The 55601-nt window shown below is 63.0% G+C and carries 54 protein-coding genes, 1 pseudogene and 1 riboswitch (1 of these 56 cut by a window edge); of the genes and pseudogenes, 28 read left to right on the top strand and 27 right to left on the bottom strand.

Annotation, left to right across the window (positions count from 1 at the left end; translation table 11 throughout):
• Positions 1 to 21 precede the first annotated feature (21 nt).
• Complete coding sequence (locus ABVN20_RS12120) at positions 22 to 816, top strand: thiazole synthase (protein WP_192306841.1); 795 nt, start codon at positions 22 to 24, stop codon at positions 814 to 816.
• 9 nt (positions 817 to 825) lie between these two features.
• A complete protein-coding gene (trmB, locus tag ABVN20_RS12115) occupies positions 826 to 1551 on the top strand; it encodes a tRNA (guanosine(46)-N7)-methyltransferase TrmB (protein WP_368555865.1) in 726 nt (241 codons plus the stop codon).
• A gap of 146 nt (positions 1552 to 1697) precedes the next feature.
• On the opposite strand, the gene ABVN20_RS12110 is transcribed toward trmB, so the two are convergent.
• The 9 genes from ABVN20_RS12110 to ABVN20_RS12070 all read right to left on the bottom strand — a co-directional run bounded on the left by ABVN20_RS12110 (position 1698) and on the right by ABVN20_RS12070 (position 8415).
• Complete coding sequence (locus tag ABVN20_RS12110; RefSeq protein ID WP_368555863.1) at positions 1698 to 2021, bottom strand: DUF3392 domain-containing protein; 324 nt, start codon at positions 2019 to 2021, stop codon at positions 1698 to 1700.
• 9 nt (positions 2022 to 2030) lie between these two features.
• Positions 2031 to 3236 carry a radical SAM family heme chaperone HemW gene (gene hemW, locus ABVN20_RS12105; protein ID WP_368555862.1) on the bottom strand — a complete coding sequence of 402 codons (1206 nt, stop codon included), beginning with the start codon at positions 3234 to 3236 and terminating at the stop codon, positions 2031 to 2033.
• A complete protein-coding gene (gene rdgB, locus ABVN20_RS12100; protein ID WP_368555861.1) occupies positions 3233 to 3829 on the bottom strand; it encodes an RdgB/HAM1 family non-canonical purine NTP pyrophosphatase in 597 nt (198 codons plus the stop codon). The genes hemW and rdgB overlap by 4 nt, the downstream gene beginning before the upstream one ends.
• A complete protein-coding gene (locus ABVN20_RS12095; protein WP_368555859.1) occupies positions 3826 to 4260 on the bottom strand; it encodes a DUF4426 domain-containing protein in 435 nt (144 codons plus the stop codon). Before ABVN20_RS12095 ends, rdgB begins: the two co-directional genes overlap by 4 nt.
• A 26-nt stretch (positions 4261 to 4286) precedes the next feature.
• Positions 4287 to 4907, bottom strand: coding sequence for a methionine biosynthesis protein MetW (metW, locus tag ABVN20_RS12090; RefSeq protein ID WP_368555857.1), 621 nt, complete (start codon positions 4905 to 4907; stop codon positions 4287 to 4289).
• A gap of 7 nt (positions 4908 to 4914) precedes the next feature.
• On the bottom strand, positions 4915 to 6054 hold the full coding sequence (locus ABVN20_RS12085; RefSeq protein WP_368555856.1) for a homoserine O-acetyltransferase: 1140 nt from the start codon (positions 6052 to 6054) through the stop codon (positions 4915 to 4917).
• Positions 6055 to 6261: 207 nt separating this feature from the next.
• Positions 6262 to 6852, bottom strand: a complete 591-nt coding sequence (locus tag ABVN20_RS12080) for a YggT family protein (protein ID WP_368555855.1) — start codon at positions 6850 to 6852, stop codon at positions 6262 to 6264.
• A gap of 10 nt (positions 6853 to 6862) precedes the next feature.
• Positions 6863 to 7681, bottom strand: coding sequence for a pyrroline-5-carboxylate reductase (gene proC / locus ABVN20_RS12075; RefSeq protein WP_368555854.1), 819 nt, complete (start codon positions 7679 to 7681; stop codon positions 6863 to 6865).
• Between the two features lie 35 nt (positions 7682 to 7716).
• The gene (locus ABVN20_RS12070) at positions 7717 to 8415 is read right to left on the bottom strand and encodes a YggS family pyridoxal phosphate-dependent enzyme (RefSeq protein ID WP_368555853.1); all 699 of its coding nucleotides are present in this window, start codon (positions 8413 to 8415) and stop codon (positions 7717 to 7719) included.
• Positions 8416 to 8471: 56 nt separating this feature from the next.
• On the opposite strand from ABVN20_RS12070, the gene ABVN20_RS12065 reads away from it, so the two are divergent.
• Positions 8472 to 9506, top strand: coding sequence for a type IV pilus twitching motility protein PilT (locus ABVN20_RS12065; RefSeq protein WP_368555852.1), 1035 nt, complete (start codon positions 8472 to 8474; stop codon positions 9504 to 9506).
• Between the two features lie 138 nt (positions 9507 to 9644).
• Here ABVN20_RS12065 and ABVN20_RS12060 read toward each other — a convergent pair whose 3' ends face one another.
• Positions 9645 to 10265 carry a C40 family peptidase gene (locus tag ABVN20_RS12060; RefSeq protein ID WP_368555851.1) on the bottom strand — a complete coding sequence of 207 codons (621 nt, stop codon included), beginning with the start codon at positions 10263 to 10265 and terminating at the stop codon, positions 9645 to 9647.
• 249 nt (positions 10266 to 10514) lie between these two features.
• Between ABVN20_RS12060 and ABVN20_RS12055 the strand changes: the two genes are divergently transcribed.
• A complete protein-coding gene (locus ABVN20_RS12055; RefSeq protein WP_368555850.1) occupies positions 10515 to 10937 on the top strand; it encodes an NINE protein in 423 nt (140 codons plus the stop codon).
• 85 nt (positions 10938 to 11022) lie between these two features.
• Here ABVN20_RS12055 and ABVN20_RS12050 read toward each other — a convergent pair whose 3' ends face one another.
• The 7 genes from ABVN20_RS12050 to gshB form a co-directional block, all read right to left on the bottom strand.
• The gene (locus ABVN20_RS12050) at positions 11023 to 12294 is read right to left on the bottom strand and encodes a dihydroorotase (protein WP_368555849.1); all 1272 of its coding nucleotides are present in this window, start codon (positions 12292 to 12294) and stop codon (positions 11023 to 11025) included.
• Positions 12291 to 13310, bottom strand: a complete 1020-nt coding sequence (locus ABVN20_RS12045) for an aspartate carbamoyltransferase catalytic subunit (RefSeq protein WP_368555848.1) — start codon at positions 13308 to 13310, stop codon at positions 12291 to 12293. The genes ABVN20_RS12050 and ABVN20_RS12045 overlap by 4 nt, the downstream gene beginning before the upstream one ends.
• Positions 13311 to 13337: 27 nt before the next feature.
• Positions 13338 to 13841, bottom strand: coding sequence for a bifunctional pyr operon transcriptional regulator/uracil phosphoribosyltransferase PyrR (gene pyrR, locus ABVN20_RS12040; protein ID WP_368555847.1), 504 nt, complete (start codon positions 13839 to 13841; stop codon positions 13338 to 13340).
• Positions 13842 to 13933: 92 nt separating this feature from the next.
• Positions 13934 to 14371 carry a Holliday junction resolvase RuvX gene (ruvX, locus tag ABVN20_RS12035; RefSeq protein WP_368555846.1) on the bottom strand — a complete coding sequence of 146 codons (438 nt, stop codon included), beginning with the start codon at positions 14369 to 14371 and terminating at the stop codon, positions 13934 to 13936.
• Positions 14371 to 14943, bottom strand: coding sequence for a YqgE/AlgH family protein (locus tag ABVN20_RS12030; protein WP_368555845.1), 573 nt, complete (start codon positions 14941 to 14943; stop codon positions 14371 to 14373). Before ABVN20_RS12030 ends, ruvX begins: the two co-directional genes overlap by 1 nt.
• A 197-nt stretch (positions 14944 to 15140) precedes the next feature.
• Positions 15141 to 16040 carry an energy transducer TonB gene (locus ABVN20_RS12025; protein WP_368555844.1) on the bottom strand — a complete coding sequence of 300 codons (900 nt, stop codon included), beginning with the start codon at positions 16038 to 16040 and terminating at the stop codon, positions 15141 to 15143.
• A 77-nt stretch (positions 16041 to 16117) separates the two neighbouring features.
• Positions 16118 to 17071 (bottom strand): glutathione synthase, encoded by a 954-nt coding sequence (gshB, locus tag ABVN20_RS12020; RefSeq protein WP_368555843.1) that lies wholly within the window; start codon positions 17069 to 17071, stop codon positions 16118 to 16120.
• Positions 17072 to 17403: 332 nt separating this feature from the next.
• Here gshB and pilG point away from each other — a divergent pair, with 332 nt between their 5' ends.
• From pilG to madM, 15 genes are all read left to right on the top strand, one after another.
• Positions 17404 to 17820, top strand: coding sequence for a twitching motility response regulator PilG (gene pilG / locus ABVN20_RS12015; protein ID WP_368555842.1), 417 nt, complete (start codon positions 17404 to 17406; stop codon positions 17818 to 17820).
• 46 nt (positions 17821 to 17866) lie between these two features.
• Entirely contained in the window at positions 17867 to 18232 is a 366-nt protein-coding gene (gene pilH, locus ABVN20_RS12010) for a twitching motility response regulator PilH (protein ID WP_007897961.1), read from the top strand.
• Between the two features lie 10 nt (positions 18233 to 18242).
• Positions 18243 to 18785, top strand: a complete 543-nt coding sequence (locus ABVN20_RS12005; RefSeq protein WP_368555841.1) for a chemotaxis protein CheW — start codon at positions 18243 to 18245, stop codon at positions 18783 to 18785.
• A 135-nt stretch (positions 18786 to 18920) separates the two neighbouring features.
• Positions 18921 to 20978: a methyl-accepting chemotaxis protein gene (locus tag ABVN20_RS12000; protein ID WP_368555840.1), complete on the top strand. Its 2058-nt coding sequence runs from the start codon at positions 18921 to 18923 to the stop codon at positions 20976 to 20978.
• 15 nt (positions 20979 to 20993) lie between these two features.
• Positions 20994 to 26504: an Hpt domain-containing protein gene (locus ABVN20_RS11995; protein WP_368555839.1), complete on the top strand. Its 5511-nt coding sequence runs from the start codon at positions 20994 to 20996 to the stop codon at positions 26502 to 26504.
• Positions 26497 to 26955: a chemotaxis protein CheW gene (locus ABVN20_RS11990; protein ID WP_368555838.1), complete on the top strand. Its 459-nt coding sequence runs from the start codon at positions 26497 to 26499 to the stop codon at positions 26953 to 26955. The genes ABVN20_RS11995 and ABVN20_RS11990 overlap by 8 nt, the downstream gene beginning before the upstream one ends.
• A gap of 219 nt (positions 26956 to 27174) precedes the next feature.
• Complete coding sequence (gene mdcA / locus ABVN20_RS11985) at positions 27175 to 28845, top strand: malonate decarboxylase subunit alpha (protein ID WP_368555837.1); 1671 nt, start codon at positions 27175 to 27177, stop codon at positions 28843 to 28845.
• Positions 28845 to 29720 (top strand): triphosphoribosyl-dephospho-CoA synthase, encoded by an 876-nt coding sequence (locus ABVN20_RS11980; protein WP_368555836.1) that lies wholly within the window; start codon positions 28845 to 28847, stop codon positions 29718 to 29720. The genes mdcA and ABVN20_RS11980 overlap by 1 nt, the downstream gene beginning before the upstream one ends.
• Positions 29720 to 30019, top strand: a complete 300-nt coding sequence (locus tag ABVN20_RS11975) for a malonate decarboxylase subunit delta (RefSeq protein WP_368555835.1) — start codon at positions 29720 to 29722, stop codon at positions 30017 to 30019. Before ABVN20_RS11980 ends, ABVN20_RS11975 begins: the two co-directional genes overlap by 1 nt.
• Positions 30012 to 30863: a biotin-independent malonate decarboxylase subunit beta gene (locus ABVN20_RS11970; RefSeq protein WP_368555834.1), complete on the top strand. Its 852-nt coding sequence runs from the start codon at positions 30012 to 30014 to the stop codon at positions 30861 to 30863. Before ABVN20_RS11975 ends, ABVN20_RS11970 begins: the two co-directional genes overlap by 8 nt.
• Positions 30860 to 31663 (top strand): biotin-independent malonate decarboxylase subunit gamma, encoded by an 804-nt coding sequence (mdcE, locus tag ABVN20_RS11965; protein WP_368555833.1) that lies wholly within the window; start codon positions 30860 to 30862, stop codon positions 31661 to 31663. The genes ABVN20_RS11970 and mdcE overlap by 4 nt, the downstream gene beginning before the upstream one ends.
• The gene (locus ABVN20_RS11960) at positions 31657 to 32277 is read left to right on the top strand and encodes a malonate decarboxylase holo-ACP synthase (RefSeq protein WP_368555832.1); all 621 of its coding nucleotides are present in this window, start codon (positions 31657 to 31659) and stop codon (positions 32275 to 32277) included. Before mdcE ends, ABVN20_RS11960 begins: the two co-directional genes overlap by 7 nt.
• Positions 32274 to 33194: a malonate decarboxylase subunit epsilon gene (mdcH, locus tag ABVN20_RS11955; RefSeq protein ID WP_368555831.1), complete on the top strand. Its 921-nt coding sequence runs from the start codon at positions 32274 to 32276 to the stop codon at positions 33192 to 33194. The genes ABVN20_RS11960 and mdcH overlap by 4 nt, the downstream gene beginning before the upstream one ends.
• Positions 33195 to 33259: 65 nt before the next feature.
• The gene (madL, locus tag ABVN20_RS11950) at positions 33260 to 33676 is read left to right on the top strand and encodes a malonate transporter subunit MadL (protein ID WP_368555829.1); all 417 of its coding nucleotides are present in this window, start codon (positions 33260 to 33262) and stop codon (positions 33674 to 33676) included.
• Position 33677: 1 nt separating this feature from the next.
• A complete protein-coding gene (madM, locus tag ABVN20_RS11945; protein WP_368555828.1) occupies positions 33678 to 34442 on the top strand; it encodes a malonate transporter subunit MadM in 765 nt (254 codons plus the stop codon).
• Positions 34443 to 34546: 104 nt separating this feature from the next.
• Here madM and ABVN20_RS11940 read toward each other — a convergent pair whose 3' ends face one another.
• On the bottom strand, positions 34547 to 35461 hold the full coding sequence (locus ABVN20_RS11940; protein ID WP_368555827.1) for a LysR substrate-binding domain-containing protein: 915 nt from the start codon (positions 35459 to 35461) through the stop codon (positions 34547 to 34549).
• A 132-nt stretch (positions 35462 to 35593) separates the two neighbouring features.
• Here ABVN20_RS11940 and ABVN20_RS11935 point away from each other — a divergent pair.
• Positions 35594 to 36210: pseudogene (locus ABVN20_RS11935) on the top strand (hemolysin III family protein).
• 143 nt (positions 36211 to 36353) lie between these two features.
• On the opposite strand, the gene ABVN20_RS11930 reads toward ABVN20_RS11935, so the two are convergent.
• Positions 36354 to 37265, bottom strand: a complete 912-nt coding sequence (locus tag ABVN20_RS11930) for a LysR family transcriptional regulator (RefSeq protein ID WP_368555826.1) — start codon at positions 37263 to 37265, stop codon at positions 36354 to 36356.
• Positions 37266 to 37287: 22 nt separating this feature from the next.
• Here ABVN20_RS11930 and ABVN20_RS11925 point away from each other — a divergent pair, with 22 nt between their 5' ends.
• From ABVN20_RS11925 to ABVN20_RS11915, 3 genes are read left to right on the top strand one after another with little or no spacing between them, the layout of a single operon-like run.
• Positions 37288 to 38616 (top strand): D-amino acid dehydrogenase, encoded by a 1329-nt coding sequence (locus ABVN20_RS11925; RefSeq protein WP_368555825.1) that lies wholly within the window; start codon positions 37288 to 37290, stop codon positions 38614 to 38616.
• 25 nt (positions 38617 to 38641) lie between these two features.
• Positions 38642 to 38992 (top strand): RidA family protein, encoded by a 351-nt coding sequence (locus tag ABVN20_RS11920; protein ID WP_368555823.1) that lies wholly within the window; start codon positions 38642 to 38644, stop codon positions 38990 to 38992.
• Positions 38993 to 39023: 31 nt separating this feature from the next.
• On the top strand, positions 39024 to 39926 hold the full coding sequence (locus tag ABVN20_RS11915) for a transporter substrate-binding domain-containing protein (RefSeq protein ID WP_368555822.1): 903 nt from the start codon (positions 39024 to 39026) through the stop codon (positions 39924 to 39926).
• Positions 39927 to 40016: 90 nt separating this feature from the next.
• Here ABVN20_RS11915 and ABVN20_RS11910 read toward each other — a convergent pair whose 3' ends face one another.
• Positions 40017 to 40736, bottom strand: a complete 720-nt coding sequence (locus tag ABVN20_RS11910; protein WP_368555821.1) for a 16S rRNA (uracil(1498)-N(3))-methyltransferase — start codon at positions 40734 to 40736, stop codon at positions 40017 to 40019.
• 141 nt (positions 40737 to 40877) lie between these two features.
• On the bottom strand, positions 40878 to 42284 hold the full coding sequence (locus ABVN20_RS11905) for an adenosylmethionine--8-amino-7-oxononanoate transaminase (protein ID WP_368555819.1): 1407 nt from the start codon (positions 42282 to 42284) through the stop codon (positions 40878 to 40880).
• A gap of 222 nt (positions 42285 to 42506) precedes the next feature.
• Between ABVN20_RS11905 and ABVN20_RS11900 the strand changes: the two genes are divergently transcribed.
• The 3 genes from ABVN20_RS11900 to ABVN20_RS11890 all read left to right on the top strand — a co-directional run bounded on the left by ABVN20_RS11900 (position 42507) and on the right by ABVN20_RS11890 (position 45769).
• Positions 42507 to 44267, top strand: a complete 1761-nt coding sequence (locus tag ABVN20_RS11900; RefSeq protein WP_368555818.1) for a flavin monoamine oxidase family protein — start codon at positions 42507 to 42509, stop codon at positions 44265 to 44267.
• A 340-nt stretch (positions 44268 to 44607) separates the two neighbouring features.
• A complete protein-coding gene (locus tag ABVN20_RS11895) occupies positions 44608 to 45159 on the top strand; it encodes a cytochrome b (protein ID WP_368555816.1) in 552 nt (183 codons plus the stop codon).
• A gap of 31 nt (positions 45160 to 45190) precedes the next feature.
• Entirely contained in the window at positions 45191 to 45769 is a 579-nt protein-coding gene (locus ABVN20_RS11890) for a YceI family protein (RefSeq protein WP_368555815.1), read from the top strand.
• Positions 45770 to 45952: 183 nt separating this feature from the next.
• Here ABVN20_RS11890 and ABVN20_RS11885 read toward each other — a convergent pair whose 3' ends face one another.
• The 4 genes from ABVN20_RS11885 to ahcY all read right to left on the bottom strand — a co-directional run bounded on the left by ABVN20_RS11885 (position 45953) and on the right by ahcY (position 51450).
• Positions 45953 to 47830 carry a DEAD/DEAH box helicase gene (locus ABVN20_RS11885; protein ID WP_368555814.1) on the bottom strand — a complete coding sequence of 626 codons (1878 nt, stop codon included), beginning with the start codon at positions 47828 to 47830 and terminating at the stop codon, positions 45953 to 45955.
• A gap of 225 nt (positions 47831 to 48055) precedes the next feature.
• Entirely contained in the window at positions 48056 to 48859 is an 804-nt protein-coding gene (locus tag ABVN20_RS11880) for a substrate-binding periplasmic protein (protein WP_368555813.1), read from the bottom strand.
• Positions 48860 to 49048: 189 nt separating this feature from the next.
• The gene (gene metF / locus ABVN20_RS11875) at positions 49049 to 49894 is read right to left on the bottom strand and encodes a methylenetetrahydrofolate reductase [NAD(P)H] (RefSeq protein WP_368555811.1); all 846 of its coding nucleotides are present in this window, start codon (positions 49892 to 49894) and stop codon (positions 49049 to 49051) included.
• Positions 49895 to 50040: 146 nt separating this feature from the next.
• The gene (ahcY, locus tag ABVN20_RS11870) at positions 50041 to 51450 is read right to left on the bottom strand and encodes an adenosylhomocysteinase (RefSeq protein ID WP_368555810.1); all 1410 of its coding nucleotides are present in this window, start codon (positions 51448 to 51450) and stop codon (positions 50041 to 50043) included.
• Positions 51451 to 51472: 22 nt separating this feature from the next.
• Positions 51473 to 51571: riboswitch (S-adenosyl-L-homocysteine riboswitch) on the bottom strand.
• Positions 51572 to 51770: 199 nt separating this feature from the next.
• Here ahcY and ABVN20_RS11865 point away from each other — a divergent pair.
• Together ABVN20_RS11865 and ABVN20_RS11860 are read left to right on the top strand one after the other, a co-directional pair.
• Positions 51771 to 52163: an acyl-CoA thioesterase gene (locus ABVN20_RS11865; protein WP_008033312.1), complete on the top strand. Its 393-nt coding sequence runs from the start codon at positions 51771 to 51773 to the stop codon at positions 52161 to 52163.
• Between the two features lie 182 nt (positions 52164 to 52345).
• The gene (locus ABVN20_RS11860; RefSeq protein ID WP_368555809.1) at positions 52346 to 53233 is read left to right on the top strand and encodes a formate/nitrite transporter family protein; all 888 of its coding nucleotides are present in this window, start codon (positions 52346 to 52348) and stop codon (positions 53231 to 53233) included.
• Positions 53234 to 53280: 47 nt separating this feature from the next.
• On the opposite strand, the gene ABVN20_RS11855 is transcribed toward ABVN20_RS11860, so the two are convergent.
• A complete protein-coding gene (locus tag ABVN20_RS11855) occupies positions 53281 to 55284 on the bottom strand; it encodes a patatin-like phospholipase family protein (RefSeq protein WP_368555807.1) in 2004 nt (667 codons plus the stop codon).
• Between the two features lie 267 nt (positions 55285 to 55551).
• On the bottom strand, positions 55552 to 55601 hold the 3' end of the coding sequence (locus ABVN20_RS11850) for an MFS transporter (RefSeq protein ID WP_368555806.1). 1120 nt of this gene lie beyond the right edge of the window; only the last 50 of its 1170 coding nucleotides appear in the window; its start codon lies beyond the right edge, outside the window — the gene reads right to left on this strand; the stop codon is at positions 55552 to 55554.

Genomic DNA, 55601 nt, shown 5'->3' with positions numbered 1-55601 from the left:
CACCCCAACAGAGGATTTCCCATGAGCATCGTTCGCACCGACAAGCCTTTCGTCCTGGCCGGTCGTACTTACCAGTCGCGTCTGCTGGTCGGCACCGGCAAATACCGTGACATGGAAGAAACCCGCCTGGCCATCGAGGCCTCGGGCGCCGAGATCGTCACCGTGGCCGTGCGCCGGACCAACATCGGCCAGAACCCGGGCGAACCGAACCTGCTGGATATCCTGCCACCGGATCGCTACACCATCCTGCCGAACACCGCCGGCTGCTACGACGCCACCGAAGCTGTGCGCACCTGCCGCCTGGCCCGTGAGCTGCTCGACGGCCACAACCTGGTGAAGCTGGAAGTGCTGGCGGACCAGAAAACCCTGTTCCCCAACGTGATCGAAACCCTCAAGGCCGCCGAAGTGCTGGTCAAGGAAGGCTTCGACGTGATGGTTTACACCAGCGATGACCCGATCATCGCACGCCAACTGGCGGAAATCGGCTGCATCGCGGTGATGCCGCTGGCCGGCCTGATCGGCACGGGCCTGGGGATCTGCAACCCATACAACCTGCAGATCATCCTCGAAGAAGCCAAGATCCCGGTGCTGGTGGATGCCGGTGTCGGTACCGCGTCCGACGCCACCATCGCCATGGAACTGGGCTGCGAAGCGGTGCTGATGAACTCGGCCATCGCCAACGCGCAACAGCCGATCATGATGGCCGAAGCCATGAAGCACGCCATCGTCGCCGGTCGCCTGGCCTACCTCGCCGGCCGCATGCCGAAAAAACTCTACGCCAGCGCCTCTTCGCCGCTGGATGGTCTGATCAAGTAAGAGCCATTGATGACTGAATCAAACGACACGCCTATCCAGACGGAAGAAGGCGACGAGCGCCAACACCGCCGCATCAAGAGTTTCGTGATGCGCGCCGGGCGCATGACCGAAGGCCAGCAACGTGGCCTGGAGCAGGGCGCACCGCTGTTCGTGCTGCCATTGGCTGACGCGCCGGTGGACTACGACCAGGTGTTCGGCCGCTCGGCCCCGCGTTCGCTGGAAATCGGTTTCGGCATGGGCCATTCGCTGCTGGAAATGGCCGCGGCTGCGCCCGAGCAGGATTTCATCGGCGTGGAAGTGCACCGTCCGGGTGTCGGTGCGCTGCTCAATGGCGTGCTGACCCAGGGCCTGACCAACCTGCGGGTCTACGATTGCGACGCGATCGAAGTGCTCAACCGCTGCGTGGCCGACAACAGCCTCGATCGCCTGATGCTGTTCTTCCCGGACCCGTGGCACAAGAGCCGCCACCACAAGCGCCGCATCGTCCAGGCATCGTTCGCCGAATTGGTGCGCAGCAAGTTGAAAGTTGGCGGTGTGCTGCACATGGCCACCGACTGGGAGCCGTATGCCGAGTACATGCTGGAAGTGATGAACGTCGCGCCCGGTTATCGCAACCTGGCCGAAGACGGCAAGTGCGTCCCGCGCCCGGCCGAGCGCCCGATCACCAAGTTCGAACGCCGCGGCGAACGGCTTGGGCATGGGGTTTGGGACTTGAAGTTCGAGAAGCAGTCTTAAGCCACACGCTGTATCACCTGTGGGAGCGACGGTGCGACGATTCGACCTGCTCGCGATTGCGGTGTGTCATTCAACATTAATGTCGACTGACACGGCCTCATCGCGAGCAGGCTCGCTCCCACAGTTGTTTGTGGTTGGATGAGGCGTTACTTGCGGTCAGCTACTACGCCGATAAGCACCAACACCACCAACAACACCGGCGCCAGGCTGTAGTTGTTGAACTGGCTCAAGCCGCGCACCACCCACGGCGTGGCGTAGATCAGCGCGGCGCCGCTGCCGATCATGCACAGCAGGGCCATCAGCGGGACGCGCAGGGCGCCGGCGATGCTGCCCAGGCGTTGCTCGACCCAGCCTTTGAAATCCGCACCGAACAGCACCAGCAGGCAGCCCACCAGGGCCAGGGCGATTTCCGAGAGGTTGCTGCGGCTCCAGCGAGACACGGTGGCGAGCAGGTCGAGTACCAGATCCATTCGATATCCTTAGGTCAGAAATTTTTGCAGCAAGTCATTGAGAAACAGCTGTCCGCGTTCGGTGGCCGCCAGACGTGACGGTTCGACCTGCAACAGCCCGCTTTGTTCGGCGTCGCGCCGGCCTTCGGCCAGGCTCGAAAGCGACATGCCGGTGCGCTCAGGGTACAAGCGCGACTCGACGCCTTCGGTCAGGCGCAGGGCGTTCATCAGGAATTCGAACGGCATTTCATCATCGGCGAGGGCCTTTTCGCCAGCCTTGAAGTTTTTCGCCGGATTCAGGTAGTCCTTGGGCAGTCGCGTTTTCCAGGTGCGCACGATGCGCCCGTCCGGGTGGCTGAGCTTGCCGTGGGCGCCGGCGCCGATGCCGATGAAGTCGCCAAAACTCCAGTAGTTGAGGTTGTGCCGTGCCGCGCGGCCGGGCTGCGCATAGGCCGAGACTTCGTATTGCGCGTAACCGTGCTCGGCCAGCAGGGCCTGGCCGGCCTCCTGGATGTCCCACAGGGTGTCGTCTTCCGGCAGCGTCGGCGGCTGGTTCCAAAACACGGTGTTGGGCTCCAGGGTCAGCTGATACCAGGACAGGTGCGTCGGTTTCAGGGCAATGGCGGTGCGCAGGTCGGCCAGGGCGTCGTCCAGGGACTGGTCAGGCAAGCCGTGCATGAGGTCCAGGTTGAAGTTGTCGAACCCGGCCTGACGCGCCATGCCAGCGGCACGTACCGCTTCGTCACCGTTGTGGATGCGCCCCAGGGCCTTGAGCTTTTCCTGCTGGAAACTCTGGATGCCGATCGACAGGCGATTGATCCCCAGCGCCCGGTAGGCGACGAACTTGTCCTGCTCGAACGTGCCGGGGTTGGCTTCTAGGGTGATTTCGATGTCCTGGGCAAACGGGATGCGTTGCTCGACGCCCTCAAGCAGGCGCCCCAGCGCCTGTGCGCTGAACAGGCTGGGCGTGCCGCCACCGAAGAAGATCGAACTCAGCTGGCGGCCATGGACGGCGTACAGGTCCTGGTCGAGGTCGGCCAGCAGGGCGTCGACGTATTCCTCTTCCGGCAGCTCAGGGCTGGCGGTGTGGGAGTTGAAGTCGCAATACGGGCATTTGCGTACGCACCACGGGATGTGGATGTACAGCGCCAGGGGCGGCAGCAGCGGCAGGGCCGAGCGGGAGGAGCGGGCGTCGCCGCCATGGATCAGCGGCAACGCAGGTGATTCAGGGGTCATTTCAAGCCCAGACGCTGGCGCAGCAGATCCATTGCACGGGCGCGGTGACTGATCTGGTTCTTGTCGGCCGGGCTCAGCTCGGCGCTGGAGCAATCGCGCTCCGGCACCCAGAACAGCGGGTCGTAGCCAAAACCGTGTTCGCCGCTGGCCTGGTGCAGGATGCGGCCATGCCACAGCCCTTCACAGAGGATCGGCAGCGGGTCATCGGCGTGGCGCACCAGCGCCAGTACGCAGACGAACTGCGCGCCGCGCTCGGCGTCGGGTACGTCCTTCAGTGCGTCGAGCAGCTTGGCGTTGTTCGCCGCGTCGCCCTTGCCGTCGGCATAGCGGGCCGAGTAGATGCCCGGCGCACCGCCAAGGAAGTCCACCGCCAGCCCGGAATCGTCGGCCAGTGCCGGCAAGCCGGAAATGCGCGCGGCGTTGCGGGCCTTGAGGATGGCATTCTCGACGAACGACAGGCCGGTTTCTTCAGGCTCGACGCTGCTGAATTCGCCAATCGAGCGCAGTTGCACCGACTGGCCGAGCATGGCCTGGAGTTCCTTGAGTTTGCCGGCGTTATGGCTGGCCAATACGAGTTGCGTGAGATTGATCATTCGCCGGGGAACAGCTCTTGGTTGAAGTTGAGGGTGTTGATCTTATCACCGGTCTGCACCTTGATCTCGAAGGTGCGGGTTTCCTGCTGCGGCACCGGGTACTGGGCGATGTAGTAGATCGCGCCCTGCTCGGTGATCTGCTTGAAGCTCAGGGGCACGCTCTGGCTGGTCAGGTCCTTGACCGTCCCGGTGACGTTGGCCATCAGCGGCTTGCCGTCCTTGAGCACCGAGACGTTGATCACGCCCTGGTTCTTGCTGCGGATCAGCTCCGCCGACTTGGCGATGTCAGGCGTCAGGTACGTTGAATTGAAGGTGTTGTAGTGCACCGTCACATCACCGAACTGTTCCTGGCGATCGCTCTTGATCGCATCAGCGGCCATGGCCGTGACACTCAGGCAAGCAGTGAGTAAGAAAAGCGCTAGACGACCCATGACCGTTCTCCTTGCAATGGCGCGGTTCAGACCGCGATCTGGTGATCAGCGAGCCCCGGGCTGCTGACACGGTAGATACCGATCTCACCTAATAGATTAGGCCATAGCTTACTGGCCCACCCATGGCGGTGCTGTTGATCCACGGCAAGCCGATCAATGACCTTCGCTTCACGTTCGCGGCAAAGTTCCTCGAAGTCTTCGAAAGTGCAGAAGTGGATGTTCGGTGTGTTGTACCAGGTGTACGGCAGGAACTCCGAAACCGGCATGCGGCCCTTGCTCGCCAGGTACCAGCGGCAGCGCCAGTGACCGAAGTTGGGGAAGGTGATGATGCACTGGCGACCGACACGCAGCATTTCGTCGAGGATCTTGTCCGGGTAGTGCACCGCTTGCAGCGCCTGGGTCATGACCACGATGTCGAAGCTATTGCTGGCGAAGTTGCCCAGGCCCTTGTCCAGGTCCTGCTCGATGACATTGATGCCCTTGGCCACGCACTGGGCGATGTTGTCCGCATCGTTTTCCAGGCCGTAGCCGGTGACTTGCTTGTTGTCGCGCAGCCAGGTCAGCAGCTCGCCGTCACCGCAGCCGAGGTCGAGCACGCGGCTGCCGGCGGGGATCCATTCCTGGATGATTTCCAGATCAGCTCTCATGGCTTTCTCACAACGCAATACGGTTCATGTAATTGCCGAACGCCTGCAAATAACGCGGGATCGGAATCAGGAAGGCATCGTGGCCTTGCGGAGCGTCGATCTCGAGGTAGCAGACGTCTTTCCGGGCGGCCATCAGTGCGTCCACCAGCTCCCGCGAACGGGCAGGGGAGAAGCGCCAGTCGGTGGTGAAGGACATCACGCAGAACTTTGCAGTGGCGTTGGCGAAGGTTTTCGCCAGGTCATCGTTGAAGTTCGCTGCCGGGTCGAAGTAGTCCAGTGCCTTGGTCATCAGCAGGTACGTGTTGGCGTCGAAACGCCCGGAGAATTCCTCGCCCTGGTAACGCAAGTAGCTTTCGACCTGGAACTCGACGCTGTGGAAGTCGTAGTTGAGCTTTTCGCTCTTCAGGCCCCGGCCGAATTTCTCGCCCATGGAGTCGTCGGACAGGTAAGTGATGTGCCCGACCATCCGCGCCAGCATCAGGCCGCGCTTGGGGATCACGCCCGCTTCCTGGAACGAACCGCCGTGGAACTCGGGGTCGGTGAGGATCGCCTGGCGCGCCACTTCGTTGAACGCGATGTTCTGCGCCGACAGCTTGGGTGCCGAGGCGATGGCCAGGCAGTGACGCACGCGGTCCGGGTAGGTCATGGTCCACTGCAACGCCTGCATGCCGCCGAGGCTGCCGCCAATCACCGCCGCCCATTGCTGTACGCCGAGCAGATCGGCCAGGCGTGCCTGGCTGTGCACCCAGTCTTCCACGGTCAGTACCGGAAAGTCGGCGCCGAACGGCTTGCCGGTTTCCGGGTTGAGGCTGCTGGGGCCGGTGGAGCCGTTGCAACCGCCGAGGTTGTTCAGGCTGACGACGAAGAACTTGTTGGTGTCGATCGGTTTGCCTGGACCAATGCAGCTGTCCCACCAACCGGGCTTGCGGTCGTCGGGGCTGTGATAGCCGGCGGCGTGGTGGTGGCCGGACAGGGCGTGGCAAATCAGCACGGCGTTGCTCGCCGTGGCGTTCAGCGTGCCATAGGTCTCGTAAATCAGGTCATAGGCTGCCAGCGAACGGCCACAGGCCAGGGCCAAAGGCTCGCTGAAGTGCGCCATTTGCGGCGTCACCAGACCAACAGAATCGGGGGGGAAGGCAGCTGGCATCGACCCTGCTCTCGTTGAAATGAGGCGTAAGTCTAAAGACCGGTGGGGTCAGCGGCAAGCGAAGGGCCGGGATGATTCTTTTCGGGGGGGGGTGAATTCATCGCGAGCAGGCTCGCTCCCACATTGGATCGGATTAACCCTGTGGGAGCGAGCCTGCTCGCGATGGTGTATCAGGCACCGTGGGCATTCAGGCAGCCGACAATGCCTTTAGATCAGCAGACGCAGAATCTCCGGCATCATGGTCATCGCCGCGAGGTTGTTGATCACCAGCATGTCGATCAGCTTGAGCACCATGAACGCGAGGATCGGCGAGATGTCCAGGCCACCCATGCTTGGCAGGATGCGGCGGAAGGGTGCCAGGGCCGGTTCGCAGATCTGGTTGACCAGTTCGGCGCCCGGGTTGTGGCTGCCCGGGGCGACCCACGAGAGGATCACGCTGATGATCAAGGCAAAGAAGAAGATCTTCAGAAACAGCGCGGTCACGCCGATCAGCGACCAGATCAGCAGTTGCAGCGGGTTGCCGGTGGTACCGTAGGTCAGCAGCAGGGTCAGGGCCATCAGTGCCATCTGCACGATGATCGCCAGCACCAGCGAAGACATGTCCAGGCCGAACAGGCTCGGAATGATCCGGCGCAGGGGCTTGAGCAGCGGCTGGGTGGCCTTGACCACGAACTGGCACAGCGGGTTGTAGAAGTTCGCGCGTACCAGTTGCAGCACGAAGCGCAGCAGCACGATCAGCAGGTACAGGCTGCCGAGGGTTTGCAGCACGTAGACCGCTGCGGTGTTCAATCCAATCATGTAAGGCTCCTTATTGACCCAGTTGTTCGGCCATCTCGGCCGAGCGGTGCGCAGCGGCACCCAGTGCTTTTTCGACCAGCGCCTCGAAGCCACCAGCCTGGAACGATTTGATTGCAGCTTCTGTGGTGCCCGCTGGTGATGTCACGCGGCGACGCAGTTCGGCGGCATCGACATCGCTGGACACCGCCATGTGCGCGGCACCCAGCGCGGTTTGCAGGGTCAGTTGGGCGGCGATATCCGCGGGCAGGCCGAGCTTCACGCCCGCTGCGGTCATGGCCTCGATCAGCAGGAAGAAGTACGCCGGGCCGGAGCCCGAGACGGCCGTGACCGCGTCCAGTTGCTGTTCTTCGTCCAGCCACAGGGCGATGCCCACCGCCGACAACAGTTCCTGGGCCTGCTGGCGCTGCTCGGCAGTCACCTGGGCGGTGGCGAACAGGCCGCTCACGCCCTGACGCAGCAGCGCCGGGGTGTTGGGCATGCAGCGCACGATCGGCTGGGCGCCCAGCCAGTTGTTCATGCTGGCGCAGGTGATGCCGGCGGCAATCGACACCACCAGCTGATTCGGCGCAAGGCTTGGGCGAATGGCTTCGCAGACGGCTTTCATCGCCTGGGGTTTGACCGCCAGCACCACCACATCCGCGCCCTGGATGGCTTGCGCGTTGTCGGCGAAGGTTTCGATGCCGTGTTCGGCGCTGACCTTGGCGCGGGTTTCTGCGCCCGGGTCGCTGGCGCGGATCTGCGCGGCATCCAGGCCCTTGGCGCGCAGGCCGCCGATCAGGCTGGCGGCCATGTTGCCGGCACCGATAAAGGCAATACGAGTCTTGCTCATGTCAGATCCTTATAAAGAGAGGTGTCAGCCATCGCTCAAGATTGGCCATGCACAGGTGGATAGTCGCGGGCGCCAAACAGGGCCGTACCAATACGGACCCATGTGGCGCCCTGGGCGATGGCCGACTCGAGGTCGTGGCTCATGCCCATGGACAAGGTGTCGAGTGGCAGGCCGAGGCTGGCTTGCAGGTTCTGCACGGCAGCAAAAGCAGCGTCCTGGGCGGCGCGATCTTCGGTCGGCTCAGGGATGGCCATCAGCCCGCGCAGCTTGAGACGCGGCAGTTCACTGATGGCCTGGGCCAGGGCCGGGAGGTCGGCCGGGGTGCAGCCGGACTTGCTGGCTTCACCGCTGACGTTGACCTGGATGCAGATGTTCAGGGGCGGCAGATCCGCCGGGCGTTGCTCGGACAGGCGTTGTGCGATTTTCAGTCGATCCACGGAGTGCACCCAGGCGAAGTGTTCGGCAATAGCGCGAGTCTTGTTCGACTGAATGGGGCCGATGAAGTGCCAGATCAAGGGCAGATCAGCCAATTCGAGCTGTTTGCCCAAGGCTTCCTGCAGGTAGTTCTCGCCGAAGTCGCGGAGGCCGGCGGCGTACGCTTCGCGCAGGTCTTCTACGGGCTTGGTCTTGCTCACCGCCAGCAGCTGCACGCTGTGCTCGTCGCGATGGGCGGCGAGGGCGGCAGCCCGGATGCGTGAACTAACCCGTGCAATGTTGTCTGCTATCGTGGACATTCAAGAGGCGCCAGCGGTCTGAGGTTGGCGGCATTCTACTGGAATTGAGGAGTGCTATGGATATCACTGAGCTGCTGGCGTTCAGCGCCAAACAGGGCGCGTCCGACCTGCACCTGTCTGCCGGGCTGCCACCGATGATTCGTGTGGACGGCGACGTCCGGCGCATCAACCTGCCCGCGCTGGATCACAAGGAGGTTCAGGCGCTGGTGTACGACATCATGAACGACCATCAGCGCATGGAGTTCGAAAAGCACCTGGAAACCGATTTTTCCTTCGATGTGCCCGGTGTCGCCCGCTTCCGGGTCAATGCCTTCAACCAGAACCGGGGCGCGGGTGCGGTGTTTCGCACCATTCCGTCGAAGGTGTTGAGCATGGACGATCTGGGCATGGGCGAGGTGTTCCGGCGGATCACCGAGTCACCCCGGGGCCTGGTGCTGGTGACCGGGCCGACGGGGTCCGGCAAGTCGACCACCCTGGCGGCGATGATCGACTACCTGAACAACAATCGCCATCACCACATCCTGACCATCGAAGACCCAATCGAATTCGTTCACGAGTCGCGCAAATGCCTGATCAATCAGCGCGAAGTCCACCGTGATACCCGCAGTTTCGCCACCGCCCTGCGCTCGGCCCTGCGTGAAGACCCGGATGTCATCCTGGTCGGTGAGATGCGTGACCTGGAAACCATTCGCCTGGCGCTCACGGCTGCGGAAACCGGGCATCTGGTGTTCGGCACGCTGCACACCACCTCGGCGGCGAAAACCATCGACCGGGTGGTGGACGTGTTTCCGGGGGAAGAGAAGTCGATGGTGCGCTCGATGCTCTCCGAGTCACTGTTGGCGGTGGTGTCGCAGACGCTGATCAAGAAGGTCGGCGGCGGGCGAATCGCCGCCCATGAAATCATGCTGGGCACGCCGGCGATCCGTAACCTGATCCGCGAAGACAAGGTTGCGCAGATGTACTCGTCGATTCAGACGGGCGGGAGCCTGGGGATGCAGACGCTGGACATGTGCCTGAAGGAGTTGGTGACCAAGGGCTTGATCAGCCGCGAGCATGCGCGGGAAAAAGCGCGGTCGCCGGATAACTTTTGAGTGAGAGGTGGGGGCAAGGCCCCCATCGCGAGCAAGCTCGCTCCTACAGAAGATGCAATCTCCCCTGTAGGAGCGAGCTTGCTCGCGATGAGGCCATGAGGCGTGATGCAGATTCCGGATCAAACCCGGAGCATCAAATCAGCGCTGAACAACCTGCAGGCTGTTCTTCTCTTTCGGCAGAACCCGCTTGGCGACCACGTAGTGCTTCTCCCAATACGGCTTCTTCAGGGTGTCGATGGTCACCGACTTGCCACGGCGCGGCGCGTGGATGAAGCGGTCGTTGCCCAGGTAGATGGCAACGTGATTGACTCGACGGCTCTTGATGTTGAAAAAAATCAGGTCGCCCGGCTTGAGGTCCTTGCGATCGACTTTCTCGCCATGACCGCTGGCCATGGCATTCGAAGTACGTGGCAGGTCGAACGTCGCGTCGTTGAACGCGTATTTGACCAGGCCGCTGCAATCGAAGCCTTTACTCGGGCTGCTGCCGCCCCAACGGTAGGGCGTACCGAGGACGTTCACCGCGCGGCTCAGCACATTGCTGCTTTCCTTGGTGCCCATCGGAGGCACCAGGCTGCTTTTGCTGCTGCTCAGTTGTGGAGCGGCTTTGATCGACTTCTTGCTTTTGCTCGAAGGAGCAGAAGCATGGGATTTTGGGGTGTAACCATTAACGTTCGGAAGACGTTGCTCACGATTGGTGGCGTGGGCGGCCAGTGGCAATAATAGGCAAATGGTTAGCCATGTCTTGAAAAATGGACGCATTAGGCAAGGCTCGTATGAATTAGCGCGAAACTTTATAACAGCTTTTTTTGGCTTCCCGAGGCCGTTGGTCGATTCCGCCAGGTTCTAAGGGAACCAAAAAGGCGGCAAATTGACGCAATTGTCCGACAGGAACCAGCAGCTATAAGGGTTTGACGGCATCCAAGGTAGCACTTGCCATCCGTCGGGCACTCGTAAAAAAGTCACAAAGATTTAAAGAATATTTATCTATCGTGTGAATTGAGGTCTTTCATGAACACCTATCAACCGCATCACGACACCCATAGCAAGGTGATCGGTTACCTGCTGTGGATCTTCGGTTTCACCGGCGCCCACCGCTTTTATTACGGCAAGCCGGTGACCGGGACGATCTGGTTTTTCACCTTCGGTCTGCTGGGGATTGGCTGGCTGATCGACCTGTTCCTGATCCCGTCGATGGACCGTGAAGCCGACCTGCGTTTTACCTCGGGGCCCGTCGAGTACAACGTCGCGTGGATCCTGCTGACGTTCCTCGGGGTGTTCGGCGTGCACCGGATGTACCAGGGCAAGTGGATCAGCGGCTTGCTGTACCTGCTCACGGGTGGCTTGTTCTTCCTGGGTGTGCTGTATGACTTCTGGACACTGAACGATCAGGTTTCCGTGCGTAACGCACAGAATCGCGGCACGTTCGGGTAAGTCATCGCGAGCAGGCTCGCTCCCACAGGCATTCACTGACACCTGTAGGAGCGAGCTTGCTCGCGATAGCGGTCGAACGGTGGACCTAAGCCTGGTGACTCACCCGCCCATCCACCAACGTATACCGCACCACGCCCGGCAAACTGTGCCCGATGAACGGGCAGTTCTCGCCCTTGGACAACCAGCTTTCACCGGCCAGGGTTGAGGCCGCCGGGTCGAACAGCACGATGTCCGCCGCGCCACCCACCGCCAGTTTACCGGCCGGCAGGCGCAGCGCCTCGGCAGGGCCGGCGCTCAGCCGTGCCAGCAGTGTCGGCAGGTCCAGCAGGCCATCCTCCACCAGCGTCATTGCCAGCGGCAGCAGCAGTTCGACGCTGCTGATGCCCGGCTCGGTCGCACCGAACGGCGCGAGCTTGGCGTCCCGTTCATGGGGTTGGTGATGGCTGGAAATGGCCGAGACCACCCCGGACTTCACCGCTTCACGCAGGCCATCGCGGTCGGCGCGGGTGCGCAGCGGCGGCTGGACGTGATAGAGGCTGCTGAAGTCGATCAGCGCTTCGTCAGTCAGAATCAACTGGTACAGGGCGACATCGGCGGTCACCGGCAAGCCGCGGGCCTGGGCCTGGGCAATCAGGGCCACGCCACGGGCACTGGTGAGCTGGCTGAAGTGCGCGCGCACGCCGCTTTGCTCGACCAGCAGCAGGTCCCGGGCCAGGGCGACGGTCTCGGCGGTTTCCGGGATGCCCGGCAAGCCGAGGAAGCTCGCGGTCGGGCCTTCGTGGGCCAGGCCACCTTCGGCCAGGTCGTGGTCCTGGGAGTTGAAAATCACCGTCAGGTCGAAGGTCGCCGCGTATTCCAGCGCCCGGCACAGGGTGCGGGTGTTGCGGAAGCTGTCCAGGCCGTTGCCGAACGCCACGCAACCGGCGTCGCGCAGGGCCACCAGTTCCGCCAGTTGTTCGCCGTCCAGGCCCTTGCTCAAGGCGCCGATCGGGAACACCTTGGTGTTGCCGGCCTCGCGGGCGCGGTCGAGGATCAACTCGGCGACGGCCGAGGTGTCCAGCACCGGTTTGGTCTTCGGTGGGCAGCACAGGCTGGTCACGCCGCCGGCCGCGGCCGCGCGGGTTTCGTTGACGATCGAACCCTTGCGGCTGTACCCCGGCTCGCGCAGGGCGACGTTCAGGTCAACCAGGCCCGGTGCGGCCACCAGACCCTTGGCGTCGATGCTGTCGACGGCGACGAAACCGGCTGGCGCGGCGCCAATGGCGACGATCTTGCAGGCTTCGATGTGGATATCGGTTACTTGATCCAGGCCGCTGGCTGGATCGATGACACGGGCGCCGAGAATGCTGAGCTTCACTGGGCGTTCTCCTGCTCGAATTGTCCTTGTTCCAATTGGCGCTGCGCGGTCTGCCCGCTCATGGCCATCGACAGCACCGCCATGCGAATGGCGATGCCGTAGGTCACCTGGTTGAGAATCACCGAGTGCGGGCCGTCGGCCACCGCCGACTCGATTTCCACGCCACGGTTGATCGGTCCCGGGTGCATGACGATGCAGTCCGGCTTGGCCCCGGCCAGGCGCGCGGTGGTCAGGCCGAACAGGCGGTAGAACTCGCCTTCGCTGGGCAGCAGGCCACCGGCCATGCGTTCACGTTGCAGGCGCAGCATGATCACCACATCGACGTCTTTGAGGCCTTCGGCCATGTCGGTGTAGACCTTCACGCCGTACTGTTCGATGCCGATCGGCAGCAGGGTCTTGGGCGCGATCACGCGGATGTCCGGGCAGCCGAGGGTTTTCAGGGCCAGCATGTTCGAGCGCGCGACCCGCGAGTGCAGGATGTCGCCGACGATGGCCACCGAAAGGTTTTCGAAGCCGCCCTTGTGGCGGCGGATCGTCAGCATGTCGAGCATGCCCTGGGTCGGGTGCGCGTGCCGGCCGTCGCCGCCATTGATGATCGCCACTTGCGGGCACACATGTTCGGCGATGAAGTGCGCGGCACCGGAATCACCGTGGCGCACGACGAACATGTCGGCGGCCATGGCTTCCAGGTTGCGCAGCGTATCGAGCAGGGTTTCGCCCTTGCTCGCCGACGACGTGGACACGTTCAGGGTGATCACGTCGGCGGATAGGCGCTGTGCCGCCAGCTCGAAGGTGGTACGGGTACGGGTGGAGTTCTCGAAGAACACGTTGCACACGGTCTTGCCGCGCAGCAGCGGGACCTTCTTCACGGCCCGTGCGCCAACCTCGAGGAACGAGTCGGCGGTGTCGAGGATTTCCGTCAGCAACTCGCGGCGCAGGCCGTCGAGCGAGAGGAAGTGGCGCAGCTGGCCCTGATCATTGAGCTGCAGCGGGCGCTTGGTGTCTGGAGGCGTCATCGCGAGGGGGACTCTCAATAGGGCGGATTAAAGGGCGAGGTCTTGGACTTCGAGCGACAGTTCCGGGCCCGACAACTTCACGCGTTCGTGGGCGGCCAGGGACAGGGTCGCACCGAGCACGTTCGGGCGGATCGGCAGTTCGCCGGCGTCCAGGTCCAGCAGGCAGACCAGGGTCACGCTGGCCGGGCGGCCGTAGTCGAACAGTTCGTTCATCGCCGCGCGGATGGTCCGGCCGCTCATCAGCACGTCGTCGATCAGCACCAGGTCCTGGCCTTCGATCTCGAACGGCAGGGCCGAAGGGCGCACCTGCGGGTGCAGGCCGTTCTGGCTGAAGTCATCGCGATAAAAGGAAACGTCGAGCGTGCCCAGCGGTTCAGCGCTGCCCAGCTCCTTGAGCAGGGCCTGGGCGACCCAGACACCGCCGGTACGGATACCGATGAAGCGCGGTTCGCGGATGCCCCGGTGTTCCAGGTGTGCCTTGAGACGGATCGCCATCTGGCTGATCAGTTCGGCGGGATTTGGCAGGCTCATGGTTGCTCCTTCTTGGGCCGAGACCGTTGGTGCGCAAGTTGGCTCGGGTCTTCACTAAAAGAGCCGCTAGGCGGCTCTTTGGGTTAAATGCATCAGGTTTCGAACAGCTCGCCGTTTTCGTCGAGCCAGCCTTGCAGCAGCAGGGCGGCGGCGATGGCGTCCACCGGATTGTCTCGGTAACTGCCTTTCTGTCCGCCACGGGCCAGGCGCTCGCCCTTGGCCTCGAAGGTGGTCAGGCGTTCATCATGGGTATAGAAGGGCAGGTTGAAGCGGCCATTGAGGCGCCGGGCGAATTTTTCCGCGCGGGCGCACATGTCGCTGGGCGTGCCATCCATGTTCAGCGGCAGGCCGACCACGACCGCGTCGGGCTTCCACTCTTTAATGAGGGCTTCGACCTGATTCCAGTCGGGAACGCCGTTTTGTGCCTTCAGCGTGCACAGCTCGCGCGCCTGGCCGGTAACGACCTGGCCGACCGCCACGCCGATCTGTTTGGTGCCGTAGTCGAAACCCAGGATCAGGCGCAGGGCCATCAGGCGTGCCCCGCCTGGCTGGTGAGCAGGCTGAGGTTGACACCCAGGTGCCGGGCCGCTGCTTCCAGGCGCAGTTCGCTGCTGGTGTTGAACAGGATGTCGGGGTCGTAAGGGCAGGTCAGCCAGGCGTTCTGCGCCAGTTCCGATTCCAGCTGCCCGGCTTCCCAGCCGGCGTAGCCCAGGGTGATCAGGCTCTTGGCCGGGCCGACGCCGTCGGCGATGGCGAACAGTACGTCCTGGGAGGTGGACAGCGAGAGTTCGCCTTCCAGATCAACGGTCGCCTGATACTTCTGCCCCGAGGGGTGCAGAACGAAGCCGCGATCGGTCTGCACCGGGCCACCGATGAAAATCGGCACGTGCTGGCACAGCAGTGGCGGCTCGATATCCGGGCGCAATTGCTCGAGGATGTCGGCCAGGTTCAGGTCTTGCGGACGGTTGACCACCAGCCCCATGGCACCATTGGCCGTGTGCTCGACGATGTAGGTCAAGGTGTGCGCAAAGTTCGGGTCGGCCATGTGAGGCATGGCGATCAGGAAGTGATGCTTGAGGTAACTGGGGCTGACATTTTTCATGAGCGCTAGTGTGGCGTTCGGGGGGCGAACTGACAAGCTGGGGATGCACCGTAAAACGAATTCACCCTCAACTGTAGGAGCGAGCTCGCTCGCGATGGGCCTGAGAGCGCTGTGGGGTATCAGGTAGCCAGCGTTATCGTTGACGACCATCGCGAGCAAGCTCGCTCCTACAGGGGCAGGGGGGCAGGGGGCCGCGATCAGTTGCTGGACAGGCGATCCCCGCGGGCGAATTTCCAGGTGCGGATGATTTCCAGGCGGTCGATGTCCGACAGGTCGCCGGTAAACGGTGCAAACGGCGCGGCCAGGCGCACGATGCGCTGTGCGGCCTGGTCGAGCAGCGGCTGGCCGGAGGATTCCAGCACCAGCACTTCATACAGCGAGCCGTCGCGGTTGATCGAGACCATCAGTCGCAGGTTGCCGTAGATCTGCTTGCGGCGAGCTTCCTCGGGGTAGTTGAGGTTGCCGATGCGTTCGACCTTCTTGCGCCACTCGTCCTTGTACCAGGCGCCCTTGTCGCGCATGGTCGATGCCGCGCTCAGGCGGTGGATGCGCGGGCGCTTGGCGTAGAGCTGTTGTTCCTGGGCCAGTTCGGCTTCCAGGCTGGCGATGTCGCTGGACAGTTGTTCGGTGTCGAAAGTGGGCGCCGCCACGGCAGGCTGGGTGACGGGCTTGGGTTCTTCAGTCTTGGTCGGTGCTTTTTTCGGCTTGGGTGCCACGGTGGCTACGGCCGCCTTGGGCGCAGCTTGCGGGGCCTCAGGCTTGGCCGCCGGCGGAGGCGTGAATTTCTGCACCTTGTTGTCCTGGAACGGCGCGACCTCGGTGGTCTTGGGGATCGCCTTTTTATCCAGGGTGCCGCTGCCTTCCTGGTTTTCCTGGGCGAGAAAGTCAGCCTTCTGCGGCTTCTTTTCGCTCTTGAAGGTGGCGAGGGTGATTTCCAGGGTTTTGCTGATCTTCTGCGGTTCGACCATGGTGAACCCTACGCCCAGCAGCAACGCCAGGTGCACCAGTGCCGCCAGGAACAGGGTAAATCCGAGGCGATCGGCCGGGCGCACGCCACGGTGGGCGAGTTCAGCGGGCAGATCGGACGGAAGTGTCATGACAAGGCAACCAACATCGCGTTTTTTACAGGTCGCGGATGATAACGCAATGTTGGTTCCTTCTTGGGTGTTCTATATCAACGAGCCTTGAGCTTCTGATCAATGGCCTCCATCAGCATGCCGCCGATGTCGGTGCCGAAGGCATTATCGATCTCGCGAATGCAGGTCGGGCTGGTGACGTTGATCTCGGTCAGGTGCTCGCCGATCACGTCCAGGCCGACGAACAACAGGCCTTTGGCGCGCAGGGTCGGGCCGACTTGCGCGGCGATCCAGCGATCCTTCTCGCTCAGCGGGCGGGCTTCGCCACGGCCACCGGCGGCCAGGTTGCCGCGGGTTTCGCCAGCGGCGGGAATGCGCGCCAGGCAGTAATCCACAGGCTCGCCGTCGATCATCAGGATGCGTTTGTCGCCGTCCTTGATCGCCGGCAGGTAGGCCTGGCCCATGATCTGCTGGTTGCCCAGTGCGGTCAGGGTCTCGAGGATCACCGACAGGTTCGGATCGCCCGCGCGGTGACGGAAGATCGACGTGCCGCCCATGCCGTCCAGGGGCTTGAGGATCACGTCGCCATGTTTGGCGGCAAACTCACGCAGCACGTCGGCGCGGCGGCTGACCACGGTCGGTGGCGTGCACTGCGGGAACAGCGTGGCAAACAGCTTTTCGTTGCAATCGCGCAGGCTTTGCGGCTTGTTCACCACCAGCACGCCGGCGCTCTCGGCCTGCTCCAGCAGATAGGTGCAGTACACGAACTCCATGTCGAACGGCGGATCCTTGCGCATCAGGATCACGTCCAGATCGCTGAGCAGCGAATCCTGCTCGGCGTCCAGTTCGAACCATTTTTCCGGGTTGGCGAACACTTTCAACGGACGCATCCGCGCCCGGGCCTGGCCCTCGAGCTGATAGAGATCGCGCTGTTCCATATAGAACAGTTCCCAGCCGCGCTTCTGCGCAGCCAGCAGCATGGCCAGCGAACTATCCTTTTTATAGGAAATGCTGGCGATAGGGTCCATGACAATCCCGACGCGAACGCTCATGGGTCATTCCTCAAAAGATGGGGGCTGTCGATGACCTGTAGGAGCGAGCTTGCTCGCGATCCGATGTCGGCTGACACGCCGCCATCGCGAGCAAGCTCGCTCCTACAAGGGATCAGCATCAACCCGAAGGTCACGAAAAAGTGGCGTCAGAGTGGCGCCGAGTGTGTCCCCGGTCAAGGAAAAACCATCGAGCAGGCTGGCCGATAGATTGCCTCCTGAGACTGTGCTAAAAAGGCTGCCATGTCGTACGGACCCTTGCGTATCAAGGGTTTCGAGCCACCGAAGGTCCGCAAACGGACAAATTGATTCGCAAAGGCGACGGTAGAGCATTTATGGATCAGCATTCCAGCGCCTTGAAGGTCATGGTGATCGACGATTCGAAGACGATTCGCCGCACCGCCGAAACATTGCTGAAGAACGCAGGATGTGAGGTCATCACGGCCATCGACGGTTTCGATGCCCTGGCCAAGATTGCCGATAATCATCCTGGCATTGTCTTTGTCGACATCATGATGCCGCGCCTGGATGGTTATCAGACCTGCGCCCTGATCAAGAACAACCCTGCGTTCAAGTCCACGCCGGTGATCATGCTGTCGTCCAAGGACGGCTTGTTCGACAAGGCCAAGGGGCGCATCGTCGGTTCCGACCAGTTTTTGACCAAGCCTTTCAGCAGGGAAGAATTGCTGAACGCGATCCAGGCCCATGTACCGGGCTTCGCCGCCGTTTTGCCGCAACAGGACACGCAGTGACGCCTGGCCAACGGGCCTGGCGTTGACAAGAAGAATGGGGAAAACCATGGCACGTATTCTGATCGTCGATGATTCGCCGACCGAAATGTACAAACTGACCGGCATGCTGGAAAAGCACGGTCATGAAGTGTTGAAGGCCGAAAACGGCGCCGACGGCGTGGCACTCGCCCGCCAGGAAAAACCCGACGCCGTGCTGATGGACATCGTCATGCCCGGCCTCAACGGCTTCCAGGCGACCCGCCAGCTGACCAAGGACCCGGAAACCGGGCACATTCCAGTGATCATCATCACCACCAAGGACCAGGAAACCGACAAGGTCTGGGGCACTCGCCAGGGCGCCAAAGACTACCTGACCAAGCCGGTCGATGAAGACACCCTGATCAAGACCCTGAACAACGTGCTGGCCGGTTGATCGTGCGGCCATGACCGAGTCGCTGACCGCCTTCGAACTGCTGCTGCAGATCGACCAGCGCTGCCGCCTGCTGGCGGCGGACCTGCCGTCCCAGCCTACCCGGCAGGACGGCTGGAGCGGCATCGGTTTTCGCCTCGGCGAGCACTGGTATGTCGCGCCGATGGGCGAAGTCAGCGAAATCCTGCATGAGCCACGGCTCACGCACCTGCCGGGGGTCAAACCCTGGGTCAAGGGCGTGGCCAACCTGCGTGGGCGCCTGTTGCCGATGATGGATCTGTGCGGCTTTTTCGGCCATGAACTGTCGCCACTGCGCAAGCAGCGACGGGTGCTGGTGGTGGAGCACGAGGACGTGTTCGCCGGGTTGCTGGTCGATGAGGTTTCAGGCCTGCAGCATTTCGAACAGGACAATTTCGAGCCGCTGCCGGTGGGTGAGCGACAGGGCGCCAAGGCCGAGTTCGTGCACGGGCATTTCCGCCGGGAGCGGGACTGGCGAGTGTTCAGCCCGTTCGCGCTGGCACGGTCGCCGGGTTTCATGAATGTAGCTGTTCTGTAGGAGCGGGCTTGCCCGCGATGGCGGTCTGTCAGTCGAGACATTCCTGTCTGACACACCGTCATCGCGGGCAAGCCCGCTCCTACAGAGATGTCTTGAGCAGGGTCAAAAAGGCAAGGTTCAAATGGGCGAGGACCGATGACGAAAGCAAAACCAGGCAAGCCGGAAGGGTCGCGCAGTCGATCGCAGATCATCGTGCTGTTCATCGCGCTGATCATCTTCATCATGCTGCTGTTCGCCAACTTCGCTTACCTCAACACGCAGGCCACGTACGACAAACAGTACATCGGCCACGCGGGGGAACTGCGCGTGCTGTCCCAGCGCATTGCCAAGAACGCCACCGAAGCGGCGGCCGGCAAGGCGGCGGCGTTCAAGTTGCTCAGCGACGCCCGCAACGACTTTGCCCAGCGCTGGGGATACCTGAAAAAAGGTGACCCGGCCACCGGCCTGCCGCCGGCTCCGTCCTCGGTACGCCCGGAAATGCGCGCCGTGCAAATGGATTGGGAGCGCCTGCTGAAAAACACCGATGCGATCCTGTCCAGCGAGCAGACCGTGTTGTCCCTGCATCAGGTGGCCGCGACCCTGGCCGAAACCGTGCCGCAGTTGCAGATCGAATACGAAAAGGTCGTTGAAATCCTCCTGCAACGGGGTGCGCCTGCTGCACAAGTGGCAATGGCCCAGCGTCAGTCGCTGTTGGCCGAGCGGATTCTCGGCGCGGTGAACACCGTGTTGTCGGGCGATGAAAACTCCCAGCAGGCCGCCGATGCCTTCGGTCGTGACGCCACCCGCTTCGGCCAGGTGCTCACCGGCATGCTGCAAGGCAACCCGGCGCTTAAGATCAGCCAGGTCGAGGACCGCGATGCCCGCGCCCGGCTGACGGAGATTTCCGAGCTGTTCGAGTTCGTCTCGGGGTCGGTGGATGAAATCCTTGAAACCTCGCCGGAGCTGTTCAAGGTCCGCGAATCGGCGACCAATATCTTCAGCCTGTCGCAAACCCTGCTCGACGAGGCCTCGCAACTGGCCATCCGCCTGGAAAACCTCGCCGGCGGGCGTGACACCGACACCATCGGCGGCTATGTGCTGGGCCTGCTGGCGCTGGCGTCGATCATCCTCATCGGCATGGTGATGGTGCGTGAAACCAACCGTCAGTTGCGCGAGACCGCACAGAAGAACGAGCGCAATCAGAACGCGATCATGCGCCTGCTCGACGAGATCGAGGACCTGGCCGACGGCGACCTGACCGTGACGGCCTCGGTGACCGAGGATTTCACCGGGACCATCGCCGACTCGATCAACTATTCCGTGGACCAGCTGCGCGATCTGGTGGCCACCATCAACCTGACCGCCGGTCAGGTTGCCGCCGCGGTACAGGAAACCCAGGCCACCGCCATGCACCTGGCGCAGGCTTCGGAACATCAGGCCCAGCAGATCAGCGAGGCCTCCACGGCGATCAACGACATGGCGCAGTCGATCGACCAGGTCTCGGCCAACGCCGCCGAATCTTCGGCGGTGGCTGAACGTTCGGTGGAAATCGCCAACAAGGGCAATGAGGTGGTGCACAACACCATCCATGGCATGGACAACATCCGCGAGCAGATTCAGGACACGGCCAAGCGCATCAAGCGTCTGGGCGAGTCGTCCCAGGAAATCGGCGACATTGTCAGTCTGATCGATGACATTGCCGATCAGACCAACATCCTCGCGCTCAATGCGGCGATCCAGGCGTCCATGGCCGGCGATGCCGGACGCGGTTTCGCCGTGGTGGCCGATGAAGTCCAGCGGCTGGCCGAACGTTCGTCCGCAGCGACCCGGCAGATCGAAACCCTGGTGCGGGCGATTCAGGCCGACACCAACGAAGCGGTAATTTCCATGGAACAGACCACCACCGAAGTGGTGCGCGGCGCGCGTCTGGCGCAGGATGCCGGAGTGGCCCTGGAAGAAATCGAAGGGGTTTCCAAGACCCTGGCGGCGCTGATCCAGAGCATTTCCAACGCCGCCCAGCAACAGACCTCGTCGGCCGGCCAGATTTCCCTGACGATGAACGTGATCCAGCAGATCACTACGCAGACTTCGTCCGGTTCTACCGCCACCGCCGAGAGCATCGGCAACCTGGCGAAAATGGCCAGCCAGCTGCGTCGCTCGGTGTCGGGTTTCACCTTGCCGGCCGCCAAGGCGCAGACTGTGGATAAAGTGTGAGGCGCGGGAGTCGTTATGGCTGATCGGCACGACTATGTAGCCCTCGAATGGGTCAAGGGCGAGATTGCCGAAACGTTGAAAGTGGCTCATCAGGCAATGGAAACCTTGCTGGATGATCCACAGGCGACGCACGCCCTGGAGGAATGCCTGGCGTGTATTCACCAGGTCCATGGCAGCTTGCAGATGGTCGAGTTCTACGGCGCGGCGTTGCTTGCCGAGGAAATGGAACAGTTGGCCGATGCCGTGCTGCACCACCGCGTCAGCCATCGTGACGAAGCGATTCACCTGCTGATGCAGGCCCTCGGGCAGTTGCCGATCTACCTCGACCGTGTCCAGGGCGCGCGACGCGACCTGCCGCTGGTGGTGTTGCCGCTGATCAATGATCTGCGCAGTGCCCGTGGTGAAAGCCTGTTGTCGGAAACCAACCTGTTCGCGCTATGGCCGGACCTGCTGCCGCTTGATGAAGCCCCACTGACCATGAAAGATCGCTACGCATTGGACGACGCACTGCCTCACAGCGCGGCCGTCGACGAGGAACGCGTACGGCTGGCCGGGCCCGACCGTGATGCGATGCGCTCGGTGCTGGCGGCGCTGTGCGAAGAGCTGGTGCGGGTCAAGGAGCGTCTCGACCTGTTCGTGCGCAGTGACCGCCAGCACACCGCCGACCTCGATAGCCTGCTCGCACCGTTGCGGCAAATCGCCGACACCCTGGCGGTGCTCGGCTTCGGCCAGCCGCGCAAAGTCATCATTGATCAGTTGGCGGTGGTGCTGAGCCTGGTCCAGGGCCAGCGCGAGCCCGACGACGCGGTCCTGATGGACGTCGCCGGCGCCTTGCTTTATGTCGAGGCGACGCTGGCCGGCATGGTCGGCACCGTCGAGACGCAAAGCCAGGAAGACAGCAGCCTGCCGACCACCGACCTGACGCAGATCCACCAGATCGTGATCAAGGAAGCGCGCATCTGCCTGCAACAGGCCAAGGACATGATCGTCGATTACATCGACGCCGACTGGGACCGCCAGACCCTGCAACCGCTGCCGGCGCTGCTGACCCAGGTGCGCGGCGCATTGGCCCTGATCGGCCTGGGCCGGGCGGCGAGCCTGGTCGACACCTGCAATCATTTCATTCGCGATCACCTGTTGGTGGAGCCGGGGCAACCCGACTGGGAAGAGCTGGACAGCCTGGCCGACGTGATCACCAGCATCGAGTATTACCTGGAGCGCCTCGGTGACGACCCCGAGTCGGCCAGCGAACAGTTGCTCGACGTCGCTGAAACCAGCCTGGCCTCGCTCGGCTTTTTCCCCAGCGAACAGGATGTGCCGGTGCTCGACGATGTACTCAGCCCGAGCGAAGCCCAGGTCATGCAGGATTTGCAGGAGCTGGACGATCCCGATGTGGTGCAGACCCTCGCCGATGTGCTGGCCAACCCGCTGGCGGCGGTCAACCCGCCGGCGCTGAACACGCCGGGCAGCCTGTTGCCGCCTCCGGCCGACGAAGGGCCGGTGGACGAGGAACTGCGCGAAGTATTCCTCGAGGAAACCGATGAAGTGTTGGGCATCCTGCGCGAATATTTGCCGCGCTGGCTGGCCGATCCCGCCGATGAGTCGAGCCTGGTCGAATTGCGCCGGGCTTTTCACACGCTCAAGGGCAGTGGCCGCATGGTGCGGGCGCTGGTGCTGGGCGAACTGGCCTGGGCCGTGGAAAACCTGCTCAACCGTGTGCTCGAACACAGCGTGCAGCCGCTGCCGGCGGTGCAGAAGCTGCTGGGCGATGTGTTGGAGCTGTTGCCGCAATTGATCGACGAATACGCCGATCACCACCAGCGTCAGCGCAACGATGTCGATCAGTTGGCCGCGCTCGCTCACGCCCTTGCCAAGGGTGAAGCGCCACCGGCCGATGAGGACTCGCAGGATGTCGCGGCCCTCGACCCGTTGTTGCTGGAGATCTTCCGCAAGGAAGCCGAAACGCACCTGGCCAGCCTCAACCGCTTCCTCGACCAGGCCGCCGAGCATGTGCCGCTGCCGGCCAGTGACGAGTTGCAACGGGCCTTGCACACGCTCAAGGGCAGCGCCTCGATGGCCGGCGTGTTGCCGATCTACGAGCTGGCGGTGCCGCTGGACATGCTCGCCCGTGAGTACAAGGCGCACCTGATTGCCCTGGACCTGGACGAGGTGGAATTGCTGCTGGAAGCCGAGGGCCTGTTCCGTCTTGGCCTGCGACAGCTCAAGGTCGATCCGCTGGCGCCGATTCCGGGGGCGGAGACGCTGATCCAGAGGGCTCAGGCGGTGCTGGCCGAGCGTCTGCAAACCTTGTTATCGGCACCGAGCGCGGCACAGCGCACCAAGCGCGATCCGCAACTGATCAACAACTTCCTGGCCCAGGGCATGGACATCCTGCTCGACGCCGAAAGCCTGTTGCAGCGCTGGCAGCAGCACCCCGGCGAGCGTCAGGAACTCAGTGCCCTGCTCGATGAATTGACCACCCTCGGCGAAGGCGCGCATTTGGCCGACCTGCATCCGGTGGACGAACTCTGTGAAGCCCTGCTCGACCTGTATGGCGCGGTCGAGGAAAGCAGCCTGGCGGTCAACGAGCGGTTTTTCCACGAGGCACAAGGTGCGCACGAAGCGCTGATCAACATGCTCGATGAACTGGCCGCCGGCCAGGAAGTCAGCCCGCAGCCGCAACGCATCCGGGCCTTGCGCGACTTGCTCGATGAGGGGCTCGACCCGTCGGCCATGGGCCTGATTCGCAGTGACGGCAGCCGCACCCTGAGCATCCGCGAGCTGAGTGGCGCCACCGCGGAGCTTGAACACAGCACGAACCCGGCCGAACTCGACGACGAGATCGTCTCGATCTTTCTCGAAGAGGCGGTGGACATCCTCGAAAGCGCCGGCCAGGCCTTGCAGCGCTGGTTGGACGACCCGGAGAACGCTGCGCCGCTGCTGTCCCTGCAACGCGATCTGCACACGCTCAAGGGCGGTGCGCGGATGGCCGAAGTGGAACCGGTCGGCGACCTCGCCCATGAGCTGGAAAGCCTCTATGAAGGCTTGGTCGATCGCCGCTACACCCACGCGGAAGCCTTGGCCCACCTGCTGCAACAAAGTCATGACCGGCTGGCTCAACTGCTTGAGCAATTGCAGACGCAGAAGCCGCTGAGCGATCCGGCCCAGTTGATCGAAGCCATCCGCGAGTTCCGCCAGGGCAAGGCCGGCGCACCTGAAGCCGTCGAGCACCCACGGGCCGAGGACGCGCCGGGGCATGACCCGGAACTGCTGGACATCTTCCTGGAGGAAGGTTTCGACATTATCGAGAGTTCCGGCGCGGCGCTGGTGCGCTGGCAGGCAGAACCTTCGAACCGACAGGAAGTGGAAACCCTGCTGCGCGATTTGCACACGCTCAAGGGCGGTGCACGGATGGTCGAAATCACCGCCATCGGCGACCTCGCCCATGAGCTGGAGTTTCTCTATGAAGGCTTGTCTGCCGGCGTACTGAAACCCACCGAGGCGCTGTTCGGCCTGTTGCAAAGCAGCCATGACCGGCTGGCGCAGATGCTCGATGCCACCCGCGCCGGGCAGCCGTTACCGCCCGCGGACCGGCTGATCGAAGCGATCCGTAATTTCAGTCACCCGCAGGTTCAGCAAGCAGCGCCGCCGGTGCCGGCCACGCCCAGGGTCGAGGCCCCCGCGCCACCGGTCGATGCCGGTGCCGACATGGTCAAGGTCTCGGCGGAGCTGCTCGATGATCTGGTCAATCTGGCCGGGGAAACCTCGATCTTCCATGGTCGGATCGAGCAGCAGGCCAACGATGCGCAGGTCACGCTCAACGAAATGGAAACTACCATCGAACGCATGCGCGACCAGTTGCGCCGGCTCGATACCGAAACCCAGGGACGGATCCTCAGCCGTCAGCAGGTAGATGCCGAACGTTCCGGCTATGAGGAATTCGACCCGCTGGAAATGGATCGCCACTCGCAGTTGCAGCAACTGTCGCGGGCATTGTTCGAATCCGCCTCGGATTTGCTGGACCTCAAGGAAACCCTCGACCGACGCAATCAGGATGCGCAGAACCTGCTGCAACAGCAGGGCCGCATCAACAGCGATTTGCAGGAAGGCCTGATGCGCACGCGCATGGTGCCGTTCGAGCGCATGTTGCCGCGCTTGAAGCGTATCGTCCGCCAGGTCGCCAGCGAGCTGGGCAAGGACGTGGCCTTCGTGGTCGGCAACGCCGAAGGCGAGATGGATCGCAACGTGCTGGAGCGCATGGCGGCCCCACTGGAACACATGCTGCGCAATGCCGTCGACCATGGCCTGGAGTCAGCCGAGGTACGGCTGGCGGCAGGCAAACCGGCGCAGGGGCGGATCACCCTCGACCTGTCCCGCGAGGGCGGCGACATGATTTTCGACATCCGCGACGACGGTGCCGGGGTGCCACTGGACGCGGTGCGGCGCAAGGCGATCAAGCGCGGCTTGCTCGCGCCGGACAACGACGTCAGCGACCGCGACGTGCTGCAATTCATCCTGCAACCGGGGTTTTCCACTGCCGAGAAAATTACCCAGATCTCCGGGCGGGGCGTGGGCATGGACGTGGTCCATGAGGAAGTTCGGCAACTGGGTGGCAACATGAGCATCGACTCGGTGGCGGGGCAGGGCGTGCATTTCCGCATTCGCCTGCCGTTCACCGTGTCGGTCAACCGCGCGTTGATGGTGCAATGCGCCGAGGATCAATATGCGATCCCGCTGAACACCATCGACGGCATCGTGCGGGTGCTGCCCGGTGAGCTCGACGAGCATTACCGTCTCGATCCGCCGACCTACCAATACGCGGGGCAACGCTACGAGCTGTGCTACCTGGGCGAGTTGCTGAAAACCGCCACGCGTCCCAAGCTGCTGGGCCAGAGCCAGCCGTTGCCGTTGCTGCTGGTGCAGTGCAACGAGCGCCACATCGCCGTGCAGGTCGATGCCATGGCCGGCACCCGCGAGATCGTGGTGAAAAGCCTCGGCCCACAGTTCGCGGCGGTACAGGGCTTGTCCGGGGCGACGATCCTCGGCGACGGTCGAGTGGTGCTGATTCTTGATTTGCTGGCGCCGCTGCGCGCGATGCAGAGGCAACTGGCGCAACGCTCGCCAGGCCAGGCCAGCGAGTCCGAGCCGCAGAAACCGTTGCTGGTGCTGGTGGTCGACGACTCGGTCACCGTGCGCAAGGTCACCAGCCGCCTGCTCGAACGCCACGGCATGAGCGTGCTCACCGCCAAGGACGGTGTGGATGCCATGTTGTTGCTCGAAGACCACATGCCCGACCTGATGCTGCTGGACATCGAGATGCCGCGCATGGACGGCTTCGAGGTCGCCACCCAGGTGCGCGCCGACGAACGCCTGCGGCACCTGCCGATCATCATGATCACCTCTCGCACCGGGCAGAAACACCGCGATCGCGCCATGGCGATTGGCGTCAACGACTACCTCGGCAAGCCATACCAGGAGTCGGTGCTGCTCGACAGCATCGCCCTGTGGAGCAAAACCCATGCTTGAACATCGCACCAGCAACCTCACCGGGCTGCTGCTGCCCCTGGCCGACCGCACGCTGATCCTGCCCAACGTGGCGATTGCCGAATTGATCGACTACCAGTCGGCCGCCTTCGACCTCGACAACCCGCCGTGGTATCTGGGCCGGGTCACCTGGCGCAACCGGCAGATCCCGCTGATCAGCTTCGAATCGGCCTGCGGCAACAAGATCGTCATCGGCGAACGCGCCCGCATCGTCATCCTCAACGCCCTGGGCGCCCGCCCGGAACTGCGCTTCATCGCCATGCTGGTCCAGGGCATCCCGCGCTCGCACAAGCTCGACAGCCAGTTGAGCTACGTCGACGTGCCGCTGTGCCCGCTGGAAAAAGCGGCGGTACAGGTGGCTGACCAGGTGGCGAAGGTGCCGGATCTTTTGGGGATGGAGGAGATGTTGGTGGCGGCGGGGTTGGGGGGCTGATCTGACTGGATCGGCGGCTGGTCTGGCCTCTTCGCGAGCAGGCTCGCTCCCACAGTATGTTTGTGGTGTTCAGTAAACCTGTGGGAGCGAGCCTGCTCGCGATAGGGTCGTCCAGACAACCATTACTCTGAGCGTAACGATCCACCACTGCGCTTGATTGATGCCCCCCACCCAACGCTCCTAAGGTGACCCCCACGACAGCGAACCCGTGGAGTGGTCATGACAACAACAATATCCCCAGACTCGCGATGGGCTCGGCGGCGCGGCGAGAAGCAGCGGCGCCTGGAGCTGGTCAAGGGGCTGGCTGACGGTGTGGTGCTGCCCACCGAGAACATTGTGGCGGCGCTCGAAGCGCTGATACTGCCGGGCGACCGGGTGGTGCTGGAGGGCAACAACCAGAAGCAGGCGGATTTCCTTTCGCGCTCCCTGGCCAAGGCCGATCCGGGCAAGCTGCATGACCTGCACATGATCATGCCCAGCGTCGGGCGGTCCGAACACCTGGACCTGTTCGAGCGTGGCATCGCTCGCAAGCTCGACTTCTCCTTCGCCGGTACCCAGAGCCTGCGCATCAGCCAACTGCTGGAAGATGGTCTGCTGGAAGTCGGCGCGATCCATACCTACATCGAACTCTATGCCCGGCTGGTGGTGGACCTGATTCCCAACGTGGTGCTGTCGGCCGGTTTCATGGCCGACCGTGCCGGCAACATCTACACCGGCCCCAGCACCGAAGACACCCCGGCGCTGATCGAACCGGCAGCCTTCAGCGATGGCATCGTCATCGTCCAGGTCAACCAGTTGGTGGACGACGTCACCGACCTGCCGCGGGTCGACATCCCGGCATCCTGGGTCGATTTTGTGGTGGTGGCCGACAAGCCGTTCTACATCGAACCGCTGTTCACCCGCGACCCGCGGCACATCAAGCCGGTGCACGTGTTGATGGCGATGATGGCGATTCGCGGGATCTACGAAAAACACAACGTGCAGTCGCTCAACCACGGCATCGGTTTCAACACCGCCGCCATCGAGCTGATCCTGCCGACCTACGGCGAATCCCTGGGCCTGAAAGGCAAGATCTGCCGCAACTGGACGCTCAATCCGCACCCGACCCTGATCCCGGCCATCGAAAGTGGCTGGGTGGAAAGTGTGCATTGCTTCGGCACCGAGCTGGGCATGGAGCAGTACATCGCTGCCCGCCCTGACGTGTTCTTTACCGGGCGCGACGGCTCGCTGCGTTCCAACCGGATGTTCAGCCAACTGGCTGGGCAATACGCGGTGGACCTGTTCATCGGCGCCACCCTGCAAGTCGATGGCGATGGTCATTCCTCCACCGTGACCCGTGGCCGCCTGGCCGGTTTCGGCGGCGCCCCGAACATGGGCCACGACCCACGCGGACGTCGTCACGGCACGCCGGCCTGGCTCGACATGCGCCATGGCGACAGCGACCAGCCGATGCTCGAACGCGGCAAGAAACTCGTGGTGCAAATGGTCGAGACCTTCCAGGAGGGCGGTAAACCGACCTTCGTCGAAACCCTCGATGCCGTGGACGTGGCGAAGAAAAGCGGCATGCCCCTGGCACCGATCATGATCTACGGCGACGACGTCACCCACCTGCTTACCGAAGAGGGCATCGCCTACCTGTACAAGGCGCGCTCGCTGGAAGAACGCCAGGCGATGATCGCTGCCGTCGCCGGGGTGACCGCCATCGGTATGCGTCACAACCCCAAGGACACCGAACGCATGCGCCGCGAAGGCTTGATCGCCTTGCCCGAAGACCTCGGCATCCGTCGCACCGACGCCACCCGCGAACTGCTGGCGGCGAAAAGCGTGGCCGACCTGGTCGAGTGGTCCGGTGGCCTCTACAACCCGCCCGCCAAGTTCAGGAGCTGGTAATGCACGCCTTCAATCTGCAACCCAAACCCCTGTCTCTGGCCGAGCGGCTGGCGGACCTGGCGGTGGACGCGTTGATCGACGAAGCCGACCTGTCGCCGAAACCGGCACTGGTGGACCGTCGCGGCAATGGCGCCCACACCGATTTGCACCTGGGCCTGATGCACGCGTCTGCGCTGGCGTTGTGGCCAGCCTTCAAGGAAATGGCCGAAGCCGCCCTCGAACTGGGTGAAGTGGCCTTGCCGCTGCGTGAAGCCATCGGCCGCATCGGTCGCGAGGGAGAGCAAGCGATGCTCGCCACCACCGGCGGCGTGAACACCCACCGCGGGGCGATCTGGGCGTTGGGCCTGTTGGTCACCGCCGCAGCGCTGGAGCCGCAGTCCTGCACGGCCAGTGCGCTGACCCTGCGTGCCGCTCGCCTGGCTCTGCTCGACGATCGTCATGCACCTCGCCCCATGAGCCATGGCGCCCAGGTGGCCCAACGCTACGGCGCCCACGGTGCCCGTGAAGAAGCGCAACTGGGATTCCCTGCTGTGTTGCAACGGGGCCTGCCGCAGCTGCAGCGCAGCCGCACCGCAGGCCACGGCGAACAGAACGCCCGGCTCGATGCCTTGCTGGCCATCATGACCGGCCTGGCCGACACCTGTGTGCTGTACCGCGCCGGTGAACAGGGCCTGCACACCATGCAGCGCGGTGCCCAGGCGGTGCTCGAAGCAGGCGGCAGTGCCAGCCTCGCCGGACGCCGACACCTGCATGAACTGGACGAACAATTGATCGCCTTGAATGCCTCGCCCGGCGGCGCTGCGGATCTGCTTGCGGCCTGCCTGTTCATCGACCGCGTCGGTTCGGCTGACGGCATTCACCAGGGAGCGTACTGATGGAAACCTTATTCTTTGAATTTCCCGCCGGCCAACCGCCACGCGGGCGGACCCTGGTCGGTTGTGTCGGCTCGGGTGACCTGGAAGTGCTGATCGAACCGGGGCAGCCCGGCAAGCTGAGCATCACCGTGCAGACCTCGGTCAATGGCAGCGAGCAACGCTGGCAGCACCTGTTCGCACGCATGTTCGACGGCCAGACGCCAGCGGCCATGAGCATCGACATCCACGACTTCGGCGCGACGCCAGGGGTAGTGCGCCTGCGCCTGGAACAAGGCTTCGAGGAGATCGGCCATGACTGATAACGCCGCACTCCTGCACAAACGCAGTTTCGTCGAACTGGGCGCGCGGCAACGGGCGAAAGCCTTGCTCGATGCCTGCACCTTCCGTGAACTGCTCGACCCGTTCCAGCGCGTCATGTCGCCTTGGCTGGCGCGCCAGGGCGTGGTGCCGCAAGCCGATGACGGCGTGGTGATCGCCAAGGGCAGCATCGGCGGTTTGCCGGTGGTGCTCGCCGCCATCGAAGGCGCATTCCAGGGCGGCAGCCTCGGTGAAGTGGGCGGGGCGAAAATCGCCGGTACCCTGGAACTGGCAGCCGAAGACAACCGCAACGGCATCCCGACCCGCGCCGTGCTGCTGCTGGAAACCGGCGGCGTGCGCTTGCAGGAAGCCAACCTCGGGCTGGCGGCGATCGCCGATATTCATGCAGCGATTGTCGACCTGCGCCAGTACCAACCGGTGGTGGGCGTGGTGGCCGGCAGCGTCGGCTGCTTTGGCGGCATGTCGATTGCCGCCGGGTTGTGCAGCCATCTGCTGGTGACCCAGGAAGCGCGCCTGGGCCTGAACGGTCCACAAGTGATCGAACAGGAAGCCGGGATTGCCGAGTACGACTCCCGCGACCGGCCATTCATCTGGAGCCTGACCGGTGGCGAGCAACGCTTCGCCAGCGCCCTGGTGGACGCGTATGTCGCCGACGACGTGGCGCAGATCCAGCAGCAGGTCAGCCAATGGCTGCAACAGGGCCTGCCCGCCAAACAACGCAGCCGGCAGGCCGAGCTGTTCCTGCAACGCCTGGCGCGCCTGGACGCCGAACCGCAAATCGAGCCGGCCACCGTCCGCCAGCTGTACCAAGGAGAGCGCTCATGAGTTCGTATTCCCTGAGAGGTTTGCACTGGTTCGATGCCTTGAGTGCAGGCGCGCAAGTCGTCGAGGGTTTGCCCGCGTCGCTGAAGGTCGCCGACGGTGTGCTGGGCACGCAAGCGGTGCGCTTTATCGCGGTGGTGGCCGACCCGGATAACCGTTTTGTCCGGGCGCGTAACGGCGAAGTCGGTTTGCTCGAAGGTTGGGGCCTGGCCAAGGCGGTGGATGACGTGATTGCCGCCGATGCGGACAAATCCGACAAGCGCGCGCTGATCGCCATCGTCGACGTGCCGAGCCAGGCCTATGGCCGCCGCGAAGAGGCGCTTGGCATTCACCAGGCCCTGGCCGGCGCCGCCGACAGCTACGTCCGCGCCCGGCTGGCCGGCCATGCAGTCATTGGCCTGCTGGTGGGCAAGGCGATGTCCGGGGCCTTCCTGGCCCACGGTTACCAGGCCAACCGCCTGATCGCGCTGCGCGATCCGGGGGTGATGGTACATGCGATGGGCAAGGCATCGGCGGCGCGGGTGACCCTGCGCAGCGTCGAAGAGCTGGAGGCGCTGGCCGCCAGCGTGCCGCCGATGGCTTATGACATCGACAGCTACGCAGGCCTGGGCTTGCTCTGGGAAACCCTGTCGGTGGAGCAGATTGAACAACCGACTGCCGCTGACCTGGCGCGGGTCACCGAATGCCTCGGTCAGGCGATCAACGACGTGGCCGCCAACGGCCGCGACTTGAGCAGCCGCCTGGGGGCGAGCAATCGCGCGGCTTCAAGCAACGTACGCCAACTGCTGAGAGCGCAGTGGTGAACAGCTTCGAGGCCCACGACCTGCTCTGGGGGATGACCCCGGCGCAGTTGCCGGCTGACGCCCCGAAGTGGGTGAGCGACGCGCTGGGGGCGGGGCACCCGGTGGTGGTTCGGCGCGCGCTCACTGCACCGGATCAGGTGGCGGTGGGGGTGCGCGGACGCCTGCGCGAGCAGCGTTACGCGGCGCTGATGCCCGTGGATGCGGTGCAGCGGTGCGTGAAGCCGCAAGCCTTGTGTCACGTCTCGATCAATCGGGACGTGCCGGCGCTGCGGGCCCTTGCGCAACTGCGGCCTTGGCTCGATGACTCCGCCTGGGTCTGGGGTGTCAGCGGCAGTGCCGGTTTCGAGCTGGCCTGTGGCGTCCAGGCCCTGCACGAGGGCAGTGACCTGGATCTGATCCTGCGTACGCCACACCCCATGGACCGGCGTCAGGCACAAGCCTGGGTGGAGGTTCTCGAAGGGGCGGTGTGCCCGGTCGATGTGCAATTGCAGACGCCGTTCGGCGCCGTCGCCCTGCGCGAATGGGCCGGGCCGGCGCGTCGGGTGCTGCTCAAAAGTGCCAGCGGTGCCTGCCTGGTCGCTGATCCCTGGCTGGCGCTGGAGCACGTGGCATGAGCAGTTTGCTGGTGTTCCCCGGCCAGGGCGCGCAACAACCGGGCATGCTGCACCGGTTACCGCAGGAGACCGTCAGTGAAGCCTGCGACGTGCTGGGTGAAGACGTCTTGCTGCTGGACAGCGCCGAAGCTTTGCAATCGACCCGGGCGGTGCAGTTGTGCCTGTTGATTGCCGGCGTGGCCGCCTCCCGGCAATTGGCGATTGCACCGGATCATGTCGCGGGGCTGTCCATCGGTGCCTACCCGGCGGCGGTGGTGGCCGGCGCATTACGCTTCAGCGATGCCCTGCGCCTGGTCAGTCTGCGTGGTGAGCTGATGCAACAGGCTTATCCGCAGGGCTACGGCATGACCGCGATCATCGGCCTGGACCTGGCCACCGTGGAAGCACTGCTGGCCCAGGTGCACAGCGTCGATTCACCGGTTTACCTGGCCAACATCAATGCCGATAACCAGATGGTGATTGCCGGCAGCGATGAAGCGATGAAAGCCGTGGCCGGGCTGGCCAAGGACCGCCTGGGGAGCTGCACCTGCGTCATCAAGCGCCTGGCGGTCAGCGTGCCGTCCCATTGCCCGCTGCTGGAGGCGCCTGCTGCATCCCTGGCCGAAGCCTTCGCCAACGTTGAACTGAAAACCCCGACGCTGGGCTACCTGAGCGGCAGCCGCGCACGGCCCATCGTCAAACCCGATGCCTTGCGTGACGACCTGGCATTCAACATGTGCCGCGTGGTGGATTGGCGCGGTACGGTACAAAGCGCCTATGAGCGCGGCGTACGGCTACAGATCGAACTGCCGCCCGGTGCGGTGTTGACCGGGCTGGCGCGCCGGGTGTTCGAGCAGGGCACCGTGATGGCTTTCGACGGTGCCCGGCTCGACACCCTGCAGGCGCTGATGCGTGAGGAGGAAAGCCGCCAGAACTAGACACCCGACTCAGGCCTTCGAACAACAAAAACAACATTCGACGATGCATTTTGAGGACAACGACAATGATTATTTACGGTGTAGCGCTGTTGGCGATCTGTACGCTGGCGGGAGTGATCATGGGCGACATGCTGGGCGTGTTGCTGGGTGTGAAGTCAAACGTGGGCGGGGTCGGGATCGCGATGATCCTGCTGATCTGCGCGCGGTTGTGGATGCACAAGCGCGGCGGCATGACCAAGGATTGCGAGATGGGCGTCGGCTTCTGGGGCGCCATGTACATTCCGGTGGTGGTGGCGATGGCGGCGCAACAGAACGTCGTCACGGCCTTGCACGGCGGCCCGGTGGCGGTGCTGGCGGCGATCGGTTCGGTGGTGGTCTGCGGTTGCACCATCGCCCTGATCAGCCGGACCCACAAGGGCGAACCGTTGCCGGATGAGCCGGAGGAAATCTCCCCGGTCGGCACCCCGGTAGGAGGTCGCTGATATGTGGGATCTCATCGAGAAAGGCCTGGAGCACAACGGTCTGATCACCGCGTTCGCCTTCGTCGGCGTGATCATGTGGGTGTCGGTAATCCTGTCCAAACGCCTGACGTTCGGGCGCATCCACGGCTCGGCGATTGCCATTGTCATCGGGCTGGTTCTGGCCTGGGTCGGCGGCACGATGACCGGCGGGCAAAAAGGCCTGGCGGACCTGACGCTGTTTTCCGGCATCGGCCTGATGGGCGGCGCGATGCTGCGTGACTTCGCCATCGTCGCCACGGCGTTCGAGGTGCAGGCTACCGAAGCGAAGAAGGCCGGGTTGATTGGCGTGATCGCGTTGCTGTTGGGCACGGTGCTGCCGTTCATTGTCGGGGCGTGCATGGCCTGGGCGTTCGGTTATCGCGATGCGGTGAGCATGACCACCATCGGCGCCGGTGCGGTGACCTACATCGTCGGCCCGGTGACCGGCGCGGCGATTGGGGCGAGTTCCGATGTCATGGCGCTGTCGATTGCCACCGGCTTGATCAAGGCGATCCTGGTGATGGTCGGCACGCCGGTGGCGGCGCGCTGGATGGGCCTCGATAACCCGCGTTCGGCCATGGTGTTCGGCGGCCTGGCTGGCACCGTCAGCGGCGTGACCGCGGGGCTGGCGGCGACCGACCGGCGCCTGGTGCCTTATGGCGCGCTGACGGCGACGTTCCACACCGGGCTTGGCTGCCTGATGGGGCCTTCGGTGTTGTACTTCATTGTTCGCGGGATTGTGGGTTAATCCGTTAGATCGCCATCGCGGGCAAGCCCGCTCCTACAGGGATCTCATTCACACTGAAGATCCATTGTAGGAGCGGGCTTGCCCGCGATGCTGGCGACTCGGTTTCAGACCTGCCGATTGGCATACATCCGACACTCCGCCAGCAACGCCAGCAAGTTCGGATCACGCTCCTTGGCCTTGAGAAACACCACCCCGATGTGCTGCTGCAACCGGTACTTCTCCTGCAACGGGATCAGCTTCACCCGGTTCTCGTACACCGCCGCGATCCGCCCCGGCAGCAGGGCATAACCGACCCCCGAGCTGACCATGCTCAGCAACGTGAAGATGTCATTGACCTGCATCGCCACCTTCGGCTCGAACCCGGCCTGGCTGAACACGCGGTTGCCGTCCTGATGCGTGGCGAAGCCCTGGGTCAGGGTGATGAAGGTTTCGTCGCGCACTTCGGCCAGGTCCACTTCGCTGCGCTGGGCAAACCGCGAGTCCGCCGGCGTCGCCAGGAAGATGTCGTCGGAGAACAGCGGAATATGCTCGCAGTCCGGGTCGTTGACGCTGTCGTCCAGCGACACCAGGATCGCATCGACTTCCATGTTCTTGAGCTTGTACAACAGGTCGAAATTGGAGCCCAGGATCAGGTCGATGTTGAGTTCGCTGCGGCGGATCTTCAGGCCCATGATCAGTTGCGGCACGGTCTTGACCGTCAGCGAGTACAACGATCCGAGCTTGAAGCGCTCGGCGGAGAAACCGGCGGCCTCGCGGGTCAGGCGCACGCTTTCGATCACGTCCTGGATCAGCTTCTGCGCCCGTTCCTCCAGCACGTAGGCGCTTTCCAGTGGCGTCAGGTTGCGCCCCTCGTGCTTGAACAGCGGGCAGCGCAGGGCGCTTTCCAGTGAGTGGATGGCGCGGTGCACACTGACGTTGCTGGTCTGCAACTCGGCCGCGGCCCGGGCCAGGTTGCCGGTGCGCATGAAGGCCAGGAACACCTCGAGTTTTTTCAGGGTCAACTCTTCGTCGATCTGCATGGGCCGCGCTCTTATTGGAATGCGCTGATTGTGCCCAATTATGGCGATCGCTGTCGTTTGGAAACATTGCGCTTTTACGCTCAAGGCCTGAGCCTTGCGTAACGTTGTTCTGGTTTTGGAGGTGAGACACCCATGTATCACGGGGAAAAATTGAACGCCTGGACGCACCTGGTCGGGGCGGTGGCCGCGACGGTGGGCGCGGTATGGCTACTGGTGATTGCCGGGATGGACGGCAGCCCGTGGAAGATCGTCAGCGTGGCGATCTACGGTTTTACCTTGATGGCGCTCTACAGTGCCTCGACCGTGTACCACAGCGTGCGGGGACGCAAGAAAGCGATCATGCAGAAGGTCGATCACTTTTCGATCTACCTGCTGATTGCCGGCAGCTACACGCCGTTTTGCCTGGTGACCCTGCGCGGGCCGTGGGGCTGGACGTTGTTCGGGATCGTCTGGGGGCTGGCGCTGATCGGCATCCTGCAGGAAATCAAACCGCGCTCGGATGCGCGGATTTTGTCGATCGTGATCTACGCAGTGATGGGCTGGATCGTGCTGATCGCAGTCAATCCACTGCTCACGGCGCTGGGCACGGCGGGGTTCGCCTGGCTGGCGGCGGGGGGATTCTGTACACCGTGGGGATCATCTTCTTTGCCTTGAGTGACCGGGTGCGGCATGCCCACGGCATCTGGCACCTGTTCGTGATCGCCGGGAGTTTGCTGCATTTTGTGGCGATATTGGTGTATGTCCTGTGAATACTGCCCCGAACCTGTAGCCCCCCCCCTACTGTGGGAGCGAGCCTGCTCGCGATCGCGTCATTTCATCCAATATTGATGGTGACTGACATACCGCAATCGCGAGCAGGCTCGCTCCCACAAGGGCCCGGTTCCCTGGGGAATCAGGCATGAACCAACCGATCCAACTGCTCCTGCGCCCGGCGCCCGAAGATCTGCAACAGATCGTTCCACGTATGCGGCAACGGCTCCGTGGTGCGGGTCACGGCGTACAGGGTGATCGGCAATGGCGGCGCCAGCGGGCGGATGGCCGTGGTGGCGGGGGAGGCGCCGAGGGCGGTGAAGGGGTCGATTACCGCCAGCCCGGCGCCGGATTCCACCATCGCCCGGGCCAGGGAGTAGGTCTGCACGGCGATGCGCACCCGCGGTGGCGGCTCGACCGCTTCGAGGTAAGTGTCCAGCCGTGCGGCCAGCGGGTCGGCGCTGGACAGGCCAATCAACGGTGCATCGGCCAACGCCGCCAGTGGCAGCGGCTGGCCCACCTCGTCATCCGGCCAATGCCCCTTGGGCGCCAGCGCCACCAGCACGCCGCTCGCCAGGGCCTGGGCCTTCAGGCCGGGGTGGTCCGGGCGCTGCAAGGTCAGGGCGACGTCCACTTCGCGCATCAACAGGTTCTGCGTCAGCTCGCGGCTGTGGGCGCTGGACAGCTCGCAGGCGATGTCCGGGTAACGCCCGGTCCATTCATGGATGGCCGGCGGCAGCAATGACAGGGCCAGGGCCGGAGTGGCGCCGACCCGCAGGCTGTGGCCGGGCTCACGCCGCAGGCTCTGCGCCAGGCGCCGCACGCCTTGCAGGCTTTCGCTGACCTTGTCGACCTCGCGTTCCAGTTCCAGCGCCTCGGGCGTGGCCTGCAACTTGCCGCGCACCCGCAGGAACAGCGCGAAACCCAGTTGCTGCTCGGCATGCTGCAACACTTTGGTCACCGCCGGCTGCGAGACGTGCAGCAGTTGCGCGGCGGCGCTGATCGAACCGGTCTGGCGGATGGCCTGGAAAATCTCGATGTGACGAAGGCGCATGGCGAGTCCATAACCTTTGTTTATGGGATGGGCATCTTTATTCATTGTTCGCCGCCTGTCACCTGGCTCTAACCTCGGCCGTGTCTTCACAACGTTTTCAAGGACAGACATGGCTCAGCGTGTGTGCATCATCGGCGGCGGCGTGATTGGCCTGGCAACGGCTTATGCGCTGGTGCGCGACGGTTTCGACGTGACGGTGGTCGAAGCTCGCGACACCCTGGGCAGCCAGACCAGTTTCGCCAACGGTGGCCAGCTCTCCTATCGCTACGTCGCGCCGCTGGCCGATGCCGGCGTGCCGTTGCAGGCGATTGGCTGGATGCTGCGCGGCGACTCGCCGTTGAAGCTGCGCCCGCGTTTCGACCCGGTGCAGTGGCGCTGGATGGCCGCCTTCCTTGGCGCCTGCCGCAGCTCGGTGAACCGCGAAAACGCCGCGCACCTGCTGCGCCTGGCGCTGTTCAGCCAAAGCACCCTGCAGGGCTGGCGCGAGGACGATGGGCTGGCCAGTTTCGACTGGCGGCGCAACGGCAAGCTGGTGACGTTCCGTAACCCCGGCAGTTTCGACCGTGCGCGCAAGGGCCTGGCCGACCCGCAACAACAGCAGGTGCTGTCGGCGAGTGAGTGTGCGCAACTGGAACCGGCGCTGGCTGACGGTCCGTTCGTGGGGGCGATCTACACCCCGGACGAAGAGGTTGGTGACTGTCACGCCTTTTGCCAGCGGCTGGCCGAGAAACTGACCGCCTCCGGGCGTTGCGAGTGGCGGTTGGGCCAGGCGGTCACCGCTATTCGCCACGCCAATGGCAGCGTCAACGCCATCGAGTTGGGCGAGCAGGTGTTGCCGGTCGATCAACTGGTGATCGCCGCCGGCCATCGCAGCCCGTTGCTGCAACTGCCCGGCCTGCAATTGCCGCTGTACCCGCTCAAGGGCTACAGCCTGACCGTGCCGATTGGCGCTGGTCACCGGGCGCCGGACGTGAGCATCACCGACTATGACCGCAAGATCGTCTATGCCCGCATCGGCGAGCAGTTGCGGGTGGCAGCGATGGTCGACATCGTCGGTTTCGACGCCTCCATCGACCCCAAGCGCCTGGACCTGATCAAGCGCCAGGCCCGCGACACCTTTGCCAACGCCGGCGACTACGGCCGTGCCGTGGAATGGGCCGGCATGCGTCCGGCCACACCCAGCGGCGTGCCGCTGCTGGGGGCCACGGCGTATCGCAACCTGTGGCTCAACATCGGCCATGGCGCCCTGGGCTTCACCCTGGCCTGTGGCAGCGGGCGACTGCTCAGCGAGCTGATCGGCCAGCGCGAACCTTCCATCGACCTGCACGGTTTTACCCCCCGTGCCGCGTGACCCACTGAGTCAAGAGGACTGCAACATGACCCTGCAACGCCTGCACAGCAACCCGCGCCTGTCCGGCGCCGTGACCTTCGGCGACCTGGTGTTTCTTTCCGGCCAGGTGCCGGGTGATGCCGTGGATGCCGGCGACCAGACTCGTGAAGTCCTGGCGAAAATCGACGCGCTGCTGGCCGAAGCCGGCAGCGACAAGGATCATCTGCTCAGCGCGACCATTTACCTGAAAAACATCGGCGAGGATTTTGCCGCGATGAACGAAGTGTGGTCGGCCTGGCTGTCGCCGGGGCAGGCCCCGACCCGCACCACCGTACAGGCCGAGCTGGCGCGGCCGCAGGTGTTGGTTGAAATCACTGTCATCGCCGCGCGCCGCTGAAACACCCCAACACCCACAACGGAGAATAACAATGCAAAAAATCACGTTGCTCGGCTGCACCCTCGGGCTGTTGCTCGGCAGTCAGGTCCAGGCCAACGAAGCGCCGCTGACCGGCACCCTGGGCAAGATTGCCAGCACCCAAAGCATCACCCTGGGCTATCGCGATGCGTCGGTGCCGTTCTCTTACGTGGGTGACCACACCGGCAAGCCGATGGGCTATTCGGTGGACCTGGCGAGCAAGATCGTCGAGCGCATCCAGCAGCAACTGGCGTTGCCGGACCTCAAGGTGAAATACAACCTGGTGACCTCGCAAACCCGTATCCCGCTGGTGCAGAACGGCACCGTGGACCTGGAATGCGGCTCCACCGGTGTCACCGCCGAGCGGCAGAAGCAGGTGGCGTTCTCCTACGGCTTCATCTACGTCAAAGGCCAGTTGCTGACCGCCAAGGACAGCGGCATCAAGGGCTTCGACGACCTGCGGGGCAAGAACGTGGTGACCACTGCCGGCACCACCAACGAACGCTTCCTCAAAAGCTACAACGTCGACAACAAGGTCAACATGTTCGTGATCAGCGCCAAGGACCACGGCGAAGCGTTCCAGATGCTGCAATCGGGGCGCGCGGCGGCGTTCTACATGGACGATGCGCTGCTCTACGGTGAACGCGCCAAGGCCCACGACCCGCACAAGTGGGTGGTGGTAGGGCAGGAGCAATCGCGGGAAATCTACAGCTGCATGGTGCGCAAGGACGACCCGCAATTCCTTGCGCTGGTCAACGGCGTGCTCGGTGACTTGTACAGCTCGGGTGAGATCAACGGCATTTATCAGCGCTGGTTCGAACAGCCGATCCCGCCGAAGGGGTTGAACCTGGAGTTTCCGATGACCAGTGAGTTGAAGGCGATCATTGCGAAGCCGGTGAGTGATCCGGTGCAATAAATCCGTTAGACCGAGTTGCGGCCATCGCGGGCAAGCCCGCTCCTACAGGGGTTTTGTTTTTGTAGGAGCGGGCTTGCCCGCGATGGGGCCCTAGAAATCACCCCAAAGCTGCTGGGCCACCGACAACGCCACCACCGGCGCGGTCTCTGTGCGCAGCACCCGCGGCCCCAGGCGCGCCGCATGAAAACCGGCGCCCTTGGCCTGCTCGACCTCGGCCTCGGACAATCCACCCTCAGGCCCGATCAAAAACGCCAGGCTCGAAGGCTTGGCATGGCTGGTCAAAGGCTCGGCCACCGGATGCAGTACCAGCTTCAAATCCGCCTGGGTTTGCTTGAGCCAATCGGCCAGCAACACCGGCGGATGAATCACCGGCACCCGCGAGCGGCCGCACTGTTCGCAGGCGCTGATCGCCACCTGGCGCCAGTGCAGCAGGCGTTTGTCGGCGCGTTCGTCCTTGAGGCGCACTTCGCAGCGTTCACTGAAGATCGGAGTGATTTCGTTGACGCCCAGCTCGGTGGCCTTCTGGATCGCCCAGTCCATCCGCTCGCCACGGGACAAGCCCTGGCCGAGATGAATCTGCAACGGCGACTCGATCTGGCCGGCGAAGCTTTCCTCGATCGCGACCACCACCCGTTTCTTGCCCACTTCTCGCAGCGTCGCGCGAAACTCCTGGCCCGAACCGTCGAACAACTGCAACGCATCGCCCTCGGCCATGCGCAACACGCGGCTGATGTAGTGGGCCTGGGCCTCGGGCAACTCGTGCTCGCCGATGCTCAGGGGGGCGTCGATAAAGAAGCGGGACAGTCTCATTTCTTGTCTCTGCAAAGGTGTGAATCAGGTGGGTCGGTGGTGCGGCCATCGCGAGCAGGCTCGCTCCCACAGGTTTTTCGGTGTTCACTGAAGTCCCCTGTGGGAGCGACGGTGCGACGATTCGACCTGCTCGCGATGCGGTCAGCCCGGATCGCGGAACCCCGGGTGAAAATCCTTCGGCACCGCCACGCTGACGCTGTCGCGGGTCGCGATGTCGATCCCTTCGCTGGCCACTTCCGCCAGGAAGTCGATCTGCTCCGGAGTGATCACGTAAGGCGGCAGGAAATACACCACGCTGCCCAGCGGGCGCAGCAACGCGCCGCGCTCCAGTGCATGCTGGAACACCTTCATGCCGCGGCGTTCCTGCCACGGATAGGCTTCGCGGCTGGCCTTGTCCTTGACCATCTCGATCGCCAGGACCATGCCGGTCTGGCGGATCTCCGAGACGTTGGCGTGATCGGCCAGGTGCGCGGTGGACGAGGCCATGCGCGTGGCCAGGGCCTTGTTGTTCTCGATGACGTTGTCCTGTTCGAAAATATCCAGGGTCGCCAGTGCCGCCGCACAGGCCAGCGGGTTGCCGGTGTAGCTGTGCGAATGCAGGAAGGCGCGCAGGGTCGGGTAGTCGTCGTAGAACGCGCTGTACACCTCATCGGTGGTCAGGCACGCCGCCAGTGGCAGGTAGCCGCCGGTCAGGGCCTTGGACAGGCAGAGGAAGTCCGGGCGGATGCCGGCCTGCTCGCAGGCGAACATGGTGCCGGTACGGCCGAAGCCGACGGCGATTTCGTCGTGGATCAAGTGCACGCCGTAACGGTCGCAGGCCTCGCGCAGCAGCTTGAGGTACACCGGGTGATACATGCGCATGCCGCCCGCGCCCTGGATCAACGGCTCGACGATCACCGCGGCAACGCTGGCGTGGTGTTCGGCCAGGGTCTGTTCCATGGCGGCGAACATGTTGCGCGAATGTTCTTCCCAACTCATGCCTTCCGGGCGCAGGTAGCAATCCGGGCTCGGCACCTTGAGGGTGTCCATCAGCAAGGCTTTGTAGGTTTCGGTGAACAGCGGCACGTCGCCCACCGCCATCGCCGCCATGGTCTCGCCGTGGTAGCTGTTGGTCAGGGTGACGAAGCGCTTCTTGTTCGGCTGGCCACGATTGAGCCAGTAGTGAAAGCTCATTTTCAGCGCCACTTCGATGCAGGACGAACCGTTATCGGCGTAGAACACCCGGTTCAGGCCATCCGGCGTCATCTTCACCAGGCGCTCGGACAACTCGATCACGGGCTGGTGGCTGAAGCCGGCGAGGATCACGTGCTCCAGCTGATCGACCTGATCCTTGATGCGCTGGTTGATGCGCGGGTTGGCGTGGCCGAACACATTGACCCACCAGGAGCTGACCGCATCGAGGTAGCGTTTGCCTTCGAAGTCCTCCAGCCAGACGCCTTCACCGCGCTTGATCGGGATCAGCGGCAGCTGTTCGTGGTCTTTCATCTGGGTGCAGGGATGCCACAACACGGCAAGATCGCGTTGCATCCACTGATTGTTCAGGCCCATGTTCAGTCTCCTCGAGGCGGTCCGTGACAGGCGCGGACGTACAGTCGCGCAAGCCTATGCAATGCGTCGCGCGGGGACAACCCATTGTGTCGATTGAGCTACTTTGTAGAGGGCGATAGACGTCGCTGGCGGCCTAATGATGGCTGACGTATTCTTCGCGATTCTTTGAGTCGCCTGACTCGTGAAACTGCCTTTTCCTCGTGTATTTCCGGAGTTCGCTGAATGTCTGCTGGTTGGCTGCGCGCCTGTGCGCTGGTGATGTTGGGGCTGTTCAGCGTGTCTGCGCTGGCCAAGGATAAAACCGCGATCGTGATCGGCGGCGGGCTTTCCGGCCTGACGGCGGCCTACGAGCTGCAAAACAAGGGCTGGCAGGTGACCCTGCTGGAAGCCAAACCGAGCCTGGGCGGCCGCTCCGGCATGGCCACCAGCGAGTGGATCGGCAACGACAAGACCCAGCCGGTGCTGAACAAATACGTCTCGACCTTCAAGCTGAGCACCACGCCTGCGCCCGAGTTCGTGCGTACGCCGGGCTACCTGATCGACGGCGTGTATTACACCGCCGCCGACCTGACCACCAAGGAACCGGCGACCGCCGAAGCGCTCAAGCGCTACGAAAAGACCCTGGATGACCTGGCGCGCTCCATCGAAGACCCGCTCAACCCGGCCGCCAACAACACCCTGCACGCGCTCGACCAGATCAACGTCTCCAACTGGCTGGACCGCCTCAACCTGCCGCCTACCGCGCGCCAGTTGGTGAACCAGCAGATCCGTTCCCGTTATGACGAGCCTTCGCGCCTGTCGCTGTTGTACTTCGCCCAGCAGAACCGCGTGTATCGTGGCGTTTCCGACCGTGAACTGCGCGCTTCGCGCCTGGTCGGTGGTAGTCCGGTACTGGCCCAGGCCTTCGTCAAACAGCTGAAAGTGATCAAGACCAGCTCCCCGGTCTCGGCGATTACCCAGGACAAGGACAGCGTCACCGTCAAGGTCGGCAGCGTCGGCTATCAGGCGGATTACGTGGTAGTGGCCGTACCGCTGCGCGCACTGGCCAAGATCCAGATGACCCCGGCGCTGGATGCCCAGCACATGGCTGCGATCAAGGGCACCAACTACGGCTGGCGCGACCAGATCATGCTGAAGTTCAAGACGCCGGTGTGGGAAAGCAAGGCGCGCATGTCCGGCGAGATCTACAGCAACACGGGCCTTGGCATGTTGTGGGTCGAGCCGGCCCTCAAGGGCGGTGCCAACGTGGTGATCAACCTGTCCGGCGACAACGCCCGGGTGATGCAGGCGTTTGGCGACAAGCAGATGGCCGATCAGGTGCTGATCCGTCTGCACGCGTTTTATCCACAGGCGCGTGGCTCGTTCACCGGTTATGAAATCCGTCGCTACAGCGTCGACCCGTCGATGGGCGGGGCGTACCTGGCGTTCGGCCCAGGCCAGATCAGCAAGTTCTGGCGCCTGTGGGAGCGTCCGATCCAGCGCGTCACCTTTGCCGGTGAGCATACCGACGCCCTGTATCCGGGCACTCTGGAAGGCGCGCTGCGCACTGGCCAGCGTGCGGCCGGTCAGGTTGAAGACCTGGCGGCGGGCAAGTCGTTCGAACCTGAGAAAGTGGCCCCTGTGGCGGCGGCCGCGGCGGCCGGTGCGGTGGCGGCGAAGAAGGGCAACTTCTTCAGCAACCTGTTCGGCGGCTCCGACGACGACAAGAAACCGGAACCGGCCAAGACGCCAGAGTCTGCTCCAGCGCCTGCCGCTCCTGCTGCTCCAGCCCCGGCACCCGCGCCGACGCCAGCGCCAGCTCCGGTTGAGCCGGCCAAGCCTGCGGCACCGGTGAAAGCCGAGCCGGCCAAGAAAGCCCCGGCCAAGGCCCCGGCGAAAAAGCCGGCGGCCAAGACCGAGGCGAAAAAACCTGCAGCCAAGGCCCCGGCCAAGAAAGCCGAGCCGGCCAAGAAGCCAGCGGCGACTGAGGCCAAGGCGCAGTAAGGCGTTGCGGTGAACAAAAAAAGCGCGGCTCTTGGGTCGCGCTTTTTTATTGCCTTGGAGATTGCTATCGCGAGCAGGCTCGCTCCCACAGTGATTACCTGTGAATGCGAAAGATGCGTACACCCCAAATCCTGTGGGAGCGAGCCTGCTCGCGATAAGGCCACCACAAAAAATCGCGCCTCCCCCTGACACCCCACCCCACTTTCGCCTTTAATCTTTCCTTAACGCGCCTATTTCAGACTCTTGATCGTATTTCTCGATATTTAAAAGCCAAATTTTCCGCTTTAATTCGATAAATAACTCGATAGTCTTGGTTCGCAGTTCTCACAGGATTTGGGCAATGCAGCTACGTAACTCCTCTTCACGCTATGGTTGGGTCAGCATCTTCATGCACTGGGGCGTGGCGCTGGCGGTCTTCGGACTGTTCGCACTCGGCCTGTGGATGGTGGGGCTGGACTACTACAGCACCTGGCGCAAAGACGCGCCGGACCTGCACAAGAGCATCGGCCTGGTGCTGTTGGCGGTGATGCTGCTGCGGGTGCTGTGGCGCTTTATCAGCCCACCGCCACCGACGCTGCAAAGCTACAGCCGGATGACCCGCATTGGCGCCAAGTTCGGCCATGCGTTTCTGTACTTCGGTCTGTTTGCTGTGATGATTGCCGGTTACCTGATTTCCACCGCAGACGGTGTCGGTATCCCGGTGTTTGGCCTGTTTGAAGTGCCTGCATTGATCTCCGGACTACCGGATCAGGCAGATACCGCTGGGGTGATTCACTTGTACCTGGCGTGGGCGCTGGTAATTTTTTCCGGTCTCCATGCGTTGGCAGCATTGAAGCACCACTTTATTGATCGTGATGTGACCCTGACGCGAATGCTTGGTCGCAAAGCCTGAAGTTCAACCTCGACTCAAAGGAAAAGAAAGCATGTTGAAAAAGACTCTGGCCGCTCTGGCAATCGGTTCTGCCGTACTGTCCGCCAACGTAATGGCTGCTGACTACGTCGTTGACAAGGAAGGCCAGCACGCCTTCGTCGACTTCAAGATCAGCCACCTGGGCTACAGCTACATCACCGGTACTTTCAAGGATATCGACGGCAAGTTCAGCTTCGATGCTGCCAAGCCAGAAGCCAGCAAAATCGAGTTCAACGTCAACACCGCCAGCGTGTTCACCAACCACGCCGAGCGTGACAAGCACATCGCCAGCGCTGACTTCCTGAACGCCAGCAAGTTCGCCAAGGCGACCTTCGTGTCCACCAGCGTCAAGTCCACCGGTGAGAAGACCGCTGACGTGACCGGCGACCTGACCATCCTGGGCGTGACCAAGCCAGTCGTGGTCAAGGCCACTTTCCTGGGTGAAGGCAAGGATCCATGGGGCGGCTACCGTGCCGGCTTCGAAGGCACCACCACCATCAAGCGTTCGGACTTCGGCAAGCAGAAAGACCTGGGCCCAGCGTCCGATACCGTCGAGCTGTACGTTTCGTTTGAAGGTGTGAAAGCGAAGTAATTTCGCTAGCACTCTCCACCTGTGGGAGCGAGCCTGCTCGCGATGGCGGCGTGTCATTCAGCATGTGTGTGGCTGACATGACCCCATCGCGAGCAGGCTCGCTCCCACAATTTTCTCGGGTGGGAAGCTAAAAAAAATGCCCCGGCTTTTACGAGCCGGGGCATTTTTTGTTGCGAGGAAAACTCAGCGGTTGCGGGTCAGCAGCGCTGGTTTTTCGCCGCGTGGGCGTACGGGCAATTGATCAAGCTGTTCAGGGGTCGGGAAGCGGTCAGCCTTGGACTCCTTGTGAATGATCTTCGGTGCCGGGCTGCGGGTGTTCTGCACGGCCGGTTCCGAACGCGACTGGTCGTCACGGGCCGGGCGACGGTTGCGACCGTCCTCGCGGCGCGCCTGGCCATCACGTGGTGCGCCATTGCGTGGACCACTGCGCTTGCCGGAGCTGTTGCTGCCTTCGCTACGCTGGCCGCCCTGGCCGCCCTGGCCACCTTGACGGCCCTGGGACTTGCCACCATTGCGTGGTGCACCTGCACCGCCCGCGGAACCCTGTGCCGGAGCACCTGGACGACGCCCGCGGCCTGGGGCCGGTTTGCTTTGCGGGACGTAGTCGACGCGGTTGCCGAAGTTGTCGACATCGTCGTCGAGGAACTCGTCCGGGGCACGATCAGGTGCCGGGCGCGGTGCGGCGCGCTGCTGCTCGCGAGGCGAACCCTCGCGTGGCTTCTGCTCGCGTGCCGGGCGCTCGCCACGGCCACTGGAGGCGGATTTTTCCTTGCCGCCCTTGTCCTTGCCCTTGTCGCGACGACCGCCGCCACTGCCGCTGCCGTTCGGGCCATCGCCACGCGGGCCACGGGCGTTGCGCGGGTTGCGCACGTCCGGACGCTCGCGCACTTCCGGTTTCTCGGCTTCCACAGCGCTGGCATCGAAGCCCATCAAGTCGCCGTCGGCGATTTTCTGCTTGGTCATGCGCTCGATGCTTTTGAGCAGTTTTTCTTCGTCCGGAGCGACCAGCGAGATCGCCTCGCCGGAGCGACCGGCACGGCCGGTACGGCCGATACGGTGCACGTAGTCTTCATCAACGTTCGGCAGCTCGAAGTTGACCACGTGTGGCAACTGGTCGATGTCCAGGCCGCGGGCGGCGATGTCGGTGGCCACCAGGATGCGCACGCTGCCGGCCTTGAAGTCGGCCAGGGCCTTGGTGCGGGCGTTCTGGCTCTTGTTACCGTGGATCGCCACGGCGCTCAGGCCGTGCTTGTCCAGGTACTCGGCCAGACGGTTGGCGCCGTGCTTGGTACGGGTGAACACCAGTACCTGTTCCCAGGCGCCGGCGGTGATCAGGTGCGCCAGCAGCGAACGCTTGTGGCTCGCCGGCAGGCGGAACACGCGCTGCTCGATGCGCTCGACCGTGGTGTTCGGCGGCGTGACTTCGATGCGTTCCGGGTTGTGCAGCAGCTTGCCGGCGAGGTCGGTGATGTCCTTGGAGAACGTCGCCGAGAACAGCAGGTTCTGCCGTTTGGCCGGCAGGCGCGCCAGGACTTTCTTCACGTCATGGACAAAGCCCATGTCGAGCATGCGGTCGGCTTCGTCCAGGACGAGGATTTCCACGTGGGACAAATCGACGCTGCCTTGACCTGCAAGGTCAAGCAGGCGGCCCGGGCAGGCCACCAGCACATCGACACCACGGGCCATGGCCTGAACCTGCGGGTTCATGCCAACACCGCCGAAGATGCAGGCGCTGACGAACTTCAGGTCACGGGCGTAGACCTTGAAGCTGTCGTGCACTTGGGCGGCCAGTTCGCGGGTCGGGGTCAGGACCAGTACGCGCGGTTGGCGCGGGCCGTGACGCTGGGATTTGTCCGGGTGACCGTTGGGGAACAACCGCTCCAGGATCGGAAGGGCGAAACCGCCGGTTTTACCAGTACCTGTCTGAGCGGCGACCATCAGATCGCGACCTTGCAACACGGCGGGGATGGCCCGCTGTTGCACCGGAGTAGGCTCGGTATAGCCCGCGTCTTCGATAGCGCGGACCAAAGCCTCGGAGAGACCGAGGGAAGCAAAGGACATGAGTAATCCTGTTTTAGTTAGGGCTTGGCCCAATGGGAGTCTTGCCTGGCGCGAATGGCGTTCAGGAAAAGGAACGCAATCCCGTCCGGTCCTGCTGGGCCTTGAAAGCTCGTCAGGAACGCTCGCGCGGGCTGAAATGCTGCGCTGTAGCGGTTCGAGATGCCTTGAACAAGTCCGAGCGTCCGGGCGTGAGCCTGGCGGGAACGCGGGAGTATAACAGAGCTATCACTGTGCGCCGCTTTCCTGCTGCTCAACGGTTTTTTCCCGGACCGCCGTGGCTTCGCTGGCCTTGGGTGCAGCACCGTAGCGGGCGCTCAGCTCGGCGTAGGCGGGCTCGCGCTTGAAGCGCCTGAGTTCGGCACCGAAACGTTGCACCAGCAAATCCATGCCGGCATTGCGCCGCACCGCCAGAAACTGGCTCTGCTGGCTGATGATGGTCGGGTTTTCGCTGATTTTGTCGCGGATGTTCAATTCGTCGAGCAAATGCTGGCCGACACGGCGGTCGGTGATCAGCAGGTCGATGCGTCCGCGCACCAGCTTGCCGAAATTGGCCTCATGGGTGGGCGCGGGCTCGCGGATGAACAGTGGTGATTCCCTGAAGTCCTGGCTGTACAGGTAGCCTGGCGAGGTGCCGATGGTCAGGCCCTTGAGGTCTTCGAGGGTGCGAAATGGGTGAGGGCGCTCGTTGGCGTAGAACATCACGAACTCGACTTCCGACAGCGGTTCGCTGGGGTAAAGCAGGGTGGCATCGCGCTCGTCGCTATGGAAAATGTCCAGCGCGCCGTCGGCCTGGCCGGTTTCGAGCATCGACAGGCAGCGTTTCCACGGCAGGAACTGCCATTCGACTTCGATCCCCAGGCGCTTGAAGACAATGGCCGTGGTTTCGTAGTCCAACCCCAGGGCCTTGCCGTTTTCTTCGTAGACGTAAGGCGCCCACGGCTCGGTGACAATGCGCAATTTCTCGCCCCGGGCAGCGAAGCTCAGGCAAGTGAAAAGCAGCACGGTGAGTAACTGGGTGATCAGAGGCATGGCTTGAGATTACGACGAGAAACCGTAAATCGCCAGAAACCCGCTCCGGAAGCTCTGGCACCGTGCATTGCTGCACAAAACAGGTGCGCGCAAAGGCAAAAAAATCGCCGTCTTCGCCAGGGTCTGCTATGGCATTTGACCACGGGCAGGCGCTGTCGAAAACGGCGATGTGCTGACGTTGCCGGTCGCTTAGCGTGGCAACTTCAGGTTGTTCCAGATCGCCAGGCTAGGTTCCGCCTGGTTCATGGAGTAGAAGTGCAGCCCTGGGGCGCCACCCTGCAGCAGGCGTTCGCACATCTCGGTGACCACCTGTTCGCCGAAGCGCTGAATGCTCAGGGTGTCATCGCCGTAGGCTTCCAGTTGCTTGCGGACCCAACGCGGAATTTCCGCGCCGCAGGCATCGGAGAAACGCGCGAGCTTGCTGTAGTTGGTGATCGGCATGATCCCCGGGACTACCGGAATGTCCACGCCCAGCGCCTGCAAACGGTCGACGAAGTAGAAGTAGCTGTCGGCGTTGAAGAAGTACTGGGTGATCGCGCTGTCGGCGCCGGCCTTGGCCTTGCGCACGAAGTTGGCGAGATCGTCTTCGAAGTTGCGGGCTTGCGGATGCATCTCCGGATAAGCGGCGACTTCGATGTGGAAATGGCTGCCGGTTTCTTCACGAATGAACTCAACCAGCTCATTGGCGTGACGCAGCTCGCCGCTGGTCATGCCCATGCCGGACGGCAGGTCACCACGCAGTGCAACGATGCGCTTGATGCCGGCAGCCTTGTACTCGTTCAGCAGGCCGCGCAGGTCGTCCTTGCTGTCGCCAACGCACGACAGGTGCGGTGCGGCCGGGATTTTGACTTCGCTTTCCAGCTGCAGGACGGTGTTGAGGGTGCGATCACGGGTCGAACCACCAGCGCCATAGGTGCAGGAGAAGAAATCGGGGTTGTAGGTCGCCAACTGACGGGCAGTGGCGAGCAGCTTTTCATGCCCAGCGTCGGTCTTCGTCGGGAAGAACTCGAAACTGTAGCGACGGTCTTGGGACATGGTCATATCCTTGAAAGCGCGTAATGCGAACTCCGCTCCCTGTAGGAGCGAGCTTGCTCGCGAAGCGGTGTGTCAGTCACATGGATAGTCACTGAAAGATCGCTATCGCGAGCAAGCTCGCTCCTACAAAGGGAGTGGCTGGCCGATCAGTAGCGGTAAGCGTGCGGCTTGAACGGACCTTCGACGGTCACGCCGATGTAGTCGGCCTGGGTCTTGGTCAGTTGAGTCACGACGCCGCCGAAACCGCGGACCATTTCCAGGGCCACTTCTTCGTCGAGCTTCTTGGGCAGTACTTCAACGGTCAGGCGCTCGGCTTTCTGGGCTGGCGACAGGTCGGCGTACTTCTGGCCGAACAGGAAGATCTGCGCCAGTACCTGGTTGGCGAACGAACCGTCCATGATGCGGCTTGGGTGGCCAGTGGCGTTACCCAGGTTCACCAGACGACCTTCGGCCAGCAGGATCAGGTAGTCGTCGTTCTGGGCATCGAATGCGCCAGCGCCGGTACGGTGGATCTTGTGGACCTGTGGCTTCACTTCTTCCCATGCCCAGTTCTTGCGCATGAAAGCGGTGTCGATTTCGTTGTCGAAGTGACCGATGTTGCAGACAACGGCGCGCTTCTTCAGGGCTTTGAGCATGTTTGCATCGCAAACATTGACGTTGCCGGTGGTGGTCACGATCAGGTCGATCTTGCCCAGCAGGGCCTTGTCGATGCTGGCTTCGGTGCCGTTGTTGATGCCGTCGATGAACGGCGAAACCAGTTCGAAACCGTCCATGCAGGCTTGCATGGCGCAGATCGGGTCGACTTCGGAAACCTTGACGATCATGCCTTCCTGGCGCAGGGACTGGGCGGAACCCTTGCCCACGTCACCGTAACCGATGACCAGCGCTTGCTTGCCGGACAGCAGGTGGTCGGTGCCGCGCTTGATCGCGTCGTTCAGGCTGTGACGGCAGCCGTACTTGTTGTCGTTCTTGCTCTTGGTGACCGAGTCGTTGACGTTGATGGCCGGGATCTTCAGTTCGCCCTTGGCCAGCATGTCCAGCAGACGGTGTACGCCGGTGGTGGTTTCTTCGGTCACGCCGTGAACGCGGTCCAGTACCTGCGGGTACTTCTTGTGCAGCAGCTCGGTCAGGTCACCGCCGTCGTCGAGGATCATGTTGGCATCCCATGGGGCGCCGTCCTTGAGGATGGTCTGCTCCAGGCACCACTCGTACTCTTGCTCGGTTTCACCTTTCCAGGCGAAAACCGGAATGCCGGCAGCGGCGATGGAGGCAGCAGCCTGGTCCTGGGTCGAGAAGATGTTGCAGGACGACCAGCGCACTTCGGCACCCAGGGCAACCAGGGTTTCGATCAGCACGGCAGTCTGAATGGTCATGTGGATGCAGCCGAGGATTTTTGCGCCCTTGAGCGGTTGCTCTTCGGCGTACTTGCGGCGCAGACCCATCAGGGCAGGCATTTCCGACTCGGCGATGATGGTTTCGCGGCGGCCCCAGGCAGCCAGGGACATGTCGGCAACTTTGTAGTCGGTAAAATCTGCAGGCGTGATTACAGCGCTCATGAGAGCCTCCATTCGTAATGTATGCGAATGGGCGCCGTTGTGCGTTTAGTGGCGGGCCAAAGCCTGCCAACGCCCCATCCGAGCCTGACAGGTCGAACCTGCTGCAGCGCCCCTCGGACAGGTGGCGGGAAAACGGTATCAAGTGGAAGTTACCGTTTTTGAATCGGGGGCGATTATAGCGGGCTATGCTGATCTTCCAAAGCCTTTCTGCACGTCAATGTCCGAACGGTAATCGAGACCATAGTCGATGCTTAATAGAGCTCTGGCCCGGGCTCTGCCATGATGCCGGGCATCAATCGGCAAGATGGTCAGGAGAGCACATGAATTTCCACACCCGCAAATGGGTAAAACCCGAAGACCTCAACCCCAACGGCACCCTGTTCGGCGGCAGCCTGTTGCGCTGGATCGACGAAGAAGCGGCGATCTACGCCATCGTCCAGTTGGGCAACCAGCGCGTGGTGACCAAGTACATTTCCGAAATCAACTTCGTCAGCGCCTCGCGCCAGGGCGACATCATCGAACTGGGCATCACCGCCACCGAATTCGGCCGTACCTCGATCACCCTGACCTGCGAAGTGCGCAACAAGATCACCCGCAAGAGCATCCTGACGGTGGAGAAGATGGTCTTCGTCAACCTCGGCGAAGACGGCCTGCCGGCGCCGCATGGCCGGACCGAGATCAAGTACGTCAAGGATCAGTTCAAGGACGAGTGACCACCCCGCCATCCTGTAGGAGCGAGCTTGCTCGCGATAGCGTTGCGTCAGTCACATGATTGTTGATTGAACAACCGCCATCGCGGGCAAGCCCGCTCCCACAGGTTCAGGTTCAGTGGGTACAGAACGTATTGACGGTGGCAACGGTCGTAGCTAAATCACCCACCACCGGTGTTTGCGCCATGACCACCCCCACCAACGGCAAGACCCCTGATCTCTCGGCCAAGGAACAGCGCGAGGTCGAAAAGAACCAACCCCCGCGCGCAGCCGTGCTGCACGAAATCATCCGCACCCAGGGCGATCTCGAACTGGAGCGCAGCATTGCCGCGCTCTGGTGGTCGGCCCTCGCTGCAGGCCTGACCATGGGCCTGTCGCTGATGGCCATGGGGCTGCTCAACTCGCGCCTGCCCGAAGGCGACGGCTTCAAGGTCATCGCCAGTTTCGGCTACTGCGCCGGGTTCCTCGCGGTGATCCTCGCCCGCCAGCAACTGTTCACCGAAAACACCCTGACGGCCGTGCTGCCGATCATGAGCAAGCCCACGCTGGGCAATTTCGGCCGATTGCTGCGGTTATGGTCCGTGGTGCTGGTGGGCAACCTCTGCGGCACCCTGCTGGTGGCCTACGTCATGCTGGAACTGCCGATCTTCGACAGCAAGACCGATGTCGCTTTCCTCGACATCGGGCGCAAGGTCATGGAAGGCGACCGCAGCCAGATGTTCTCCAAAGGCATCATTTCCGGCTGGATGATCGCCACCATGGTCTGGATGATCCCGTCCATGGAGAGCGCGAAGGTGTGGATCATCGTTCTCATCACCTACTTCATGGCGCTGGGCGACTTCACCCACATCGTCGTCGGCTCGCTGGAGGTTTCCTATCTGGTGTTCGCCGGTGAATTGCCGTGGAAGGATTTCTGGCTGGTGTTTGCCGGCCCCACGCTGGCGGGCAACATCATCGGCGGCAGTTTCATCTTCGCGTTGATCAGCCATGCGCAGATTCGCAGCGAATCCGGCACGCCCAAGGACCGGAGCGCCGGCACCGCAGCGGACGCTGAGGGCGATGATCGCCCCTGACCCCGGACGAGGCGTTGGCGCTCGCCCGGGCACTTGCGGGTTTTCGTTTATCCGCCCGGAATCAACCAGGCCCGGGCCTGAGCGACGGTGGTCGAATTGAACGGCAGCGATGACGAAGGGAAGGTGCGCGAAACGTATTGATCGGCGATCCGCTGCAGCACATCGTTGAAGCCCTGGTTGTCGCGGGCTTCACGCAAATCGGCGATGGCCCCGTTCAGCAGCTTGACGTTTGAATTCGGCTGATCGAGGCGATACATCGAGGGATAGATCACTTCGCGGATGAAGTTCTCGCTTTTGGTGATGATGTCGCGCACGCCCATTTCCTTGATCGCTTCGCTGACCACCAGGGATTTCGGCCCGGTCACCCCGGCATCCAGGCGTTTGGCGGTTTGCAGCAAGACCATGTAAGCCGGGTCATTGCCGTGATTGAGCTTCCTGGCCAGCCACTCGACTTTTCCGGGGGCGTCGCCGAGCTGATCCAGGGTTTCCACGGCATGACGGATGTGTGCGTCGAGTGCCAGCGGACCGTTCGTGCTGGCGATGGCATCGGTCAGCGCCTGCTTCAAATCGTCCAGCGTCTGCTGGGCCTGCTGCCGGAAGTCGATGACGGCTGCCGATTCCGGGTCATCGCGCAGCTCGCGGGCGGCTGCGTCGAACATCACATCGTCGAGCGCCAGCAGGGCTCCGCCGGTGGAGTCGAACCTGTAGGTCTGACTTTCCTCATGACGCTCCAGGTACTGTTTCACATCGACTTGCAGTTCTTCCTGCAAATGATTTTTCAGCTCTGTGGCCATGCTGAAGTTGACGGTGCCTTGCAGCGTGCCGGTGAAGTTACCCTTTTCGGTTTTCAATCGAACGGTCACGGTATTGTCGGCGAACGCCTTGATGCCTTCGCTTTGCTGGGCGTGCCGCGCGGCGTAGGGTACACCGATGAACTTGTCGGCCATTGCCGACATCAGTGTTCCGCGATCTTTCTTTTTACCGCCGCCCTCGGTCTGAAACTTGAGAATCAACTGCTCGCTTTCGGGAATTGCACTCATCGGGAACTGGGGTTCGTAGAGCTCCATCACCGGCGTATTGAGCATGATGCCGCCGTCCTGGAACGAGGTGCGCTCGCCATTCGCCTGGAACGGCAACTGCTGTTCCGAAGGCTTGGCGAAGACCACCGGCAGCGAACCGGAAATATGGGCTGCGCGGGCCACGTCCATGTCCGGGGTCAGGCTGGCGTTGAACACCACCATTTGCGGGCGACCGTCGAACATGGCGGTCCCGGTGATGTGCAGTTGCTTGATTTCCGGCAGGTCCTTGCTCAGCGTCGCCAGGTCGCCGAAGGTCACGTAACCGTTGGTTTTCATGTTGTCCACACAGGCTCTGCTCGCCTGGGACAGCGGGTCTCGGTCGTTGAGTGCCTGGTTGACGCGCGACAGGACCGACTCGAGCATTTTTTCGTGAATCAGCGCTTCCAGCGGTGAGGCCTTGGATTGCAGGCGGGGCACCAGGTCGCACAACAGTCGGCCGATGCTGCCGGCCTTGCCCGGAATCTTCGCGATCCCCCGGCCAATCGCGGAGCTGGCGTGCTGTATCGGCGCCAGTACCTTGTTCTGGCTGTCGAGCAGCGACACGAGGTTGGTTTCGTCCGACATCTTGTCGAAGGCTGCGTGACTCATGCCGCTGGCCAGAAATGCCGCGGAAATCGCCCCGGCCGACGATCCCGAAAGGGTGCGCACCGACCCCATGGTCTGGCTTTCCTCGAGTGCCTTGACCATCCCGGAAAAGGCCACGCCCTTGGCGCCGCCGCCGCTGAGCACCAGGCGCTCGATGGCCGGGCGCTTGAGGTCGAGTTCGATCACGCCGTTGTCAAAGCGGCGGATCGACAGGTTTCGATCAGTGAGCGAATGCACCAGGGTTTCGGACTGGCCCTGGCCGACCTGCGCGGAGCCTTTGGTGAAGTCACCCCAGTCGGCGCCGGTGGTGCCTGTCGATGAGCGCTGCGCCGGTGCCGGCGACAAAGAGGATGGGGATAAAGAAGGGGACAGGGTGAGGTTGATCATAGTGTCTCGTCCTTTGAGCGTGCGGGTGGAGGCGGCACTGTAGACGAGTCGATAGGGGGCCAACGCACCGAGCAATGAGCTGCTACATATGCGCGTTTACCCCCGTGGGGAAGTTGTTGTGGAAGTGCTGAAAGGCTCTGTTTTGAGCCTTTCAGCGATGGCTCAGGACGGTGAGGTAAATGCCTGAAGACACTTCATACAGGCTGCGTCCAGATTGCCCTGGGCTGAGCAGCACTTTTCTGACCGGCTGTGGGGTGATTTGCTCGCTCAGCCGGCGATGTCGAGCACGGTCGCGCTGCGACGTTGCCGATAGATGA

Origin of the sequence: Pseudomonas sp. MYb118, assembly GCF_040947875.1 — a bacterium.
Lineage (GTDB): Bacteria > Pseudomonadota > Gammaproteobacteria > Pseudomonadales > Pseudomonadaceae > Aquipseudomonas.
This window is presented reverse-complemented; position numbering and strand designations above follow the sequence as displayed.

Excerpts from the sequence above, each read along its gene's own strand:
- ABVN20_RS12120 (WP_192306841.1), top strand. The coding sequence starts at position 22 with ATGAGCATCGTTCGCACCGACAAGCCTTTCGTCCTGGCCGGTCGTACT.
- trmB (WP_368555865.1), top strand. The coding sequence starts at position 826 with ATGACTGAATCAAACGACACGCCTATCCAGACGGAAGAAGGCGACGAG.
- ABVN20_RS12110 (WP_368555863.1), bottom strand. The coding sequence starts at position 2,021 with ATGGATCTGGTACTCGACCTGCTCGCCACCGTGTCTCGCTGGAGCCGC.
- hemW (WP_368555862.1), bottom strand. The coding sequence starts at position 3,236 with ATGACCCCTGAATCACCTGCGTTGCCGCTGATCCATGGCGGCGACGCC.
- rdgB (WP_368555861.1), bottom strand. The coding sequence starts at position 3,829 with ATGATCAATCTCACGCAACTCGTATTGGCCAGCCATAACGCCGGCAAA.
- ABVN20_RS12095 (WP_368555859.1), bottom strand. The coding sequence starts at position 4,260 with ATGGGTCGTCTAGCGCTTTTCTTACTCACTGCTTGCCTGAGTGTCACG.
- metW (WP_368555857.1), bottom strand. The coding sequence starts at position 4,907 with ATGAGAGCTGATCTGGAAATCATCCAGGAATGGATCCCCGCCGGCAGC.
- ABVN20_RS12085 (WP_368555856.1), bottom strand. The coding sequence starts at position 6,054 with ATGCCAGCTGCCTTCCCCCCCGATTCTGTTGGTCTGGTGACGCCGCAA.
- ABVN20_RS12080 (WP_368555855.1), bottom strand. The coding sequence starts at position 6,852 with ATGATTGGATTGAACACCGCAGCGGTCTACGTGCTGCAAACCCTCGGC.
- proC (WP_368555854.1), bottom strand. The coding sequence starts at position 7,681 with ATGAGCAAGACTCGTATTGCCTTTATCGGTGCCGGCAACATGGCCGCC.
- ABVN20_RS12070 (WP_368555853.1), bottom strand. The coding sequence starts at position 8,415 with ATGTCCACGATAGCAGACAACATTGCACGGGTTAGTTCACGCATCCGG.
- ABVN20_RS12065 (WP_368555852.1), top strand. The coding sequence starts at position 8,472 with ATGGATATCACTGAGCTGCTGGCGTTCAGCGCCAAACAGGGCGCGTCC.
- ABVN20_RS12060 (WP_368555851.1), bottom strand. The coding sequence starts at position 10,265 with ATGCGTCCATTTTTCAAGACATGGCTAACCATTTGCCTATTATTGCCA.
- ABVN20_RS12055 (WP_368555850.1), top strand. The coding sequence starts at position 10,515 with ATGAACACCTATCAACCGCATCACGACACCCATAGCAAGGTGATCGGT.
- ABVN20_RS12045 (WP_368555848.1), bottom strand. The coding sequence starts at position 13,310 with ATGACGCCTCCAGACACCAAGCGCCCGCTGCAGCTCAATGATCAGGGC.
- pyrR (WP_368555847.1), bottom strand. The coding sequence starts at position 13,841 with ATGAGCCTGCCAAATCCCGCCGAACTGATCAGCCAGATGGCGATCCGT.
- ruvX (WP_368555846.1), bottom strand. The coding sequence starts at position 14,371 with ATGGCCCTGCGCCTGATCCTGGGTTTCGACTACGGCACCAAACAGATC.
- ABVN20_RS12030 (WP_368555845.1), bottom strand. The coding sequence starts at position 14,943 with ATGAAAAATGTCAGCCCCAGTTACCTCAAGCATCACTTCCTGATCGCC.
- ABVN20_RS12025 (WP_368555844.1), bottom strand. The coding sequence starts at position 16,040 with ATGACACTTCCGTCCGATCTGCCCGCTGAACTCGCCCACCGTGGCGTG.
- gshB (WP_368555843.1), bottom strand. The coding sequence starts at position 17,071 with ATGAGCGTTCGCGTCGGGATTGTCATGGACCCTATCGCCAGCATTTCC.
- pilG (WP_368555842.1), top strand. The coding sequence starts at position 17,404 with ATGGATCAGCATTCCAGCGCCTTGAAGGTCATGGTGATCGACGATTCG.
- pilH (WP_007897961.1), top strand. The coding sequence starts at position 17,867 with ATGGCACGTATTCTGATCGTCGATGATTCGCCGACCGAAATGTACAAA.
- ABVN20_RS12005 (WP_368555841.1), top strand. The coding sequence starts at position 18,243 with ATGACCGAGTCGCTGACCGCCTTCGAACTGCTGCTGCAGATCGACCAG.
- ABVN20_RS12000 (WP_368555840.1), top strand. The coding sequence starts at position 18,921 with ATGACGAAAGCAAAACCAGGCAAGCCGGAAGGGTCGCGCAGTCGATCG.
- ABVN20_RS11995 (WP_368555839.1), top strand. The coding sequence starts at position 20,994 with ATGGCTGATCGGCACGACTATGTAGCCCTCGAATGGGTCAAGGGCGAG.
- ABVN20_RS11990 (WP_368555838.1), top strand. The coding sequence starts at position 26,497 with ATGCTTGAACATCGCACCAGCAACCTCACCGGGCTGCTGCTGCCCCTG.
- mdcA (WP_368555837.1), top strand. The coding sequence starts at position 27,175 with ATGACAACAACAATATCCCCAGACTCGCGATGGGCTCGGCGGCGCGGC.
- ABVN20_RS11980 (WP_368555836.1), top strand. The coding sequence starts at position 28,845 with ATGCACGCCTTCAATCTGCAACCCAAACCCCTGTCTCTGGCCGAGCGG.
- ABVN20_RS11975 (WP_368555835.1), top strand. The coding sequence starts at position 29,720 with ATGGAAACCTTATTCTTTGAATTTCCCGCCGGCCAACCGCCACGCGGG.
- ABVN20_RS11970 (WP_368555834.1), top strand. The coding sequence starts at position 30,012 with ATGACTGATAACGCCGCACTCCTGCACAAACGCAGTTTCGTCGAACTG.
- mdcE (WP_368555833.1), top strand. The coding sequence starts at position 30,860 with ATGAGTTCGTATTCCCTGAGAGGTTTGCACTGGTTCGATGCCTTGAGT.
- mdcH (WP_368555831.1), top strand. The coding sequence starts at position 32,274 with ATGAGCAGTTTGCTGGTGTTCCCCGGCCAGGGCGCGCAACAACCGGGC.
- madL (WP_368555829.1), top strand. The coding sequence starts at position 33,260 with ATGATTATTTACGGTGTAGCGCTGTTGGCGATCTGTACGCTGGCGGGA.
- madM (WP_368555828.1), top strand. The coding sequence starts at position 33,678 with ATGTGGGATCTCATCGAGAAAGGCCTGGAGCACAACGGTCTGATCACC.
- ABVN20_RS11940 (WP_368555827.1), bottom strand. The coding sequence starts at position 35,461 with ATGCAGATCGACGAAGAGTTGACCCTGAAAAAACTCGAGGTGTTCCTG.
- ABVN20_RS11930 (WP_368555826.1), bottom strand. The coding sequence starts at position 37,265 with ATGCGCCTTCGTCACATCGAGATTTTCCAGGCCATCCGCCAGACCGGT.
- ABVN20_RS11925 (WP_368555825.1), top strand. The coding sequence starts at position 37,288 with ATGGGATGGGCATCTTTATTCATTGTTCGCCGCCTGTCACCTGGCTCT.
- ABVN20_RS11920 (WP_368555823.1), top strand. The coding sequence starts at position 38,642 with ATGACCCTGCAACGCCTGCACAGCAACCCGCGCCTGTCCGGCGCCGTG.
- ABVN20_RS11915 (WP_368555822.1), top strand. The coding sequence starts at position 39,024 with ATGCAAAAAATCACGTTGCTCGGCTGCACCCTCGGGCTGTTGCTCGGC.
- ABVN20_RS11910 (WP_368555821.1), bottom strand. The coding sequence starts at position 40,736 with ATGAGACTGTCCCGCTTCTTTATCGACGCCCCCCTGAGCATCGGCGAG.
- ABVN20_RS11905 (WP_368555819.1), bottom strand. The coding sequence starts at position 42,284 with ATGGGCCTGAACAATCAGTGGATGCAACGCGATCTTGCCGTGTTGTGG.
- ABVN20_RS11900 (WP_368555818.1), top strand. The coding sequence starts at position 42,507 with ATGTCTGCTGGTTGGCTGCGCGCCTGTGCGCTGGTGATGTTGGGGCTG.
- ABVN20_RS11895 (WP_368555816.1), top strand. The coding sequence starts at position 44,608 with ATGCAGCTACGTAACTCCTCTTCACGCTATGGTTGGGTCAGCATCTTC.
- ABVN20_RS11890 (WP_368555815.1), top strand. The coding sequence starts at position 45,191 with ATGTTGAAAAAGACTCTGGCCGCTCTGGCAATCGGTTCTGCCGTACTG.
- ABVN20_RS11885 (WP_368555814.1), bottom strand. The coding sequence starts at position 47,830 with ATGTCCTTTGCTTCCCTCGGTCTCTCCGAGGCTTTGGTCCGCGCTATC.
- ABVN20_RS11880 (WP_368555813.1), bottom strand. The coding sequence starts at position 48,859 with ATGCCTCTGATCACCCAGTTACTCACCGTGCTGCTTTTCACTTGCCTG.
- metF (WP_368555811.1), bottom strand. The coding sequence starts at position 49,894 with ATGTCCCAAGACCGTCGCTACAGTTTCGAGTTCTTCCCGACGAAGACC.
- ahcY (WP_368555810.1), bottom strand. The coding sequence starts at position 51,450 with ATGAGCGCTGTAATCACGCCTGCAGATTTTACCGACTACAAAGTTGCC.
- ABVN20_RS11865 (WP_008033312.1), top strand. The coding sequence starts at position 51,771 with ATGAATTTCCACACCCGCAAATGGGTAAAACCCGAAGACCTCAACCCC.
- ABVN20_RS11860 (WP_368555809.1), top strand. The coding sequence starts at position 52,346 with ATGACCACCCCCACCAACGGCAAGACCCCTGATCTCTCGGCCAAGGAA.
- ABVN20_RS11855 (WP_368555807.1), bottom strand. The coding sequence starts at position 55,284 with ATGATCAACCTCACCCTGTCCCCTTCTTTATCCCCATCCTCTTTGTCG.